General features: G+C 71.5%; 51 protein-coding genes, 1 tRNA gene and 1 pseudogene. 30 read left to right on the forward strand and 23 right to left on the reverse strand.

All coding sequences use genetic code 11. From position 1 onward, the window contains the following. The coding region (locus ACWC0C_RS27905; RefSeq protein ID WP_450866644.1) for a homocysteine S-methyltransferase family protein at positions 1 to 431 on the reverse strand (431 nt) is incomplete at its 3' end. A gap of 282 nt (positions 432 to 713) precedes the next feature. Between ACWC0C_RS27905 and ACWC0C_RS27910 the strand changes: the two genes are divergently transcribed. The 6 genes from ACWC0C_RS27910 (at position 714) to ACWC0C_RS27935 (ending at position 7,909) form a co-directional block, all read left to right on the forward strand. Continuing rightward, a complete protein-coding gene (locus tag ACWC0C_RS27910) occupies positions 714 to 1,478 on the forward strand; it encodes an IclR family transcriptional regulator (protein WP_450866646.1) in 765 nt (254 codons plus the stop codon). A 370-nt stretch (positions 1,479 to 1,848) separates the two neighbouring features. Next, positions 1,849 to 2,643 (forward strand): MIP/aquaporin family protein, encoded by a 795-nt coding sequence (locus ACWC0C_RS27915; RefSeq protein WP_449198192.1) that lies wholly within the window; start codon positions 1,849 to 1,851, stop codon positions 2,641 to 2,643. An 89-nt stretch (positions 2,644 to 2,732) separates the two neighbouring features. After that, entirely contained in the window at positions 2,733 to 4,271 is a 1,539-nt protein-coding gene (glpK, locus tag ACWC0C_RS27920) for a glycerol kinase GlpK (RefSeq protein ID WP_450866648.1), read from the forward strand. A 41-nt stretch (positions 4,272 to 4,312) separates the two neighbouring features. Next, positions 4,313 to 5,929, forward strand: a complete 1,617-nt coding sequence (locus ACWC0C_RS27925; protein ID WP_450866649.1) for an FAD-dependent oxidoreductase — start codon at positions 4,313 to 4,315, stop codon at positions 5,927 to 5,929. A gap of 221 nt (positions 5,930 to 6,150) precedes the next feature. Continuing rightward, a complete protein-coding gene (locus ACWC0C_RS27930; RefSeq protein ID WP_449198189.1) occupies positions 6,151 to 6,822 on the forward strand; it encodes a FadR/GntR family transcriptional regulator in 672 nt (223 codons plus the stop codon). 166 nt (positions 6,823 to 6,988) lie between these two features. After that, positions 6,989 to 7,909: a PAC2 family protein gene (locus ACWC0C_RS27935; protein ID WP_449198188.1), complete on the forward strand. Its 921-nt coding sequence runs from the start codon at positions 6,989 to 6,991 to the stop codon at positions 7,907 to 7,909. A gap of 160 nt (positions 7,910 to 8,069) precedes the next feature. On the opposite strand, the gene mshC is transcribed toward ACWC0C_RS27935, so the two are convergent. From mshC to ACWC0C_RS27955, 4 genes are all read right to left on the reverse strand, one after another. Beyond that, positions 8,070 to 9,299 (reverse strand): cysteine--1-D-myo-inosityl 2-amino-2-deoxy-alpha-D-glucopyranoside ligase, encoded by a 1,230-nt coding sequence (gene mshC, locus ACWC0C_RS27940; RefSeq protein WP_450866652.1) that lies wholly within the window; start codon positions 9,297 to 9,299, stop codon positions 8,070 to 8,072. 102 nt (positions 9,300 to 9,401) lie between these two features. Then, on the reverse strand, positions 9,402 to 10,253 hold the full coding sequence (locus tag ACWC0C_RS27945) for an SCO1664 family protein (protein WP_450866654.1): 852 nt from the start codon (positions 10,251 to 10,253) through the stop codon (positions 9,402 to 9,404). Further along, the gene (locus tag ACWC0C_RS27950) at positions 10,217 to 10,807 is read right to left on the reverse strand and encodes a DUF3090 domain-containing protein (protein ID WP_449198185.1); all 591 of its coding nucleotides are present in this window, start codon (positions 10,805 to 10,807) and stop codon (positions 10,217 to 10,219) included. The genes ACWC0C_RS27945 and ACWC0C_RS27950 overlap by 37 nt, the downstream gene beginning before the upstream one ends. Before the next feature lie 112 nt (positions 10,808 to 10,919). Continuing rightward, complete coding sequence (locus tag ACWC0C_RS27955) at positions 10,920 to 11,606, reverse strand: histidine phosphatase family protein (RefSeq protein WP_450866656.1); 687 nt, start codon at positions 11,604 to 11,606, stop codon at positions 10,920 to 10,922. Between the two features lie 62 nt (positions 11,607 to 11,668). Between ACWC0C_RS27955 and corA the strand changes: the two genes are divergently transcribed. Then, positions 11,669 to 12,664 carry a magnesium/cobalt transporter CorA gene (corA, locus tag ACWC0C_RS27960; protein WP_449198183.1) on the forward strand — a complete coding sequence of 332 codons (996 nt, stop codon included), beginning with the start codon at positions 11,669 to 11,671 and terminating at the stop codon, positions 12,662 to 12,664. Between the two features lie 15 nt (positions 12,665 to 12,679). Here the strand turns inward: corA and ACWC0C_RS27965 are convergent, their stop codons facing one another. After that, on the reverse strand, positions 12,680 to 13,468 hold the full coding sequence (locus ACWC0C_RS27965; RefSeq protein ID WP_450866658.1) for a ferritin-like domain-containing protein: 789 nt from the start codon (positions 13,466 to 13,468) through the stop codon (positions 12,680 to 12,682). Between the two features lie 168 nt (positions 13,469 to 13,636). Further along, on the reverse strand, positions 13,637 to 14,692 hold the full coding sequence (locus ACWC0C_RS27970; RefSeq protein WP_450866660.1) for an LLM class F420-dependent oxidoreductase: 1,056 nt from the start codon (positions 14,690 to 14,692) through the stop codon (positions 13,637 to 13,639). A 168-nt stretch (positions 14,693 to 14,860) separates the two neighbouring features. On the opposite strand from ACWC0C_RS27970, the gene ACWC0C_RS27975 reads away from it, so the two are divergent. Further along, a complete protein-coding gene (locus ACWC0C_RS27975; protein ID WP_449198180.1) occupies positions 14,861 to 15,844 on the forward strand; it encodes an aldo/keto reductase in 984 nt (327 codons plus the stop codon). Further along, on the forward strand, positions 15,841 to 18,309 hold the full coding sequence (locus tag ACWC0C_RS27980) for a helix-hairpin-helix domain-containing protein (RefSeq protein WP_450866662.1): 2,469 nt from the start codon (positions 15,841 to 15,843) through the stop codon (positions 18,307 to 18,309). The genes ACWC0C_RS27975 and ACWC0C_RS27980 overlap by 4 nt, the downstream gene beginning before the upstream one ends. A gap of 109 nt (positions 18,310 to 18,418) precedes the next feature. Here ACWC0C_RS27980 and ACWC0C_RS27985 read toward each other — a convergent pair whose 3' ends face one another. Further along, positions 18,419 to 19,153: a hypothetical protein gene (locus ACWC0C_RS27985; protein ID WP_450866664.1), complete on the reverse strand. Its 735-nt coding sequence runs from the start codon at positions 19,151 to 19,153 to the stop codon at positions 18,419 to 18,421. Between the two features lie 47 nt (positions 19,154 to 19,200). Here ACWC0C_RS27985 and ACWC0C_RS27990 point away from each other — a divergent pair, with 47 nt between their 5' ends. Further along, complete coding sequence (locus ACWC0C_RS27990; RefSeq protein WP_043407302.1) at positions 19,201 to 19,389, forward strand: DUF5703 family protein; 189 nt, start codon at positions 19,201 to 19,203, stop codon at positions 19,387 to 19,389. A gap of 111 nt (positions 19,390 to 19,500) precedes the next feature. Here ACWC0C_RS27990 and ACWC0C_RS27995 read toward each other — a convergent pair whose 3' ends face one another. From ACWC0C_RS27995 to ACWC0C_RS28005, 3 genes are all read right to left on the reverse strand, one after another. Next, the gene (locus ACWC0C_RS27995; protein WP_450866666.1) at positions 19,501 to 20,325 is read right to left on the reverse strand and encodes a chaplin; all 825 of its coding nucleotides are present in this window, start codon (positions 20,323 to 20,325) and stop codon (positions 19,501 to 19,503) included. 197 nt (positions 20,326 to 20,522) lie between these two features. After that, positions 20,523 to 20,756, reverse strand: a complete 234-nt coding sequence (chpH, locus tag ACWC0C_RS28000; RefSeq protein ID WP_449198176.1) for a chaplin ChpH — start codon at positions 20,754 to 20,756, stop codon at positions 20,523 to 20,525. A 146-nt stretch (positions 20,757 to 20,902) separates the two neighbouring features. Beyond that, on the reverse strand, positions 20,903 to 22,228 hold the full coding sequence (locus ACWC0C_RS28005) for a M20/M25/M40 family metallo-hydrolase (protein ID WP_449198175.1): 1,326 nt from the start codon (positions 22,226 to 22,228) through the stop codon (positions 20,903 to 20,905). Between the two features lie 215 nt (positions 22,229 to 22,443). On the opposite strand from ACWC0C_RS28005, the gene ACWC0C_RS28010 reads away from it, so the two are divergent. The 4 genes from ACWC0C_RS28010 (at position 22,444) to polX (ending at position 29,798) form a co-directional block, all read left to right on the forward strand. Next, positions 22,444 to 22,531 (forward strand) — tRNA-Leu (locus tag ACWC0C_RS28010). Between the two features lie 260 nt (positions 22,532 to 22,791). Continuing rightward, the gene (locus tag ACWC0C_RS28015; protein ID WP_450866668.1) at positions 22,792 to 26,652 is read left to right on the forward strand and encodes a Pls/PosA family non-ribosomal peptide synthetase; all 3,861 of its coding nucleotides are present in this window, start codon (positions 22,792 to 22,794) and stop codon (positions 26,650 to 26,652) included. Between the two features lie 77 nt (positions 26,653 to 26,729). Continuing rightward, entirely contained in the window at positions 26,730 to 28,067 is a 1,338-nt protein-coding gene (locus ACWC0C_RS28020; protein ID WP_449198173.1) for a M1 family metallopeptidase, read from the forward strand. A gap of 9 nt (positions 28,068 to 28,076) precedes the next feature. Beyond that, positions 28,077 to 29,798, forward strand: a complete 1,722-nt coding sequence (gene polX, locus ACWC0C_RS28025) for a DNA polymerase/3'-5' exonuclease PolX (RefSeq protein ID WP_450866671.1) — start codon at positions 28,077 to 28,079, stop codon at positions 29,796 to 29,798. A gap of 66 nt (positions 29,799 to 29,864) precedes the next feature. Here the strand turns inward: polX and ACWC0C_RS28030 are convergent, their stop codons facing one another. Continuing rightward, entirely contained in the window at positions 29,865 to 30,179 is a 315-nt protein-coding gene (locus tag ACWC0C_RS28030) for a dsRBD fold-containing protein (RefSeq protein ID WP_449198171.1), read from the reverse strand. 86 nt (positions 30,180 to 30,265) lie between these two features. On the opposite strand from ACWC0C_RS28030, the gene ACWC0C_RS28035 reads away from it, so the two are divergent. Then, positions 30,266 to 30,640 carry a YchJ family protein gene (locus tag ACWC0C_RS28035; protein WP_449198170.1) on the forward strand — a complete coding sequence of 125 codons (375 nt, stop codon included), beginning with the start codon at positions 30,266 to 30,268 and terminating at the stop codon, positions 30,638 to 30,640. Between the two features lie 19 nt (positions 30,641 to 30,659). On the opposite strand, the gene ACWC0C_RS28040 is transcribed toward ACWC0C_RS28035, so the two are convergent. Next, on the reverse strand, positions 30,660 to 31,361 hold the full coding sequence (locus tag ACWC0C_RS28040; protein ID WP_450866673.1) for a FadR/GntR family transcriptional regulator: 702 nt from the start codon (positions 31,359 to 31,361) through the stop codon (positions 30,660 to 30,662). A gap of 141 nt (positions 31,362 to 31,502) precedes the next feature. Here ACWC0C_RS28040 and ACWC0C_RS28045 point away from each other — a divergent pair, with 141 nt between their 5' ends. From ACWC0C_RS28045 to ACWC0C_RS28055, 3 genes and pseudogenes are all read left to right on the forward strand, one after another. Further along, positions 31,503 to 32,021 (forward strand): gluconokinase, encoded by a 519-nt coding sequence (locus ACWC0C_RS28045; protein WP_449198168.1) that lies wholly within the window; start codon positions 31,503 to 31,505, stop codon positions 32,019 to 32,021. A gap of 38 nt (positions 32,022 to 32,059) precedes the next feature. Next, positions 32,060 to 33,457, forward strand: coding sequence for a GntP family permease (locus ACWC0C_RS28050; RefSeq protein WP_450866675.1), 1,398 nt, complete (start codon positions 32,060 to 32,062; stop codon positions 33,455 to 33,457). A gap of 43 nt (positions 33,458 to 33,500) precedes the next feature. After that, a pseudogene (locus tag ACWC0C_RS28055) lies at positions 33,501 to 34,256 on the forward strand (alcohol dehydrogenase catalytic domain-containing protein); the annotation flags it as partial. On the opposite strand, the gene ACWC0C_RS28060 reads toward ACWC0C_RS28055, so the two are convergent. The 3 genes from ACWC0C_RS28060 to ACWC0C_RS28070 form a co-directional block, all read right to left on the reverse strand. Then, positions 34,246 to 34,872: a cytochrome b/b6 domain-containing protein gene (locus ACWC0C_RS28060; RefSeq protein WP_449198166.1), complete on the reverse strand. Its 627-nt coding sequence runs from the start codon at positions 34,870 to 34,872 to the stop codon at positions 34,246 to 34,248. The pseudogene ACWC0C_RS28055 and the gene ACWC0C_RS28060 sit on opposite strands and share 11 nt — an antisense overlap. Continuing rightward, positions 34,856 to 35,584: a molybdopterin-dependent oxidoreductase gene (locus ACWC0C_RS28065; RefSeq protein ID WP_450866677.1), complete on the reverse strand. Its 729-nt coding sequence runs from the start codon at positions 35,582 to 35,584 to the stop codon at positions 34,856 to 34,858. The genes ACWC0C_RS28060 and ACWC0C_RS28065 overlap by 17 nt, the downstream gene beginning before the upstream one ends. Before the next feature lie 101 nt (positions 35,585 to 35,685). Next, positions 35,686 to 36,663: a hypothetical protein gene (locus ACWC0C_RS28070; RefSeq protein WP_450866679.1), complete on the reverse strand. Its 978-nt coding sequence runs from the start codon at positions 36,661 to 36,663 to the stop codon at positions 35,686 to 35,688. 329 nt (positions 36,664 to 36,992) lie between these two features. Between ACWC0C_RS28070 and ACWC0C_RS28075 the strand changes: the two genes are divergently transcribed. The 4 genes from ACWC0C_RS28075 to ACWC0C_RS28090 are packed head-to-tail and all read left to right on the forward strand — an operon-like array spanning position 36,993 to position 39,152. Beyond that, positions 36,993 to 37,889, forward strand: coding sequence for a DMT family transporter (locus ACWC0C_RS28075; protein ID WP_449198163.1), 897 nt, complete (start codon positions 36,993 to 36,995; stop codon positions 37,887 to 37,889). Between the two features lie 22 nt (positions 37,890 to 37,911). Then, on the forward strand, positions 37,912 to 38,427 hold the full coding sequence (locus tag ACWC0C_RS28080) for an NUDIX domain-containing protein (protein ID WP_450866681.1): 516 nt from the start codon (positions 37,912 to 37,914) through the stop codon (positions 38,425 to 38,427). Positions 38,428 to 38,448: 21 nt separating this feature from the next. Next, entirely contained in the window at positions 38,449 to 38,841 is a 393-nt protein-coding gene (locus ACWC0C_RS28085) for a YidH family protein (RefSeq protein WP_449198161.1), read from the forward strand. Then, positions 38,829 to 39,152, forward strand: a complete 324-nt coding sequence (locus ACWC0C_RS28090) for a DUF202 domain-containing protein (RefSeq protein WP_450866683.1) — start codon at positions 38,829 to 38,831, stop codon at positions 39,150 to 39,152. The genes ACWC0C_RS28085 and ACWC0C_RS28090 overlap by 13 nt, the downstream gene beginning before the upstream one ends. A gap of 8 nt (positions 39,153 to 39,160) precedes the next feature. Here ACWC0C_RS28090 and ACWC0C_RS28095 read toward each other — a convergent pair whose 3' ends face one another. Continuing rightward, positions 39,161 to 40,165 (reverse strand): NADP-dependent oxidoreductase, encoded by a 1,005-nt coding sequence (locus ACWC0C_RS28095; RefSeq protein WP_450866685.1) that lies wholly within the window; start codon positions 40,163 to 40,165, stop codon positions 39,161 to 39,163. A gap of 112 nt (positions 40,166 to 40,277) precedes the next feature. On the opposite strand from ACWC0C_RS28095, the gene ACWC0C_RS28100 reads away from it, so the two are divergent. The 3 genes from ACWC0C_RS28100 (at position 40,278) to ACWC0C_RS28110 (ending at position 42,989) form a co-directional block, all read left to right on the forward strand. Then, the gene (locus ACWC0C_RS28100) at positions 40,278 to 40,577 is read left to right on the forward strand and encodes a hypothetical protein (protein WP_450866687.1); all 300 of its coding nucleotides are present in this window, start codon (positions 40,278 to 40,280) and stop codon (positions 40,575 to 40,577) included. Between the two features lie 168 nt (positions 40,578 to 40,745). Then, positions 40,746 to 41,768 carry a phosphotransferase family protein gene (locus ACWC0C_RS28105; protein ID WP_450866688.1) on the forward strand — a complete coding sequence of 341 codons (1,023 nt, stop codon included), beginning with the start codon at positions 40,746 to 40,748 and terminating at the stop codon, positions 41,766 to 41,768. A 6-nt stretch (positions 41,769 to 41,774) separates the two neighbouring features. Continuing rightward, the gene (locus ACWC0C_RS28110) at positions 41,775 to 42,989 is read left to right on the forward strand and encodes an acyl-CoA dehydrogenase (RefSeq protein WP_449198156.1); all 1,215 of its coding nucleotides are present in this window, start codon (positions 41,775 to 41,777) and stop codon (positions 42,987 to 42,989) included. Positions 42,990 to 43,049: 60 nt separating this feature from the next. On the opposite strand, the gene ACWC0C_RS28115 is transcribed toward ACWC0C_RS28110, so the two are convergent. Genes ACWC0C_RS28115 through ACWC0C_RS28125 form a run of 3 tightly spaced genes read right to left on the reverse strand, consistent with a single transcriptional unit; the run spans position 43,050 to position 46,123 of the window. Beyond that, positions 43,050 to 43,643: a TetR/AcrR family transcriptional regulator gene (locus ACWC0C_RS28115; RefSeq protein ID WP_450866690.1), complete on the reverse strand. Its 594-nt coding sequence runs from the start codon at positions 43,641 to 43,643 to the stop codon at positions 43,050 to 43,052. Between the two features lie 42 nt (positions 43,644 to 43,685). Next, entirely contained in the window at positions 43,686 to 45,353 is a 1,668-nt protein-coding gene (locus ACWC0C_RS28120; protein ID WP_450866692.1) for a class I adenylate-forming enzyme family protein, read from the reverse strand. Further along, the gene (locus tag ACWC0C_RS28125; RefSeq protein WP_449198153.1) at positions 45,350 to 46,123 is read right to left on the reverse strand and encodes an SDR family oxidoreductase; all 774 of its coding nucleotides are present in this window, start codon (positions 46,121 to 46,123) and stop codon (positions 45,350 to 45,352) included. The genes ACWC0C_RS28120 and ACWC0C_RS28125 overlap by 4 nt, the downstream gene beginning before the upstream one ends. A gap of 105 nt (positions 46,124 to 46,228) precedes the next feature. Here ACWC0C_RS28125 and ACWC0C_RS28130 point away from each other — a divergent pair, with 105 nt between their 5' ends. Together ACWC0C_RS28130 and ACWC0C_RS28135 are read left to right on the forward strand one after the other, a co-directional pair. Next, on the forward strand, positions 46,229 to 47,449 hold the full coding sequence (locus ACWC0C_RS28130; protein ID WP_449198152.1) for an exo-beta-N-acetylmuramidase NamZ family protein: 1,221 nt from the start codon (positions 46,229 to 46,231) through the stop codon (positions 47,447 to 47,449). 93 nt (positions 47,450 to 47,542) lie between these two features. Further along, the gene (locus ACWC0C_RS28135) at positions 47,543 to 48,841 is read left to right on the forward strand and encodes a serine-threonine protein kinase (RefSeq protein ID WP_450866695.1); all 1,299 of its coding nucleotides are present in this window, start codon (positions 47,543 to 47,545) and stop codon (positions 48,839 to 48,841) included. Positions 48,842 to 48,859: 18 nt separating this feature from the next. On the opposite strand, the gene ACWC0C_RS28140 is transcribed toward ACWC0C_RS28135, so the two are convergent. Continuing rightward, the gene (locus ACWC0C_RS28140; RefSeq protein ID WP_450866697.1) at positions 48,860 to 51,640 is read right to left on the reverse strand and encodes a penicillin acylase family protein; all 2,781 of its coding nucleotides are present in this window, start codon (positions 51,638 to 51,640) and stop codon (positions 48,860 to 48,862) included. A 218-nt stretch (positions 51,641 to 51,858) separates the two neighbouring features. On the opposite strand from ACWC0C_RS28140, the gene ACWC0C_RS28145 reads away from it, so the two are divergent. Both ACWC0C_RS28145 and ACWC0C_RS28150 read left to right on the forward strand, forming a co-directional pair. Then, the gene (locus tag ACWC0C_RS28145; RefSeq protein ID WP_449198149.1) at positions 51,859 to 52,461 is read left to right on the forward strand and encodes a hypothetical protein; all 603 of its coding nucleotides are present in this window, start codon (positions 51,859 to 51,861) and stop codon (positions 52,459 to 52,461) included. Positions 52,462 to 52,648: 187 nt separating this feature from the next. After that, positions 52,649 to 53,713: an RNA ligase (ATP) gene (locus ACWC0C_RS28150; protein ID WP_450866699.1), complete on the forward strand. Its 1,065-nt coding sequence runs from the start codon at positions 52,649 to 52,651 to the stop codon at positions 53,711 to 53,713. Between the two features lie 45 nt (positions 53,714 to 53,758). Here ACWC0C_RS28150 and soxR read toward each other — a convergent pair whose 3' ends face one another. Next, a complete protein-coding gene (gene soxR / locus ACWC0C_RS28155) occupies positions 53,759 to 54,217 on the reverse strand; it encodes a redox-sensitive transcriptional activator SoxR (protein ID WP_449198147.1) in 459 nt (152 codons plus the stop codon). Between the two features lie 201 nt (positions 54,218 to 54,418). Between soxR and ACWC0C_RS28160 the strand changes: the two genes are divergently transcribed. Beyond that, positions 54,419 to 54,880, forward strand: coding sequence for a MaoC family dehydratase (locus ACWC0C_RS28160; protein WP_450866701.1), 462 nt, complete (start codon positions 54,419 to 54,421; stop codon positions 54,878 to 54,880). On the opposite strand, the gene ACWC0C_RS28165 is transcribed toward ACWC0C_RS28160, so the two are convergent. Continuing rightward, on the reverse strand, positions 54,871 to 55,515 hold the full coding sequence (locus tag ACWC0C_RS28165) for a TetR/AcrR family transcriptional regulator (protein ID WP_449198145.1): 645 nt from the start codon (positions 55,513 to 55,515) through the stop codon (positions 54,871 to 54,873). The genes ACWC0C_RS28160 and ACWC0C_RS28165 overlap by 10 nt on opposite strands. Positions 55,516 to 55,539: the final 24 nt, after the last annotated feature.

Consider the following 55,539-nt stretch of genomic DNA (forward strand, 5'->3'; position numbering starts at 1 on the left):
CCCAGGGTGGGCAGCTTGGTGCCGGGGCCGATGGAGCCGAGCACCCAGCGGGGGCGGCCGTCCTGGGCGGTGAACTCGTCGGCGACCTCGCGAGCCACTCCGGCGCCAGCCTCGGACAGCTCGTAGACCCGGTCGGCGATGTCGTACTCGCCGAGGGCGGAGTGGTTGGCCCCGAAGGTGTTGGTCTCGACGCAGTCGACGCCCACGGCGAAGTACGCCTCGTGGACCGAGCGGACGATGTCGGGGCGGGTGAGGTTGAGAATCTCGTTACAGCCCTCGAGGTGCTGGAAATCCTCCAGCGTGGGCTCCTGCGCCTGGAGCATGGTGCCCATGGCTCCGTCGGCGACCACCACACGGGTGGCGAGCGCCTGTCGGAGCGCGGACACACGGGTCCGGCTGTCGGCGGAAGGGGACGGTGGCAACGAGGCCATGAAAGGGCTCCCTAGATGCGACGGCTGTCGGCTATGCGGCCTTCCCAGGCAGGCGGGGATGCCGCACGGCGCCAGGGTAACCGGGAGTCGGCTTGGATGGGCACCGGCGTCCACGGGGCGGACGCCGGTGGCGGATGTGCCACACCCAGGTCACGTGTGATGTAACAAGTGCCGACCGACCATTAGCGAGAGGTCGGCATGGACCGGTAGTGTTCGACATTGCCGAACGGGGTGGTCTCAAGCGCCCAGATGGCAGTCGAAGGGGACGGAGGCAGTACGGCGATGGCACGGAACATCCAGTCGCTCGAACGGGCGGCCGCGATGCTGCGGCTGCTCGCGGGCGGCGAGCGGCGGCTCGGCCTGTCCGACATCGCCTCGTCACTGAGCCTCGCCAAGGGCACCGCCCACGGCATTCTGCGCACCCTCCAGCAGGAGGGGTTCGTGGAGCAGGACGACGCCTCCGGGCGCTACCAACTGGGCGCGGAGCTGCTGCGCCTGGGCACCACGTATCTGGATGTGCACGAGCTGCGGGCCAGGGCCCTGGTGTGGGCCGACGACCTGGCCCGTTCCAGCGGGGAGAGCGTGTACCTGGGGGTTCTGCACCAGCAGGGCGTGCTGATCGTGCACCACGTCTTCCGGCCGGACGACAGCCGGCAGGTACTGGAGATCGGCGCCATGCAGCCGCTGCACTCCACCGCGCTCGGCAAGGTGCTCTCCGCCTACGATCCCGTCGCGCACAGCGAGGCGATGGAGTCCGAGCGGAAGCCCTTCACGGACCGCACGGTGTACGACGCCGACGACTTCGAGCATCTCCTCGACATCACGCGCGCGCGTGGCTACGCGGCCGACATCGAGGAGACCTGGGAAGGGGTGGCGTCCATCGCCGCGCCCATCCACGACCGGCGTCGGATGCCCGTGGGCGCGGTCGGCATCACCGGCGCCGTGGAACGGCTGCGCCGGGACGGTGAGCTGCGCTCCGAGCTGATCGCCGCGGTGCGCGACTGCGCCCGTGCGGTGTCCAGGGACCTGGGCGCGGGACGGTTCTGAGCGCTGCGCGCTCCCTCCAGGAAAAGCCCGGGGACTTACCTCCGGATATGACCGGGATGCCGGGCGGCGCCCCGGTTCTCGCCCTACCCTTAAATGAACATATGGGGCGATTACCCACGTCAGCGCGCGAAGAGTGATAACCGGCAGCGATCAATAACGATCCTGTTTTCGATAACAGAACCCTTGACGCGTGCGTAACGCCGAAGCAAGACTCCCGTCCATCGGTCGGCATTGTCGAACACCTACCGGCAATACGCGCTAGAGTGTGACAACGCCAAGGGCCGGCAATCGCTCTCACCCCCGAGGGCACCAGAACCCCGGCGGGACCCGGGGTTCGGCTACCCCTGGACGAAGGACAAAGGAGTCGCGGGTGTCCAGCTCCGACATCTTCATCGGCGAGACCATCGGTACCGCCATACTCATCCTGCTCGGCGGCGGCGTCTGCGCGGCCGTCACGCTGAAGGCCTCCAAGGCCCGTAACGCCGGTTGGCTCGCCATCACCTTCGGGTGGGGCTTCGCCGTTCTGACGGCCGTCTACATCTCCGGACCGCTGTCCGGTGCTCACCTCAACCCCGCCGTCACGGTGGCCCTCGCCATCAAGAACAGCGACTGGAGCAACGTTCCGACCTATTTCGCCGGTCAGCTGCTCGGCGCGATGATCGGCGCGACCCTGGTGTGGGTCGCCTACTACGGCCAGTTCCACGCCCACCTGACCGACAAGGAGATCGTCGGCGGGCCGGGCGCGCAGGCCACCGCGGCCAAGGCGGTCGAGGCCCAGGAGAAGGGCGCCGGCCCGGTCCTCGGCATCTTCTCCACCGGTCCGGAGATCCGGAACGTGGCGCAGAACCTCGCCACGGAGATCATCGGCACGGTCGTGCTGATCCTGGCGGTCCTCACGCAGGGCCTGAACGACAAGGGCAACGGTCTCGGCATCCTCGGCGGTCTGGTCACCGCGTTCGTGGTGGTCTCGATCGGTCTCTCGCTCGGCGGCCCGACGGGCTACGCGATCAACCCGGCCCGTGACCTGGGCCCGCGCATCGTGCACGCCCTGCTGCCGCTGCCCAACAAGGGCGGTTCCGACTGGTCCTACGCCTGGATCCCGGTCGTCGGTCCGCTGGTCGGCGGCGCGATCGCCGCAGGCATATACAACGTCGCCTTCGCTTAAGAAGCAGACCCGCTCACAGCAGCAGACCCGCTGAAAAAGCAGACAAGCGCCGTACGGCCCCCTCACCACGGATCTTTCAGGAGCACACAGTGACCGACGCCCACACCGCAGGCCCCTTCATCGCGGCGATCGACCAGGGCACCACCTCCTCGCGCTGCATCGTCTTCGACCGGGACGGCCGGATCGTCTCCGTCGACCAGAAGGAGCACGAGCAGATCTTCCCCAAGCCGGGCTGGGTCGAGCACAACGCCAACGAGATCTGGACCAACGTCCAGGAAGTCGTCGCCGGAGCCATCCAGAAGGCCGGCATCACCCGTGACGACATCAAGGCCATCGGCATCACCAACCAGCGCGAGACCACCGTGCTGTGGGACAAGAACACCGGTGAGCCCGTCCACAACGCCCTGGTCTGGCAGGACACCCGCACCGACGCGCTCTGCAAGGAGCTGGGCCGCAACGTCGGCCAGGACCGTTTCCGCCGCGAGACCGGCCTGCCGCTCGCGTCGTACTTCTCGGGTCCCAAGGCCCGGTGGCTGCTCGACAACGTCGAGGGCCTGCGTGAGCGCGCCGAGGCGGGCGACATCCTCTTCGGCACCATGGACACCTGGGTCATCTGGAACCTGACCGGCGGTGTCAACGGCGGCAAGCACGTCACCGACGTGACCAACGCCTCCCGCACCATGCTGATGAACCTGCACACCATGCAGTGGGACGAGAAGATCGCCGAGTCCATCGGCGTGCCGCTGGCGATCCTGCCGGAGATCCGCTCCTCCGCCGAGGTCTACGGCGAGGTCACCGGCGGCAAGCTGGGCGACCTGCTCGGCGGCATCCCGGTCGCCTCCGCGCTCGGCGACCAGCAGGCGGCCCTGTTCGGCCAGACCTGCTTCTCCGAGGGCGAGACCAAGTCCACCTACGGCACCGGCACCTTCATGGTGATGAACACCGGTGACAAGATCATCAACTCCTACGCGGGCCTGCTGACCACGGTCGGCTACAAGATCGGCGAGCAGCCGACCGTGTACGCCCTGGAGGGCTCGATCGCCGTCACCGGCTCGCTGGTGCAGTGGATGCGCGACCAGATGGGCCTGATCTCCACCGCCGCCGAGATCGAGACGCTCGCGCTCTCGGTCGAGGACAACGGCGGCGCCTACTTCGTGCCGGCCTTCTCCGGCCTGTTCGCCCCGCACTGGCGCTCCGACGCCCGCGGTGTGATCGCCGGCCTGACCCGGTACGTCACCAAGGCGCACCTCGCGCGCGCCGTCCTGGAGGCGACCGCCTGGCAGACCCGGGAGATCGCCGACGCCATGGTCAAGGACTCCGGCGACGAGCTGGTGGCCCTGAAGGTGGACGGCGGCATGACCTCCAACAACCTGCTGATGCAGACCCTCTCCGACGTCCTGGACGCACCCGTGGTGCGCCCGATGGTCGCCGAGACCACCTGCCTCGGCGCCGCCTACGCCGCCGGTCTCGCCGTCGGCTTCTGGTCCAGCACCGACGAACTGCGCGCCAACTGGCGCCGGGCCGCCGAATGGACCCCCCAGATGGACGCGGACACCCGCGACCGTGAGTACAAGAACTGGCTCAAGGCCGTCGACCGGACCATGGGCTGGATCGAGGACGAGAGCTGAGCTGCCCGCACGACAGCTCTGACGAGGAGTAAGTACCCGACATGACCAGTCAGTCCACCCTGAGTTCCGTGCCTGCCCTGGGGACCCACCCGGCCTCCGGCTCCAACCCGAGCCGTGCCGAGACCCGGGAGCAGCTCTCCAAGGCGTCGTACGACCTTCTGGTGATCGGCGGCGGCATCCTGGGCATCTCCACCGCCTGGCACGCCGCGCAGTCCGGCCTGAGGGTGGCTCTGGTCGACGCCGGCGACTTCGCCGGCGCCACCTCCTCCGCCTCCTCCAAGCTCCTCCACGGCGGCCTGCGTTACCTGCAGACCGGCGCGGTGAAACTGGTGGCGGAGAACCACTTCGAACGCCGTGCGGTCTCCCGCCAGGTGGCCCCCCACCTGGCGAACCCGCTCACCTTCTACCTCCCCGTGTACAAGGGGGGCCCGCACGGCGCGGCGAAGCTCGGCGCGGGCGTCTTCGCCTACTCCGCGCTCTCCGCGTTCGGCGACGGCGTGGGCCACCTGCTCTCCCCCGCCAAGGCGGCGCAGGACGTGCCCGAGCTGCGCACCGAGAACCTCAAGGCCGTGGCCGTGTACGGCGACGACCAGATGAACGACGCGCGCATGGCGCTGATGACGGTCCGCGCGGCCGTCGAGGCCGGCGCCGTCGTCCTCAACCACGCCGAGGTCACCGGCCTGCGCTTCACCAAGGGCCGGGTCACCGGCGCCGACCTCAAGGACCGGACCTCCGGTGACGAGTTCGGCGTCAACGCCCGCCTGGTGCTGAACGCGACCGGCCCCTGGGTCGACCACCTGCGCAGGATGGAGGACCCGGACGCGGCGCCGTCCATCCGCCTGTCCAAGGGCGCGCACCTGGTCCTGAAGCGCACCTCCCCCTGGAAGGCGGCGCTCGCGACCCCCATCGACAAGTACCGCATCACCTTCGCCCTCCCCTGGGAGGACATGCTGCTGCTCGGCACCACCGACGAGGAGTTCGAGGGCGACCCGGCGGATGTGTCCGTCACCGAGAAGGACATAGCCCAGATCCTGGACGAGGCCGCGTTCTCGGTCCGGGACCAGCAGCTGCAGCGCGACCTGATCACCTACGCGTTCGCGGGCCTGCGCGTGCTGCCGGGCGGCCCGGGTGACACGGCCAAAGCCAAGCGCGAGACCGTGGTGACCGAGGGCAAGGGCGGCATGCTGTCCGTCGCGGGCGGCAAGTGGACGACGTTCCGGCACATCGGCCGTACGGTGATGCAGAAGCTGGAGGCGCTGCCGGGCCACCCGCTCGGTGACGACTTCGAGCCGATCTCCTCCCTGCCGAAGAAGCTGCCGCTGCCCGGTGTCGCCAACCCGCGTGCCGTCGCCCACCGTCTGCTGGTGGACCACCCGGCCCCGGGTCCGCGCATGGCCGCCGACACGGCCAAGCATCTGGCCACCCACTACGGTTCCCTGGCCTTCGACATCGCCCGCCTGGCCAACGAGAGCCCGGAACTGGCCGAGCGTGTCCACCCCGACGCGCCGGAGATCTGGGCACAGGTCATCTGGGCCCGCGACCACGAGTGGGCCGAGACCCCGGACGACGTGCTGCGCCGCCGCACCACGCTGACCATCCGGGGCCTGGCCACGGACGAGGTCAAGGCCAAGGTCCAGGACCTGCTCGACAAGAAGTAGGCCTCGGTGCGGCCGGTCCGACTCCCTGACCGGGACCGGCCGCACCGCAGCACCGGACCCGGCGCACCCGGGTCCGGTCCCACGAGAGGGGCGACTCCCGCCGATGGAGCCGCCCCTCTCGCCTGCCGGGAAAGACGACGCCGGGGTGGCAGGTGAGGCCCGCATAATGTGCTCAGACATCCGATGTCTGAGTCATTCCGCGGGCGATGGGGAGGCCGGTCATGGCAGTCACCGACGAGGCGATCGAGAAGATCAAGGGGATGATCGTCTCGGGTGCGCTGCGGCCCGGGGACCGGCTGCCCAAGGAGAGCGAGCTGGCCGCCGAGCTGGGCCTGTCCCGGAACTCGCTGCGGGAGGCCGTACGGGCCCTGTCGCTGATCCGGATCCTGGACGTGCGCCAGGGCGACGGCACCTACGTCACCAGCCTCGATCCGCAGCTGCTGCTGGAGGCGCTGAGTTTCGTCGTGGACTTCCACCGCGACGACACCGTGCTGGAGTTCCTGGCGGTGCGCCGGATCCTGGAGCCGGCCGCGACGGCGATGGCGGCCTTCCGGATCGGCGAGCGGCAACTGGACGCGCTGTCCGCCCAGTTGGACGCGCTGGGTGAGGAACCCTCGGTGGAGGAGCTGGTCGCCGCCGATCTGGAGTTCCATCGCGGCATCGTGCGCGGCGCCGGCAACTCGGTGCTGTGCTCGCTGCTGGACGGACTGTCGGGGCCGACCACGCGGGCCCGGATCTGGCGGGGCCTCACCCAGGAGGACGCGGTCGGCCGCACCCTGCGCGAGCACCGGGCGATCCTGGCCGCACTGCGCGACCGGGACGCGGAGGCGGCCCGCTCCTGGGCGACCGTGCACATCGCGAGCGTGGAGCAGTGGCTGCGCAGCACCCTGTGAAACGCGTGTGCGGAACAGTCCGGGCTCCCGGTTGACGGGGGGTGTTCGACGGTGGCGAACGGGGCAGTGATCCGGGCACTCCCCCACGCAAGGGGGCTGCGGGCGCCCCCGCCGGACGCCGTAAGGTTGGTGAGTCAAGCGAGGGCACGTCGGAAGGAGGCACTGGGTGATCGAGCTGGAGGGAGTTCCCGAGCTGATCGACCCAGTCATGGTGGCCGCGTTCGAGGGCTGGAACGATGCCGGTGACGCCGCCTCCACGGCGGTCGCGCATCTGGAACGCGAGTGGAAGGGCGAGGTGTTCGCGGCGCTGGACGCCGAGGACTACTACGACTTCCAGGTGAACCGCCCCACGGTGTTCATGGACGGCGGTGTGCGCAAGATCACCTGGCCGACGACAAGGTTGTCGGTGGTACGGGTCGGCGGCGAGAAGCCGCGCGACCTGGTGCTGGTCCGCGGCATCGAACCGTCCATGCGCTGGCGCTCGTTCTGCAACGAGCTGCTCGGCTTCGCGCACGAGCTGGGCGTGGAGCTGGTGGTCATCCTGGGCGCCCTGCTCGGTGACACCCCGCACACGCGTCCGGTGCCGGTCAGCGGGGTCACCTCGGACGCGGAGCTGGCCCAGCGGATGGACCTGGAGGAGACCAAGTACGAGGGCCCGACGGGCATCGTCGGCGTCCTGCAGGAGGCGTGTACGCACGCGGGCGTGCCGGCGGTGTCGCTGTGGGCCGCCGTACCGCACTACGTCTCCCAACCGCCCAACCCCAAGGCCACGCTGGCGCTGCTCAACCGGCTGGAGGACCTGCTGGACCTGCGTATCCCGCAGGGCGAGCTGCCCGAGGACGCGCGTGCCTGGCAGGTGGGCGTGGACCAGCTGGCCGCCGAGGACAGCGAGGTCGCCGAGTACGTCCAGACGCTGGAGGAGGCCCGCGACACCGCGGAGCTGCCGGAGGCGTCGGGTGAGGCGATCGCCCGCGAGTTCGAGCGGTATCTGCGGCGGCGGGACGTGGGCCCTCCGGGCGGCAAGCAGAGGCCTCCGGCGGCCGGGGGCGGGGGCAAGGAGGACGACGAGGACGGCTCGGAGGACTGAGGTACGGCGAAGGGGCGGTTCCCGTGGTTGGGAAGCGCCCCTTCTTTTCGTTGCCGATGGGCCATGGGGTGCCGCGACCGGCCGTCGGGCGTCTGCGGTGCCGTCGTGGCTGGTCGTGCCGTTCCCCGCGCCCCTTACGGGGCGCCCACCCTCGCGGTGTCTACAGGGCTACCCCCAGCAGCGCGTCCACCGCACGCGTGACCACGCCCGGTGCGCCCGTGTCCGTGCCCCCCTGCTCCTCCTGCCGGGCCGCCCAGCGGTCCACGGCCGTGAGCGCGGTGGGGGCGTCGAGGTCGTTGGACAGGGCCTCGCGGATCTCCTCGACCAGGGCGTCGGCGGGTGGGCCGTCGGGGCGGGAGACGGCCGCGCGCCAGCGGGCGAGGCGGGCCACGGCTTCCTGGAGGACCTGGTCGGTCCACTCCCAGTCGGCGCGGTAGTGGTGGGAGAGGAGGGCCAGGCGGATGGCGGCGGGGTCGACGCCGTCCCGGCGCAGCTTCGAGACGAAGACGAGGTTGCCCTTGGACTTGGACATCTTCTCGCCGTGCAGGGCGACCATGCCGGCGTGGACGTACGCCTTGGCCATGGGGAATTCGCCGGTGAGCACCTGGGCGTGCGAGGCGCCCATCTCGTGGTGCGGGAAGGCGAGGTCGGAGCCGCCGCCCTGGACGTCGAAGCCCATGCCGAAGTGGTCGAGGGCGATGGCCACGCACTCGATGTGCCAGCCGGGCCGGCCCCGGCCGAGGGAGGCGCCGTCCCAGCTGGGCTCGCCCTTGCGGGCGGCCATCCACAGCATCGGGTCGAGCGGGTTCTTCTTGCCCGGGCGGTCCGGGTCGCCGCCGCGTTCGGCGGACAGCAGCCGCATGGCGGCCGCGTCGAGGTTCGAGACCTTGCCGAAGTTCGGGTCGGACTCGACCGAGAAGTAGATGTCGCCCTCCAGCTCGTAGGCCGCGCCGAGTTCACGCAGCCGCTCCACGAGGGGGACGATGCCGGGTATCGCCTCGACAGCGCCTATGTAGTGCTGGGGCGGAAGCATCCGCAGGGCGGTCATGTCCTCGCGGAAGAGGGCCGTCTCCTTCTCGGCGAGGGCGACCCAGTCGACGCCGTCCCGGTCCGCGCGCTCCAGCAGCGGATCGTCGACGTCGGTGACGTTCTGGACGTAGTGGACCTGCCGCTTGGTGTCGAGCCACACGCGCTGAACGAGGTCGAACGCGTTGTAGGTCGCCGCGTGACCCATGTGGGTCGCGTCGTACGGGGTGATGCCGCAGACGTAGAGACGGGCGACGGGACCGGGTTCGAGGGTGACGAGTCCGCCGGTCGCGGTGTCGTGGATCCTCAGGTCGCGGCCCTGACCAGGCAGGGCGGGGACCTCGGAAGCGGGCCAGGCATGCATGTACATGAGCCTAACCGGCCGTCGGCCGCGTATACGAATGAGATCGCGCCGGATGGCCGGATACGCGGTCTTGTGGATCGACGTCCGATGTGCTGTCCGAGGTCACACGGGCGGCCAGGGGATGGCGGGCCACTCGCCGCCCGGCTCCGGGTGCACTCCCGTGGTGAGCAGACCGTCGACACGCGCGCGCGTGGCGTCGATCTCGGCCGGGGTGATCAGTGCGGTCAGCCGCTCGCCCAGGGGCCCGACGAGGCCGGTGCGCAGTCCCTCGAGGACGTCGACGGCCTCGGTGGTCAGCGGCTCCCCGGCCCAGCCCCACAGCAGCGTGCGCAGCTTGTTCTCGGTGTTGAAGGTGACACCGTGGTCGATGCCGTAGAGCCGGCCGTCGGTGGTGGGCAGCAGATGGCCGCCCTTGCGGTCGGCGTTGTTGATCACCGCGTCGAGGACGGCGAGCCGGCGCAGCCGCTCGTCGTCGGCGTGTACGAGGAGCGCGGTGCGGCCCTCGCCGACCTCGGCGAGGCCGATCGCCTTCCAGCCCGGCTCCGGTTCCTCGGCGTCGACCAGGGCGAGCAGCTCCGCCTCGGCCTGGACGTCGATCCACAGCTGGCACATGCCCTCGCCGTACGGCCCGTCGCGCAGCACGGTCGGCGGGACGAGCCCCCAGCCGGTGGCCTCGGAGACCTCGTAGGCGGCCACCTCGCGGCCGGCCAGGGTGCCGTCGGGGAAGTCCCACAGCGGGCGCTCCCCGGCCACCGGCTTGTAGATGCAGGTGGCTTCCCGGCCGTCGAGGGTGATGGTGCAGAACAGGGCGGCGTTGGACGCCTCGCGGATCCGGCCGCGGACGGTCAGCTCACCCCGCGCGAGCAGCTCGGCGGCGGCCGAGTCGGCTGCGGCGTCGGCTGTGGCGTCGGTGGGCGTCACGCTCCGCGGCGGTATCCGTTCTGGCGCGGACATACGTGTCCTTCCGGATCGAGCGGGAGGCTGCACAGCGGGCACGGCGGCCGCCCGGCGTTGACGACGTCGAGGGCGCGCTTGGCGAAGGCCCGGGCCTGCGCGCCGGTCAGCCGGACCCGCAGCATCGGGGGCCCGTTCTCCTCGTCCTGGAGCAACCGCTCCTCGGCCTCGGCGAGGTCCTCCTCGGTGTCGGCGTCCAGCTCCACCAGGGCCTGCGCCTCGACGATCATGCGCTGTTCCTCGCCGTCCCAGGCCAGGGCCATGGTGCCGACGCGGAACTCCTCCTCGATGGGCGTCTCCAGCGGGGCGCTGTCGGCGATCTCGCTGGGCGCCATGGCAGGGACGGCGGCGCTGCCGCCACTGCGCCGTACGACCTCGTCGAGCAGTTCGTCCATGCGCTCGGCGAGCGCGGCCACCTGGGTCTTCTCCAGTGCCACGCTGGTCACCCGGGAGCCTGCGGTGGCCTGGAGGAAGAACGTACGGCGTCCGGGCAGTCCGACCGTGCCGGCCACGAAGCGGTCCGGCGGGTCGTAGAGGAACACCTGACGGGACACGTCCTGTCTCCATTGAGAGTGAGTGCGGAGAGTGAGTTCGAGGGTTTCAGCGGTGCGGGCCGCCCGCGGATGCGCGACGGTGCGGACCGCTTCACCCTACTGCGGCCGACGATCACGGTGCGCCCGCACCACCCCCGACCGGTGCGTCGCCCTCACCAGGTTCCTCGCGCGGGGCGAGGGAGGCGAAATCCCCGGTGTCGCCGAGACGAACGAGAAACGGCCGAAGGCGGGTGTAGCGGATGGCGGTGACGGAACACGGCTCCACGGAGATCCGCTGGAAGAGGTCGAGGTGGAGTCCGAGGGCGTCGGCAACCAGGGATTTGATGATGTCACCGTGGGAGCACATGAGGTAGATGGCGTCGGCGCCGTGATCGCGCTCCACGCGCGCGTTCCATTCGCGTACGGCCTCGGCGGCGCGGGTCTGCATGGCGCGCATGGACTCGCCGCCGGGGAAGGCGGCGGCCGACGGGTGGGCCTGGACGACCTCCATCAGCGGCTCGTCCTTCAGCTCGGCGAGCTTGCGGCCGGACCAGTCGCCGTAGTGGCACTCCCCGATCCGTTCGTCGGTGTGGGCGCGCAGCTCCGGGCGGGCCTCGAGCAGTGGCCGTACGGTCTCCTGGCAGCGTTCCAGGGGGCTGGTGACGATCTCGGAGATCGGCAGTCCGGCGAGCCGGGCGGGCAGCGCGGCGGCCTGGGCGGCACCGCGTTCGTCCAGGGCGACGCCTGGTGTCCAGCCGGCGAGGACTCCGGAGGTGTTGGCGGTGGAGCGTCCGTGCCTGACGAGGATCAGCGTGGGCATGCGGCCCAGGGTAGGCGTATCAGCACATGCGTCGGTGGCCGGGCGAAGGGAGAATGCGCTCCGTGATCGTGGACTGCGCCATCTACCGGCATGGGATCCGTACCGAGGGCCCGGAGGACCTGTCCGACGCGCTCGACGAGGCGCGGGCGGCGGGCGGTTTCGTGTGGATCGGCCTGTACGAGCCCTCCGAGCGGGAGTTCGACCTGGTCACGCAGGAGTTCGCGCTGCATCCGCTGGCCGTGGAGGACGCGCTCAACGCGCATCAGCGGCCCAAGCTGGAGGTGTACGACGACTCGCTGTTCATGGTGCTGAAGCCGGTCGTGTACGAGGCGGAGAACGACACCGTCTCGGCCGGCGAGATCATGGTCTTCATCGGGGACTGCTTCGTGGTCACCGTCCGGCACGGCGAGATCTCGCCTCTGGCCGCCGTACGGCACCGGCTGGAGGAGGAGCCGGAGATGCTCGACAAGGGCCCGACCGCCGTGCTGTACGCGATCTCCGACGCCGTCGTCGACCACTATCTGGAGGTGGCGACGGAGCTGGGGACCGATCTGGAGGAGCTGGAGGCGGAGGTGTTCCGGCCGGAGGGCGGCGGCTCGCGGGGCACCGCGTCGCGGATCTACGGCTTCAAGCGGCAGATCCTGGAGTTCCGCCGGGCCACCGGCCCGCTGGCGCTGCCGCTGACCCGGCTGGCGGGCACCGGACCGTTCGGCGGCACGGTGCCCTTCGTGCACGAGAAGGCGCGCCCGTTCTTCCGGGACGTGTACGACCACCTGATGCGCGTGAACGAGTCCGTGGAGGGCCTGGACCGGCTGGTGTCGGACATCCTGTCGGCGCACCTGGCGCAGATGAGCGTGCGGCAGAACGACGACATGCGGAAGATCTCGGCGTGGGCGGCGATGGCCGCGGTTCCCACGATGATCGCGGGGATCTACGGCATGAACTTCGACCACATGCCGGAGCTGCACTGGCTGTGGTCGTATCCGGCGGTGATCCTGGCGATGGCCGCGCTGGAGGTGACGCTGTACCGGCTGTTCAAGCGGCGCGGCTGGTTGTGACGCTCTTCGCGCGGCTCAGGCGAACTCGTGGGCGGGGGTGGCGGGGCCGCCGAGGGGGTCGCGGCGCTCGGGCATCCTGAGGGTGACCATGCGGCGCCAGCCGACGAGGCGCTCATAGGCGTACACCGCGTGGATGGCGGTCGCGAGCAGCGCCTGCTTGGCCTTGGGCCAGCCCAGGATGCGGCCCATGCGGGCCATCACGGCGAGGCTGACGTCCCGGTGGACGCGGATCTCGGCGAGCGCGCACTCGCGCAGGGTGCGCTGGATCAAGCGGCCGTGCCCGGCGGCGGCGAACCGCAGCAGCTCCTCGTGGGTGTAGGCGAGGTGGTTGTCCTCGTCGCGGGAGATCACCCGTACGGCCCTGCCGACGTCGGGATGGCCGGCGACGTACTCGAGGAGCTGCTCCATCTGCTCGGAGGCGCGCTGTTCGGTGACCCGGCTGTGGGAGAGGTAGACGATGATGTCCCGCACGGTGAGCGGCTCGTCCCGCTTGAGTCTGTCGTGGGCGAGGCCGATGCCGCCCCGCTCCAGGAGCATCGTGTAGTCGGTCTCGGGCGGTACGGCGACGGGGGTGAGCCCGCGCTTGCTCAGCAGGGCGTTGAAGATGCGTCCGTGCTTGTCCTCGTCGGCGCCGTGGCGGGCGATCTTCGGGGCCAGCGCGTGTTCGCCGCGCGGTACCAGCGCGGCGATCCGTCCGTTCTCCCAGCCACCCTGGGACTCCCCGCCGGCGGCGATGGAGCAGAAGAGCCGGAACGACTCGTCGTGGTCGAGGATCTCCTGGAACAGACTCTTGGCCGACAGCATGAAACGAGTCAAATGCGGGCAGAGGGGAGCCGCAACACGGGTGTCCGGCGACTCGGCCGAAAGAAGGAATGCCGGGCTCGTAACCGGGCGGCGACGGGCGCGTTGTTTCCGATGACGGCCGTGGCGGGGAAGACCCCCGAGCCCCCACCACGGCCGCTGGAACCCGCCTTACGCCAGTCCGGCGCGCTCCAGGGCCTCGCTGCCGGCCCGCAGGGAGGCGATCCGCTCCTCCAGCGTGAATCCGGCCGGGGACAGGCTGAGCGTGGTGACACCGGCCGCGGCGTAGGTCTTCATCCGGTCGGCGATACGGTCGACGGAGCCGAGCAGCGTCGTACTGTCGATGAGGTCCTGCGGAATCGCCGCCGCGGCCCCGGCCTTGTCCCCGGACAGGTACTTCTGCTGGATCTCGGCGGCCTCCTTCTCGTAACCCATGCGCTGCGCGAGCTGGTTGTAGAAGTTCTGCTTGGCGCTGCCCATGCCGCCGACGTACAGCGCGGTGTAGGGGCGGAAGGTGTCGGCGAGGCGGGCCACGTCCTTGTCGCCGCCCACGGCGATCGGCAGGGTCGGGCACACGTCGAACCCGTCGAGGGTCTTGCCGGCCTTCTCCCGGCCCGCGCGCAGGTACTTGAGGGTCGTCTCCTCCAGGTGTTCGGCAGCGGGGAAGATCAGCAGGGCGCCGTCGGCGATCTCGCCGGTCTGCTCCAGGTTCTTCGGGCCGATCGCGGCGATGTACAGCGGGATGTGCTCGCGCTGCGGGTGCACGGTCAGCTTGATCGGCTTGCCCGGGCCGCAGGGGAGCGGCAGCGTCCAGTGCTCACCCTCGTACGTCAGCCGCTCCCGGGTCATCGCCCTGCGGACGATCTCCACGTACTCGCGGGTGCGGGCGAGCGGCTTGTCGAACTTGACGCCGTACCAGCCCTCGGAGACCTGCGGTCCACTGACCCCGAGGCCCAGCCGGAACCGGCCCCCGGACAGCGAGTCCAGCGTGGCCGCCGTCATCGCGGTCATCGCGGGCTGGCGGGCCGGGATCTGGAAGATGGCGGAGCCGACGTCGATGCGCTCGGTCTGCGCGGCGACCCAGGACAGCACCGTCGCCGCGTCGGAGCCGTAGGCCTCCGCGGCCCAGCACACGGAGAAGCCCAGCCGGTCGGCCTCCTGCGCCACGGCCAGATTGTCCCCGTCCATCCCGGCACCCCAGTAGCCGAGGTTGATCCCGAGCTGCATGGCCGATTCCCCTTACCCATGAGTAACGTGCCTGTGGGGGCGACCTTAGCGCGGATACGCAGCCGCGGGCAGTCGTGCCGACGGGGCAGTACGGGTGGGGAAACCCGGGCAGCACTGGTTATCCACAGGCCACCCACCGCACGGGCTCTGGCCAGTAATCTCGCCCGCATGGAGCAGAGGCATCTCGGCCGAACCGGCCTGCGCGTGTCCCGGATCGGACTCGGCACCCTCACCTGGGGCCGGGACACCGACGAGCACGACGCCGCGGACATGCTGAAGGCGTTCTGGGAGGCCGGCGGCACCCTCGTCGACACCGCGGACGTGTACGGCGACGGAGAGGCCGAGTATCTGCTGGGACAGCTCATGGACGGGCTCGTGCCACGCCGGGACCTGGTGATCTCCACCAAGGCCGGCAGCGTGCCCGACCCCGACCGCCGCTTCGACGGCTCCCGCGGCCATCTGCTCTCCGCGCTCGACGCCTCCCTGGCCCGCCTGGGCACGGACCACGTCGACCTGTGGCACATCCACGCCTACGACCCCGAGACCCCCCTGGAGGAGACACTCCAGGCCCTGGACATAGCGGTGAGCAGCGGCCGCGCCCGGTACGCGGGCGTCTCCAACTTCTGCGGCTGGCAGCTCGCCAAGGCGGCGACCTGGCAGCTCGCGGCACCGGGCATGCGCACGCGGCTGGCCAGCACGCAGATGGAGTACTCGCTGCTCCAGCGGGGCGTGGAGCGTGAGGTGCTGCCCGCCGCGCTCGACCTGGGCGTCGGCCTGCTGCCCTCCTCGCCGCTCGGCCGGGGTGTCCTGACCGGCAAGTACCGGCACACCACTCCGCCGGACTCGCGCGGCGCCTCCGAGCACCTCGCCCCGTTCGTGGAGCCGTACCTGGACGACACGGCCTCCCGCATCGTGGACGCGGTGACGACGGCCGCCGACGGGCTCGCCGTCACCCCGCTGCAGGTGGCCCTCGCCTGGGTCCGGGACCGGCCCGGCGTGGCCGCGCCGATCGTCGGCGCGCGCAACGCACAGCAGCTCACGGCGGCATTGTCAGTGGAGGCCCTTAGTCTTCCTGACGAGATCTGCCGGGCGCTGGACGATGTGTCGGCGCCCGTGCACCGCTATCCCGATCACGACTGGAGCACGCTGTGAGCACGGAGCCGGAGACCACGGAGGAAGCCGGGCCGGGGACACCGGACACACCCGGGTCCCCAGGCGGGAAGCCCACACCCGGGTCCCCAGGCGGGAAGCCCACGCCCGGGGAGAGCCGTGCGGACGGCATCGACACGAGCGGCGCCGAGGGAGAGGACAGCGCGGGTTCCGCCGCGAGCACGGCCGAAGGCGCGGGCAAAGCGGGCACCAGCAGCGCCGGAGGGGAGACCGACGCGGACGCGGGCACGAGCGGCGCCCGAGGCGAGACCGACACGGACGCCGACGCGACCAGCACCCACGGCAACTCCGACCCGGACGCGGACGTGGACGCGGGCGTGAGCGGTGCCGAAGGCGGGACCGGCGTCGGCGGTGACCAGGGTGTGGACGGCGACGGCGGTGGCGAAGACGGGGCTGCCGAGGGAGCCGCGAGCGGGGACGGTGACACGGGCCAGTTGTCCGAGGCGGAGGCCGAGTTGGCCGCGCAGCGGGTCGAGCGGGAGCGGATCGAGCGGCGCAAGGCGGAGAAGAAGAGCCCGATCGAGAGCGGCGCCAAGCTCAGCGGCAAGGCGGCCGACCTGCTGGCCGCGGTGCGGGCGGTGGAGAGCGGTGAGAAGCCGGTGGCCGCGGCGTTCGCCGAGCCCGCTCCGGCCCCGCGCCGCCCGGCCCCGGAGCCCGTACACCGGCCGCAGCCCGCCCCCGCACCGGCCGCCGTCACGCCCGGCGCCCCGGCACCGGAGACGGTGGAGAGCGTGCGCCGGGTGCTGGCCGAGGGCGGCGCGCCCGAGGCCCTGGCCCTCCAGGTGGCCGCGGCACTGGGCGAGGGCGCCGACGCGGCGCTGCGCGAGGACCCCTGGCAGCTGCTGTGGATCGGCGGCGTACGTCCCGACCAGGCCGACGGATTCGCGCGGGCGCTGCTCGGCACCGCCTGCGGTCCGGGCGACGAGCGGCGGGGCCGTGCGATCACGGTCTGGCTGCTGGAGCAGGCGGCCCTGGCCGGGCACACCGCGCTGGAACTGCCCACGCTCACCGCGGCGCTGGGCCGGCAGAGCGTTCCGGACCCGGACGCGGCGGTGCAGGGCACGCTCGCGGAGGGCGAGGCCCTGGCGTTCCAGGACGCCCTGGAGGAAACGGGAGCCGCGGCCCCGCAGGCTGCGGAAGAGGGCGAGGAGGAGGAGCGGCCGGTCCGGGTCCTCGTCGGCCTGGAGCGGTACGCGCTGGCGGAGGAGAGCCTCGCCGACGGCCTGGCCCGGCTGGTCAACTCGCTGTCCAAGGAGACCGAGCAGGCCTGGCAGACGGCCGCCGGCACCGTCTCCGGCGGGGCGGCCGAGCTGGCCCGCGCGGTCGCCGGGCACGGTCTGGTGCTGCACTCCGGCGGGGAGGCGGCCCGTGCCGAGCCGGCCGCGCTGCTCGGCGCCGCGCGCACTGCGGACCTGCGGGCGTTCGCCGTGTGCCACACGCCCGACGGACGTGACCACCTCGCCGCACTGCTGCCGGGCGCGGACCGGGCGGAGCACGGCGTGGGCACGGTCGCGGGGCTGCTGTCCGGCGCCGAGGGTCCGGGCCGGGACGCGGACGGCGCGCTGGAACTGGACCTGCTGATCGTGCTGGACGCGCCGCAGCTGGACGTGGAGAGCGCCGCGATGCTGGTGGAGTCGCTGCCCGACGGCGCCCGGCTGGTGCTCAGCGGCGACCCGGCGGTGCTGTGGTCGGCCGGTCCGGGGCGGGTGTTCGCCGATCTGCTCGCCGCCCGCGTCTGCCCGCAGATCGCCTCCCGCGTCCCCGACCCGGGCCCGATCGGCGAGCTGGTATCCGGCATCGGCATCGGCGAGCTGAACCAGGTCGCCGCTCCGGGCAAGGAGATCGTCATCGTCCCGGTGCGGGACGCGGGCGAGGCCGTGCACCGGACGGTCCAGCTGGTCGCGGACTCGGTGCCGCGGGCGATCGGCATCCCGGCCGACCAGACCGTGGTGATCACTCCGGGGCACGGCGGCGCCGCGGGCACCCGCGCCCTCAACTCCGCCCTGAAGGAACGCCTCAACCCCGGCCCCGGCCGCTTCGGCGGCTTCGACCCGGGCGACCGGATCGCCTACTCCCCCGCCCCGGGCCGTACGGCGCTGGGTGTGGTGGTCAAGGCGGACGCGGACGGCCTGCACCTGTCGTGCGCGGGCATCCCGGTGGTCGTACCGCGCGAGCGGGTGGAGGGCGCCGTACGGCACGGCTGGGCGCTGACCGCGCACCAGGCGGCGGGCACCCGCTGGCCCGCGGCCGTCGTGGTGCTGCCCGGCGATGCGGCACAGGCGCTCAGCAGACCCTGGGTGTACACGGCGTTCGGCCGGGCGGAGCGGCATCTGTCCGTGGTCCACGGCGTGGAACAGGCCCTGCCGAAGGCGGTGGCGGAAACCCCGGCCAAGCCCCGTACGACCCGCTTGCAGACACTGCTGCGCACGCAGGTGCCGACCGGCTGACGCCCGCGGCGACGAGCTGTCCTCCCGCCGCCGCGACGGCGCTCAGCCACGCCGGCGGGGTCCGGCGGTGCCGACCCGGCCCCAAGGCCCCCGGCACCGCCGGACCCGCTCACTTTCTGGTATCTAGCGGCTCCAGATCCTCGTCCCCATCCCCGTCCTCGTCCTCGTCCCCGTCCTCATCCTCGTCCTCGTCCTCGACGAACTCGAGATCGTCCTCCTCGTCGGACTCGTCCTCGTCGTCGAAGACGGCGCTCACATCGAACCGGCACACCACCCCTTGGGCATCGATGTGCTCGAACGGCGACTCCAGCCACTCCCCCGCCTCGGGAGCCTCGTCCGACGCGGTGACCCAGAGGGTGGAGTCGCCCTCCTCCAGGCCGAACTCCTTGTGCCGGGAAGCGATCTCGTCCGGTTCGAACTCGCCGAACAGGATGCCCAGCGCCCCCGGGACCGTACTCGCGGCATCGTCGGCCAGGCCGCCCGCGGCCTCGTACTCGGCCGCCTCGACCCGCTCGGCCTGCGCCCGCAGCCGCTGGGGCTCGACCACGGCGTAGTCGCGGCGGATCAGCACGCTGATCGCGTTCGGTTCCTCGGGGCCCGCGTACGGCGGCAGCTGCTCCTCCGCACCGGGGATCTCGAAGGGCGTGACCTCGTCGTAGCGGTCGTAGAGCAGCTCGTCGTACGCCTCGGCGGCCGCGGCCAGCTCGTTGAACGCCTCCAAGACAGCCGGGTCGTCCTCCCCCGACCTGCGTTCGACCGCGGCCAGATGACGGTCGAGCGCGGTCTTGATCGCCTCGGCGGCGGCGCGTACCTCGGCAGCGGTGGGCTGCGCAGCATCAGACATAGTGCAGACGCTATCCGTACCGGGCCCCAACCCGCACAATAGATGCGATGCCGGAATACGAATTTGTCGACGTGTATGTGCCTCGCGGGGTGTCCCGCAAGGAGGCCACACGCCTGCTGACGGACCATGCCGAGTACGGACACTGGGAGTTGGACCGACTGAGCCTGCTGCGCGACGGCAGCCGCAAGGTGCGGTTGCGCCGGCGGATCATCCGCCAGGTGCGTGCCACGTGGTGAGGCCGGACATCTGAACGGAGCGGGCCCCGCCGGGATGGCAGGGCCCGCTCCGTTTTCCACGCCGTACGGCTCACCGCGCCGTACGGTCCTCTCCGTATCCGGCGCCGCCGGTTACGCCGTCGGCCGCGCCTTGCGGTACAGCACCGCGCCCGCGAGCAGCGCGCCCGCGCCGACCGGCAGCACCAGACCCACCGGCAGGTCGCTGCCGGTGTGCGCGAGCTCGCCGCTGATCAGGGACTGGCTGGAGTGGCCGCCCTGCTGCGTGACCGGCGTGGACCCGTGCGGCCCCTGGGGCGTGTGTCCGCCCTTGCCGGGCGGGGTAGTCGGGCTGCCCGGGTGACCCGGCTGACCGGGGTGCCCCGGGTGACCCGGGTGGCCAGGCTGACCGGGATGGCCAGGGTGTCCCGGGTGACCGGGGTGCCCAGGGTGTCCCGGGTGACCGGGGTGACCCGGCTGTCCGGGCGGGTTGCCGTGGCCGCCACCCGGCGGCTGGCTGTGGTGGCCGCCTCCGTTGGCGCAGTCGTTGCCCGTGGTGGCGTTGCCGGCCCCGATGACGTTCACGCTGTTGCCGCAGACGTTCACCGGGGCGTCGATCGGCACCTGAACGGTGTTGCCGGAGCCCACGCCGGGCGAGCCGCTGGTGTGCCCGCCCGCGTGCGAACCGCCGGAACCTTCGTGACCCCCCGAAGTGCCACTGTCGTTGGCACAGGTGTTGCCCATGGCCGGGTTGAGCAGTCCGACGACGTTCACGGTGTTGCCGCACACATTCACCGGCGCGTGCACCGGCACCTGCACCGTGTTGCCGGACAGTACGCCGGGCGAGCCGGTCGCGGCGCCGAACGCGCCCGCGTCGGCGTGTGCGTAGCCGCTCGCGGCGGCGATCACGCCAGTGGCGGCCGCCATGGTCATCAGGCCCTTGCGGGTGCCCTGTCGCATCTCTGAATTCCCCTACCTTCGATCCTGCTGTGCAGGCCTCGCGATGGCGTTGCGTCGCGTTGCATTGCAATGAATCGCATTGCGTTGCGAACCTCGCGGATCGTCCCTCCGCGCAAGAGGCCGGTCGGCCCCGGAGCGCATGGCACGCGCTCCGGGGCCGACGGCTCGAGAATGACGCCCCCCTCAGGAGGTCGTCGTCACTTGTTGATGCAGGTGTTGCCGAAGGCGGGGTTCAGGAGCCCGATCACGTTGACCGTGTTGCCGCAGACGTTCACCGGGACGTGCACGGGCGCCTGAACGACATTGCCGGAGACAACGCCCGGGGAGTGCACAGCGGCACCCTGGGCTCCGGAGTCTGCGACGGCGAGGCCCGCGCCCGCGAGAACCAGCCCACCGGTGGCAGCCGCAGCAGCGACGACCTTCTTGATCATTATTCCTCCTTGTTGGCAATGCGACCCCAAGGTGCGGAGTCACATCACCTGTAACGAGGAGGAACTAATGAAGCTACGAACCGATCGTCGCATTCACCCGTTCCAGTCGTCCCCGTACGCGCGCCCGAATATCTGGGCCCAGAGCCTTACGACGCGTCGATGAACCGGTCCAGCACGCGCACCCCGAACTGCAGCCCGTCCACCGGCACCCGCTCGTCCACGCCGTGGAACATGCCGGCGAAGTCCAGCTCCGGCGGCAGCTTCAGCGGGGCGAAGCCGAAGCCGCGGATGCCGAGGTCGTCGAAGGACTTGGCGTCGGTGCCGCCGGAGAGCATGTAGGGGATCGCCTTGGCGGTGGGGTCCTCGGCCACCAGCGCGGCCTGCATGGCCTCCACCAGCGCCCCGTCGAAGCTCGTCTCGACCGCCTTGTCGGTGTGCACGTCCTCGCGCCGGACGTGCGGGCCGAGCAGCCGGTCGAGGTCGCCGAGGAACTCCTCCTCGTGGCCGGGCAGGAAGCGTCCGTCGATGTGCGCGGTGGCCTCGCCGGGGATGACGTTGACCTTGTAGCCGGCGTTCAGCTGGGTGGGGTTGGCGGTGTTGCTCAGGGTGGCGCCGATGAACTTGGCGATGCCGCCGAGCCGGACGAGGGTGGACTCCATGTCCTCCGGGTCCAGCTCGGTGCCGAGCGCGTCGCCCAGTTCGTCGAGGAAGGCCCGGGTGGTCTTGGTGACCCGCACCGGGAACTTGTGCCGGCCGACCCGGGCCACCGCCTCGGACAGCTCGGTGATGGCGTTGTCGCGGTGGATCATGGAGCCGTGCCCGGCGGTGCCGGCCACGGTGAGCTTCATCCAGTGCATGCCCTTCTCGGCCGTCTGGATCAGATAGAGCCGGCGCTGCTCGTTCACCGTGAACGAGAAGCCGCCGACCTCGCTGATCGCCTCGGTGACGCCGTCGAACAGCTCGCGGTGCTGGTCGACCAGGTAGCGGGCGCCGTACGTGCCGCCGGCCTCCTCGTCGGCGAGGAAGGCGAGCACGATGTCGCGCGGGGGGCGCCGGCCGCTGCGCAGCCGGTCGCGCACGACCGCGAGGGTCATCGCGTCCATGTCCTTCATGTCGACGGCGCCGCGACCCCAGACGCACCCGTCGGTGACCTCACCGGAGAACGGGTGGTGGGTCCAGTCGTCGGCGTTGGCCGGTACGACGTCCAGGTGGCCGTGGATCAGCAGCGCGGGCCGGGACGGGTCCTCCCCCTCGATGCGGGCCACCGTCGAGGCGCGGCCCGGGTGCGACTCGAAGATCTTGGGTTCGAGACCGACCTCGGCGAGCTTCTCGGCCACCCACTCGGCGGCCGCCCGCTCACCGGGGCCGGAGTGGTCGCCGTAGTTGCTGGTGTCGAACCGGATCAGCTCGCGGCAGAGGTCCACGACCTCGTCCTCGCCGGTGACGCTCCTGGCCGTGTCCGTCTCGCTCACGTGCTTCCTCCCGCGCTGTCGCTGCTGGTGGTCCTCCACATCCTCCCTCTCCCCCGGCCGCGGCCCAAGACCGGTCCCGGCCCGTCACACACCGTTCACGCGGGACCGGCCCGGTGGCCGGGGGTGATCAGCCACCCCCGAAAGCCTGGTAATGTTTCCTTCGTCGCCGCGAGGGAAACCCCGCCGAAAGGCATCCCGCGCACGACAGACACCTGGTCCGGGTGGCGGAATGGCAGACGCGCTAGCTTGAGGTGCTAGTGCCCTTTATCGGGCGTGGGGGTTCAAGTCCCCCCTCGGACACCAGTGAGGGCCCCTGTTCGTCAGGGGCCCTCTGCTTTTGCCCGCGAGCCGATGCCGGTGGCGCGAACTACCCCTGCGTGTCCGCTCCTTGACGGTGTGTGGGCCATCTCTCGTCCGGCGCGAAGGTCAGCAGGTCAGCGCCTCGGAGCCGGGACACCACACTCACCCGTACGGCCCTTTTGAGCGGCTCGGCACAGGGGCGGAGCCTAGCGTCGTACTAATATTTCCGGCTTGTCACCAGCCGGACCCGACGTGAGGACCCGATGGCAGCCATAGACGAGAGCAGCGCTCTCGGCCTGCTCGACGAAGAGATCCGCACGCAGTTCGGCGACAGGGCGCGTTTCTCGGCGGGGCCCGCCGCCTCGCCGCGCACGCTGGTCGACATCTTCGACGCGACCGTGCGGTCCCATCCGGACGAGCCGGCCCTGGACGACGGTACGGCCTGTCTCACCTACCGTGCGCTGGCCGGCGAGGTGGAGCGGCTGCGGCGGCGGCTCGCCGGGGCGGGGGTCGGGCGCGGGGACCGGGTCGGGGTGCGGGTTCCCTCGGGGACCAATGAGCTGTACGTCGCGATCCTCGCGGTCCTCGCCGCCGGTGCCGCCTATGTCCCCGTCGACGCCGAGGACCCGGACGAGCGGGCCGAGTTGGTGTTCGGGGAGGCGCAGGTGCGGGCCGTCATCGGAGCCGGGCAGAGCCTCACGGTCCAGGGCGGCCCCGGCTCCCCCGCCGCACGGCCCGGCATCGAGCACGACGCCTGGATCATCTTCACCTCCGGGTCCACCGGGAAGCCCAAGGGCGTCGCCGTCACCCACCGCAGCGCCGCCGCCTTCGTGGACGCCGAGGCGGCCCTGTTCCTCACGGACGAGCCGATCGGGCCCGGCGACCGGGTCATGGCGGGCCTCTCCGTCGCCTTCGACGCGTCCTGCGAGGAGATGTGGCTGGCCTGGCGGTACGGCGCCTGTCTGGTGCCGGTGCCCCGGTCGCAGGTCAGAAGCGGTGCCGATCTCGGGCCCTGGCTGGTCGAGCAGGAGATCACCGTCGTGTCCACCGTGCCGACGCTGGCCGCGCTGTGGGAGCCCGAGACGCTCAATGACGTACGGCTGCTGATCTTCGGCGGCGAGGCCTGCCCGCCCGAGCTGGCGCAGCGGCTGGTCACCGAGGGGCGCGAGGTGTGGAACACCTACGGGCCGACCGAGGCGACGGTCGTGGCCTGTGCGGCGCTGATGACCGGTGCGGAGCCCATCAGGATCGGGCTGCCACTGGGCGGCTGGGAGCTGGCCGTCGTCGACGAGACCGGGGAGCCGGTGCCCTTGGGCGGCAGCGGGCAGCTCGTGATCGGCGGGGTCGGGCTCGCGCGCTACCTCGACGCCGAGAAGGACGCGGAGAAGTACGCGCCGCTCCAGGCGCTGGGCTGGGAGCGGGCGTATCGGAGCGGTGACCTGGTCAAGGCCGATCCCGAGGGGCTGATCTTCCTGGGGCGGGCCGACGAGCAGGTCAAGCTCGGCGGGCGCCGGATCGAACTGGGCGAGGTGGACGCCGCGTTGCAGGCGCTGCCCGGCGTGGCCGGGGCCGCGGCCGCCGTGCGCACCGCGCGCAGCGGCAACCAGCTCCTCGTCGGCTACGTGGTCACCCAGGACGGCTGGGACCGCGCGGCCGCCGTGGAGAAGCTGCGCGCCGAACTGCCCGCCGCGCTGGTGCCGCTGCTCGCGCCGGTCGCCGAGCTGCCGACCCGTACGTCGGGGAAGGTGGACCGGAACGCCCTGCCCTGGCCGCTGGAGGGCGTGGCGGCGCCCACGGCCGAGCTGTACGGCACCGAGGCGTGGCTCGCCGAGCAGTGGGCGGAGGTCCTGGGCATCCCGGTGACCGGCGCCTGCGACGACTTCTTCGCGATCGGCGGCGGCAGCCTGGCCGCCGCCCAGCTCACCACCCGGCTGCGCACCCGTTACCCGAGCGCCGCCGTCCTCGACATCTACCAGCAGCCCACCCTGCGCAAGCTGGCCCGGCGGCTGGAGGCCTCGGCCCAGGACGACGGCAGCGCCCGCACGGTCGCCCCGGTACCGGTGCGCGCCCAGGCGGTGCAGCTGCTCCTGCTCGTCCCGCTGGTCACGCTGCTCGGGCTGCGCTGGACGCTGGTCCTGGCCGCCGCGGGGAATCTGCTGCCCGGCTACTCCTGGCTGCCGACCGCCCCGTGGTGGCTGCTCGCGGCCGGAGCGCTGCTGCTGTTCACGCCTCCCGGCCGGATCGCGCTCGCCGCGGGCGGAGCGCGGCTGCTGCTGCGGGGTCTTGCGCCCGGGCGGTATCCGCGCGGCGGGAGCGTGCATCTGCGGCTGTGGACGGCCGAGCGGCTGGCCGAGTTCAGCGGGGCCACGGCGCTGACCGGATCGTGGCTGGAGCGGTATGCGCGGGCGCTGGGCGCGAAGGTCGGGCCCGAGGTGGACCTGCACTCGCTGCCGCCGGTCACCGGCATGCTCAAGCTGGGCCGGGGGGCGGCCGTCGAGTCCGAGGTCGACCTGTCCGGGTACTGGCTGGACGGCGACCGGCTGGAGATCGGCCCGGTCAAGGTCGGCGCGCACGCCGTCGTCGGCACCCGCAGCATGCTCTTCCCGGGCGCCCGCGTGGGCAAGCGGGCCGAGGTGGCGCCGGGCTCCGCGGTCTCCGGGCAGGTGCCCACCGGTCAGCGGTGGGCGGGCGCGCCCGCGGTCAAGCTCGGCAAGGCCAAGCGCAACTGGCCGAAGGAACGGCCGCAGCGGGGCAGGTACTGGCGGGTGATGTACGGCATCACCGGGCTGGCGCTGAGCGCCCTGCCGCTGCTCGCGGGGGTGGCCGCGCTGCTGGTGGCCCGGCTGTTCGTGGCGCCCGGCGGCTCCCTCGCCGAGGCCCTGCGCGGAGCCGCGCTCGGTCTTGTCCCGGCCACGCTGGCCTACGGGCTGGCGTACGCGGTGCTGATCCTGGTCGCCGTACGCCTGCTCAGCCTGGGGCTGCGCGAGGGTACGCATCCCACGCACAGCCGGGTCGGCTGGCAGGCGTGGACCGTGACACAGCTGATGGACCGGTCCCGGGAGACGCTGTTCCCGCTGTACGCGGGGCTGGTCACGCCGGTGTGGCTGCGGCTGCTCGGGATGCGGATCGGGCGGGGCGCCGAGGTGTCGACCGTGCTCGCGCTGCCGAGCCTGACCACGGTCGGCGACGGGGCCTTCCTGGCGGACGACACCCTGACCGCCCCGTACGAGCTGGGTGGCGGCTGGGTGCGGATCGGGCGCGCGGAGATCGGGCGGCGGGCCTTCCTCGGGAACTCCGGGATGACCGCGCCGGGCCGGAGCGTGCCGGACGGCGGCCTGGTCGGCGTGCTGTCGGCGACGCCGAAGAAGGCGAAGAAGGGCACCTCGTACCTGGGGCTGCCGCCGGTGAAGCTGCCGCGCAGTGCCGTAGGCGGGGATCAGAGCCGTACCTACGACCCGCCCGCGCGGCTGCTGTGGGCGCGCGGTCTGGTGGAGCTGTGCCGGATCGTGCCGGTGCTGTGCTCGGCGGCGCTGGCCGCGGCGACGGTGGCGGCGCTGTGTGCGCTGGGGGTGTGGGTCTGGGCCCTGTCAGGGCTGGTGCTGCTCGCCGCCGGTGCCACGGCGGCCGTCGTCTCGATCGTGGCGAAGTGGCTGCTGGTGGGGCGGCACCGGGCCGGGGAGCATCCGCTGTGGAGTTCCTTCGTGTGGCGCAACGAGCTGGCGGACACGTTCGTCGAGGTGCTGGCGGTGCCGTGGCTGGCCGGGGCGGTGCCGGGGACGCCGGTGATGACGGCGTGGCTGCGCGGGCTCGGCGCGCGCATCGGCAGGGGCGTGTGGGTGGAGAGCTACTGGCTGCCGGAGACGGACCTGGTGACCCTTCAGGACGCGGCCACCGTCAATCGTGGCTGTGTGCTGCAGACGCACCTCTTCCACGACCGGATCTTGCGGACGGATACTGTGGTCCTCCGTGAGGGCGCCACCCTGGGCCCTGGCGGGATCGTGCTGCCCGGCAGCACGATCGGGGCCCGTACGACCCTGGGGCCCGCGTCGCTCGTCATGGCCGCGGAGTCCGTCCCGGACGACACCCGCTGGCTCGGCAACCCGATCGAGGCATGGCGTCCCTGAGCGCGGGCCGCTCGGTGGCCACGGGCACGGGCGCACCGGGGATTGGTTCGAGCAAGGCGCAGGGAGCGAACGCGGAAGTGGCAGTGCAGCAGTCGGCCGGTCCGGACCCGTACTTCCCGGACAACGGTGATCCCCGCTACCGGGTGCACCGCTACGAACTGGCGCTGGACTACCGCCCGGGCCCCAACCGGCTGGCGGGCACCGCCCGGATCAACGCCATCGCCGGCCGGGCGCCGCTCGCCGAGTTCCAGCTCAATCTGGCCGACTTCAGGATCGGCCGGGTGCGGGTGGACGGCCGGCAGCCGCACTACACCCATCGGGGCGGACGGCTGCGGATCCGCCCGGCCAAGCCGGTCCGGGCCGGGGCCGCGTTCACCGTCGAGGTGCACTGGTCCGGCAACCCCGGGCCGGTGGCCAGCCCCTGGGGCGGGCTCGGCTGGGAGGAGCTGGCGGACGGGGCGCTGGTGGCGAGCCAGCCGATCGGGGCGCCGTCCTGGTACCCGTGCAACGACCGGCCCGCCGACAAGGCGTCCTACCTGATCTCGGTCACCACACCGTCCGCGTACGCGGTGGTCTCGGGCGGGCGCCTGCTGACCCGGACGACGAAGGCCTCGACGACCACCTGGGTGTACGAGCAGTCCGCGCCCACGTCCAGCTATCTCGTCGGCCTGGCCATCGGCAAGTTCCAGACGGTGCTGCTGGGCGATCCGGGCCCCGGTGGCATACCGCAGCACGGGCACATCCCGGCGCGGCTGCTGCCCGAGTTCTCCCGGGACTTCGCCCGGCAGCCCGCGATGATGGAGCTGTTCCAGGAGCTGTTCGGGCCGTACCCGTTCGACAGTTACGCGGTCGCGGTGACCGAGGAGGAACTCGATGTGCCCGTCGAGGCACAGGGGTTGTCGCTGTTCGGCTCCAACCACGTGGACGGCGGCCGGGGTTGGGAACGGCTGGTGGCGCACGAGCTGGCGCACCAGTGGTTCGGCAACTGCGTGTCCATCGCCGACTGGCGGCACATCTGGCTGAACGAGGGCTTCGCCAAGTACGCGGAATGGCTGTGGTCCGAGCGCTCGGGCGGCCGCGGCGCGCAGCACCTGGCCGCCGCCGCCCACCGGTCGCTGTCCACGCTGCCGCAGGACCTCAGGCTGGCCGACCCGGGGCGCAAGTCGATGTTCGACGACCGGCTCTACGAGCGGGGCGGCCTGGCCGTGCACGCGGTGCGCTGTGCGCTGGGCGACGACGCGTTCTTCCGTATGCTGCGCGGCTGGGTGCGGCTGCACCGGAACGGATCGGTGACGACGGCGGCGTTCACCGAGCACGCGGCCCGGTTCGCCGACGAGCCGCTGACCGGGCTGTTCGAGGCCTGGGTGTACGGGGCGAAGCTGCCGCCGCTGCCGGTGCTCGGGGAAGTTTCCTAGACTTGAGGGGTGGCCCGGCCCAATGACGAGGTCGAGGCGCTCCTGCGGGAGTACGCGGACCTCATCGCGATCACGGGAGGCGACGCCTTCAAGGCGCGTGCCTACGAGAAGGCGGCGCGTGCCATCGGCGGGTATCCGGCCGACATCTCCAAGCTGGACGAGGACGGCCTGAAGGAGATCCCGAACGTGGGCCGGTCGATCGCCGACAAGGTGAGCGAATATCTGCGCACGGGCAGGATGGCGGTGGTCGAGGAGCGCCGGGCGAAGATCCCCGCCGGGGTGCGCGAGCTGATCACGATCCCCACCCTGGGCCCGAAGAAGGCGCTGCGGCTCTACGAGGACCTGCACATCTCCTCGGTCAGCGAGCTGGCCGCGGCGATCGAGGCGGACGCGCTGGCCGATCTGAAGGGCTTCGGCGAGAAGACGCAGGACAACATCCGGCACGGCATCGAGCTGCTCCAGCGGGCGGGCGCCCGGGTGCCGCTCTCGCTGGCCCTGGACACCGCCGAGGAGCTGGTCGCCGAGCTGTCCGAGGTGACCGGGTGCAAGCGCTGCGCGTACGCCGGCTCGCTGCGCCGGATGCGGGAGACCGTGGGGGATCTGGACGTCATCGTCGCGGCGAAGCGGTCGGAGGCGTTCATGGCGGCGCTGTGCGAGCTGCCGGCCACCGCGGAGGTCATCGCGCGGGGCACGAAGAAGACGTCGGTGCGGACCGCCAAGGGGCTCCAGGTCGATCTGCGGGTGCTGCCGCCGGAGTCGTGGGGCGCCGGGATGCAGTACTTCACCGGTTCCAAGGCGCACAACATCCGTACCCGCACCATCGCCGTGCACCAGGGGCTGAAGCTGTCCGAGTACGGCCTGTTCGACGCCGGGAGCGGGGACTCGCTGGCCTCCCGCACCGAGGAGGAGGTGTACGACCGGCTGGGGCTGCCGTGGATCCTGCCGACGCTGCGGGAGGACCGCGGGGAGATCGAGGCGGCCCTGAACGGTGAGCTGCCCAAGGTGGTGACCGAGCGGGACATCCGCGGCGACCTGCACACCCACACCGATCTGACGGACGGCCTCGCCCCGCTGGAGGAGATGGTGGCGGCGGCGGCCGAGCGCGGCTACCAGTACTACGCCGTGACGGACCACGCGCCCAACCTGTACATGCAGCGCATGACCGACGAGAAGATCCTCGCCCAGCGGGAGCGGCTGCGGGAGCTGGACGGCGCCCACCACAAGATGCGGTTGCTGCACGGCACGGAGCTCAACATCGATCCGGACGGCGGGGTGGACTGGCCGGAGGACTTCCTGGCCGGCTTCGATCTGTGCGTGGCCTCCCTGCACTCGCACTTCGACCTGGGTCGCAAGGCGATGACCCGGCGGCTGCTGCGGGCCTGCGAGAACCCGTACGTCAACCTCATCGGGCACCCGACGACCCGGCTGATCGGCAAGCGGCGGGGCGTCGACGCCGACTGGGACGAGGTGTTCGAGGCCTGCGCGCGCACCGGTACCGCGCTGGAGGTCAACGCCCAGCCGGACCGTCTGGACCTGCGCGACGAGGACATCCTGCGCGCCAGGGAGCACGGGGTGAAGTTCGCGGTGAACACCGACGCCCACTCCATCCCGCATCTCGCGCAGCTGCGTTACGGCGTCGGCACGGCGCAGCGCGGCTGGCTCACCCGGGACGACGTGATCAACACCTGGCCGCTGACCCGGCTGCGCCGGTTCCTGCGCAAGGGGAGGTGAAGGGCGGCATTCCCGGCCGGGTCGTCATTCCCGGTCCATCCGTCGTCATTCCCGGTCCATCCGTCGTCATTCCCGGTCCATCCACAGAGGTGACAGGTCGTCCTCCGCATCGGACGCCCCCACCGCCCTGATGTCCCCGTCGGCGGCGCGCAGCAGCCTGCGGCCCATGGCGATCAGGGCACGTCCGGCGGCGAGTTCGTCGCCTATCTCCGGTACATCGGGGTCGTAGGGGTTCCGGCGGGCCTCCGCGTGGCTCTCCAGGACGTTGTCGCCGGTGTCCAGGACGATCCGGGCGGTGGTGTCCGGGTCGCGCTCGGAGAGGTACAGGTTCAGCCGCCACTCCTTGACGGCCGGAGGGTGGCTGCGAACTGGTCGGGTCATGGTCCGCCTCCCTGGGCTGCACTGCCCTTCCACTGTGCACCCCGCCCAGGACGAACGCCTCCCCTGCTACGGGCAGAATGTGCCCCATGACCTCGCGCACCTGCCCCTGCGGACTCCCCCAGCCCTACGACGCCTGCTGCGGCCGTTTCCACTCGGGTTCCGCGAGTGCGCCCACCGCCGAGCTGCTCATGCGGTCGCGGTACTGCGCGTTCGTGACGGGGAACGCCGGGTATCTGCTGCGCACCTGGCATCCGCGGACCCGGCCCGAGCGGCTGGACCTCGATCCCCGGATGAAGTGGACGGGCCTGGAGATCCTGGACACCACCGACGGGTCCGCGTTCCACAGCGCGGGCACGGTGACCTTCCGCGCCTCCTACCGGGGCGGTTCGCTGCACGAGCGGAGCCGGTTCGAGCGGGTCGACGGGGCGTGGGTGTACGTGGACGGGGACTTCCTGGACTGAGCGCCCGGCGCGAGCCGGACTAGGGCGCCAGGATGTCCAGTTCGTGCAGGGCGCCCACGGTGATCTCCCTGGTCAGTTCTTCGGCGCGGGCGGCGTCGCCCGCGCGGACCGCCTCCGCCACCCGCACGTGCAGGGTGACCGCCGCCGGGTCGGGGTCCTCGAACATGACCTCGTGATGGGTGCGCCCGGCCAGCACCTCCGCGACGACGTCGCCGAGCCGGGCGAACATCTCGTTGCCCGAGGCGGTGAGGATGACGCGGTGGAAGGCCACGTCGTGGATCAGGTACTCCTCCAGCTTGTGGCCGCGCGAGTTGGCGACCATGCCGAGCGCGCACTCGGTGAGTTCGGCGCACTGCTGCGCCGTGGCGTGCCTGGCGGCGAGGCCGGCCGCGACCGGCTCGACGGCCGAGCGCAGCACGGTCAGTGAGCGCAGCTGGTGCGGGCGGTCGGCGCCCGCGAGGCGCCAGCGGATGACCTGCGGGTCGTAGACGTTCCACTCGGCCTTGGGGCGGACGGTCACGCCCACCCGGCGGCGGGACTCGACCAGGTGCATGGACTCCAGCACCCGCACCGCCTCGCGCATCACGGAGCGTGACACCTCGAAGTGCTGTGCGAGTTCGTCCGTACGCAGAACGCTGCCGGGCGGGTACTCGCCCGCCGTGATCGCGGGGCCGAGGGTGTCGAGTACATGGCCGTGCAGCCCCCGGCCCGGTGTGGTCATGCACTCAGCGTACGGCGTGGATCACAGCGACAAAAAGTCAGACTTATATGTCACAGACTCTTGAATTAGTCGTACCTAATGGGCTTCAGTGTGGCGACGCCGCCGTGGCGTCGGATGTCGAGGAAGACAGCGAGGCAGTACATGCGAACCCCCCAGGTCGTCGTCGTGATGGGCGTCGCGGGGACGGGCAAGACCACGATCGGTCCCCTGCTCGCCGCGCGGCTGGGCGTCCCGTACGCCGAGGGCGACGACTTCCACCCGCAGGCCAACATCGACAAGATGTCGGCCGGGATCCCGCTCGACGACAACGACCGGTGGCCCTGGCTGGACGCCATCGGCCACTGGGCGCACGGGCGGGCCGGTGTGGGCGGGGTGGTCAGCAGCTCGGCGCTGAAACGGTCGTACCGCGACCGCCTCAGGGCCGCCGCTCCCGGTGTCGTCTTCGTGCACCTCACCGGCGACCGGAAGCTGATCGAGGACCGGATGAGGCAGCGGCAGGGGCACTTCATGCCGACCGCGCTGCTGGACTCCCAGTTCGCCACGCTGCAGCCCCTGGAGCCGGACGAGGCGGGAGTCGCCGTGGACGTCAGCGGCAGCCCCCAGGAGATCACCGAGCGTGCCGCGAAGGCACTCGAGGCGCTTCCCGACACCACCGCGTAGCACTCACCCCCGTCCCCCCGTAACGCAAGGGAACCCCCGTGACCAGACTCAGCGTCGAGATGCTGGCAGCGGACGCACCTCCGCCGATCACCTCCGCCGGACACGCCCAGCTGGGCATCGCCGTCCTGGTGGGCATCGCGGTGATCGTCCTGCTCATCACCAAGTTCAAGCTCCATGCCTTCCTGGCGCTGACCATCGGGTCACTGACGCTCGGGGCGGTCGCCGGGGCACCGCTCGACAAGGCCATCACCAGCTTCACCACCGGGCTCGGCTCCACCGTGGCCGGCGTGGGCGTCCTGATCGCGCTCGGGGCGATCCTGGGCAAGCTGCTCGCCGACTCCGGTGGCGCCGACCAGATCGTCGACACGATCCTCGCCAAGGCCGGCGGGCGCGCGATGCCGTGGGCGATGGTGCTCATCGCCTCCGTGATCGGCCTGCCGCTGTTCTTCGAGGTCGGCATCGTGCTGCTGATCCCGGTCGTGCTGATGGTCGCCAAGCGCGGCAACTACTCCCTGATGCGCATCGGCATCCCGGCGCTCGCCGGTCTGTCCGTGATGCACGGCCTGATCCCGCCGCACCCCGGCCCGCTGGTCGCGATCGACGCGGTCAAGGCCAACCTGGGCGTGACCCTGGCGCTCGGCATCCTGGTCGCCATACCGACCGTGATCATCGCCGGTCCGCTGTTCTCCAAGCTCGCCGCCCGCTGGGTGGACGTCCCCGCTCCCGACCGCATGCTGCCGCAGCGGGCCTCCGAGGAGCTGGAGCGCCGTCCGGGCTTCGGCGCGACCCTCGCCACCGTGCTGCTGCCGGTGGTGCTGATGCTGGCCAAGGCGCTGGTGGACATCGTCGTCGACGACGCCACGCACACGACCCAGCGCGTCTTCGACATCATCGGCTCCCCGCTGATCGCCCTGCTCGCCGCCGTGATCGTCGGCTTCTTCACGCTGGGCCGGCCCGCCGGGTTCGGCAAGGAGCGGCTGCAGCAGACCGTCGAGAAGGGCCTGATGCCCATCGCCGGCATCCTGCTGATCGTGGGCGCCGGCGGCGGCTTCAAGCAGACGCTGATCGACTCCGGTGTGGGCCAGATGGTCCTGGACATCTCCAAGGACTGGTCGATCCCGGCGCTGCTGCTGGCCTGGCTGATCGCGGTCGCGATCCGGCTGGCCACGGGTTCGGCGACGGTGGCGACGGTCTCGGCGGCGGGCCTGGTGGCTCCCCTCGCGGCCGACATGTCGACCACCCACACCGCCCTGCTGGTCCTCGCCATCGGCGCGGGCTCGCTCTTCTTCAGCCATGTCAACGACGCCGGATTCTGGCTGGTGAAGGAGTACTTCGGGCTCAGCGTCGGGCAGACCGTCAAGACCTGGTCGGTGATGGAGACGATCATCTCCATGGTCGCCGGCGGCCTGGTCCTGCTGCTCTCACTGATCATCTAGGGGTACGGGGACGACCCACCCTGGGGGCCCGCTCGACGGCGGCATGACGAGCGGGCCCGGCGAGGTCCTGGTTGCCGTCCGTCACGGCGGGGTGTGCGGGTCCGATCTGCACTACTGGCGCCGCGGTGGGGTCGGGGACTTCCGGCTCCGCGAGCCGATGGTGCTCGGGCACGAGGCGGTGGGCACGGTGGTGTCGTACGGCGCCGGGGCCACGGGTCCCGCGCCGGGTACGGCCGTCGCCGTGCACCCCGCCACCCCGTGCGGGCGCTGCCCGGAGTGCGCCGGCGGGCCGGCGCTGCGGCGGGCCGCGCTCGCCGAGCCGCTGTCGGTGGCACTGCACGCGGTGCGCCGGGCCGGGGACGTGTCCGGCAGGCATGTGCTGGTCACCGGGGCGGGGCCCATCGGGTGTCTGGTCGTCGCGGCGGCGAAGGCGGCGGGCGCGGCCCGGGTGACGGTGACCGACCTGGTGCCGCAGGCCCTCGGGTACGCGGCCGTGGCCGACGCCGATGCGCTGGTACGGGCCGACGATCCGGGTGATGCCGGGTGGCCCGGGGAGGTGGACGTGGCCGTCGAGGCGTCGGGGGCCGCGGCCGGGCTCGATACATGCCTGCGGCGCGTGGGGCGCGGTGGTGCGGTCATGCAGCTCGGGATGCCGCCACCGGGACAGAGCCCGTTGGCCGGGAACCTGCTGGTGAGCCGGGAGATCGAGCTGCGGGGTGCGTTCCGGTTCGACGCGGAGTTCGATGAGGCTCTGGAACTGCCGGCCGCGCGGGGGGAGTTCGACGGAGTCAGGGGCGCCACAGCGGGTGCTCCCGCTTCGCCCACTCCTCGCTCACCGCCCCCGTCCGCAACCCCCGCCTCGCCTCCGGATCCCCCAGGGCCATGCCGATGTGGCCGGCCAGGACCACGCCGATGGTGAGGGCCAGCCAGTCGTGGACGAAGGTCGCCGAGGTGCGCCAGACCAGCGGGGCGAGGTGGGTGAACCACATCATCAGGCCGGTGCCGAGCATGACCAGCGTGGCGCCGGCGATCCAGGCGGCGTAGATCTTCTGGCCGGCGTTGAACTTGCCCGCCGGGCGGGAGGAGCGGCGTTTGTCGCGGCGCAGGGCTGCGCGCAGCCAGGTCCGGTCGTGCGGGCCGAAGCGGTTGAGGAAGCGCAGGTCGGCACGGAAGGCCCGGGAGACGAGGCCCAGCAGGACCGGCACGGGGAGGGCGAGCCCGGCGCACTCGTGGATGCGGACGACCAGTTCCCGGCGGCCGACCATGATCGCCAGCTGGGGGATGTAGAGGACGGCCGCGGTGACCACGCAGACGCCCATCAGCGCGGCCGTGGTGCGGTGCACCCAGCGTTCGGCCCGGCTGAAGCGGTGGATGCGGGCGCCGGGCGGGGCCGGGGTGTCAGCTCGTAGGCTCATCGGTCCGTCCGTTCGAGCGGCCGACCCAGGCGTCGACGTCGTAGCCGAGGTCCTCCCAGTAGCCGGGCTCGACCCGGTCGGTGACCGTGATCCCGGAGAGCCACTTGGCCGACTTGTAGAAGTACATGGGGGCGACATAGAGGCGGACCGGGCCGCCGTGGTCGTGGGAGATGTCCTTGTCCTGCATGCGCAGGGCGACCAGGACGTCCGGGCGGCGGGCCTGGTCGAGGGTGAGGCTCTCGGTGTAGGTGCCGTCGAAGCAGGTGAAGCGGATCGCCTTCGCGGTGGGGCGGACTCCGGCGGCGTCCAGGAGGTGGGAGAGGCGTACGCCCTCGAAGGGGGTGCCGGGGACCCGCCAGCCGGTGACGCACTGGACGTCCTTGACCAGCCGGGTCTGCGGCAGGGCGCGCAGATCGGCCAGGGTGTAGGTGCGCGGGCGGTCGACGAGGCCGCCGATCTTCAGGTGGTAGTCCGTGGCGTTCAGGCGCGGCACCGACGCGGCGACGGAGTAGTAGCGGAAGCCGCCGCCGTTGGGCAGCAGGCCGGTCAGGCCCGTCGGGTCCTTGCCGGCGACGGCGCCGAGGAAGCCCTCCAGGCCGCGTTGCAGCGTGGGCGCGGCGACCACGCCGAGCGCGCCCAGGCCGAGGGTGCCGAGGAAGACGCGGCGGCCAATGGGTGTGCCGTCCCGCTCCTCGGATTGTTCAGAGTTCACGTATTCATTCGAGCACTCGGGGCTCCGGGGAGCCAGGGAATCGGGTCACTGGTCAGGGTTCTGTAATCACTTCTTACGTACGTCTCCAAGAGGCGTGCCGTTCAGTGACCCAGCGCGCGGGCCCGGGCCGCGCGGAAGGCCTCGCGGGGGTCGCGTCGGGCGTAGGACCAGGGGGCCGGGGTGGCGTGCCGGCCGATGCGCTGGAACAGGGCCGCCGCCTCGGCCGGGCGGCCGGCGCAGGACAGGGCGAAGGCGAGGTGGTTGAGGTCGATGTGGCGGCGGGGGTGTTCGTCGTGCTCCCACTCCAGCCACCAGTCGAAGCAGGCGCGCAGGATGCGGCGGGCCCTGGGCCCGGACCAGTGGCCGGAGGCGGCGGGGTCGGCCGGGGCCAGTCCGGTGGCGGCGAGGACCCGGTAGCGCTCGGCGTAGGCGACGACCGGCAGGACGGCGAGCGGGGAGTCGGCCGGGGCCTCGGCGGCGGCCAGCTCGGCGAGATCGTACACCTCGTGGTCCTCGGCCGCCCGGCCGCCGGAGGGCCGTTCGGCGAGGCGGGCGAGGAGCAGATGGTGGGCGTGGTGGTGCTCGGGATGGCGGCGGCGCAGCTCGGCGAAGGCACCCAGCACCTCGCGCTCCGGGCCGAGGGTGCGCGCCAGTAAGAGCAGGCCGAGCCAGGGCGTGGGGTCGGCGGGGGCGTGCTCGGCGGCGGTGGCGCAGGCCTCGCGGGCGCGGTCGGGGTCCTCCTTGCCGCGCAGGGCCCGCTGGACCCGGGCGAGGGCGTGGAACACGGCGGCGTCGGCGGAGTCGGGCTCGGCGTGCAGCCAGTCGCGGGCCCAGGCCACGGCGTACGGTTCCCGGGCGAGCACGGTGAGGCGGTGGCCGCGGCGGTCCCAGTCGTCACCGGTGTGCAGCAGCAGGGAGCGGGCGGCCTGCCGCCGGCCTTGGACCAACGCGGCGCGCGCGGTGCGCAGTTCGGCGTCGTCGAGGGCGTCGTCGAAGGCGCCGGAGTCGTCCGGGGTGGTGTCGCCGGACGGGTCCGTGGGGGCCCGGTGCGCGCCGAGCAGAGGTGGGTGTGAGGGCACCGCGGGACTTCCTGTTTCTCGGGCTGCCATCGACCGATCACTCACAGCAAACCCCCACCCTAGGTTTGCGTCAAGCCGAACGGGGCTGTTATTGCGTTCAACCAGCGTTACCCGCAGGGAACTTGGGGAACTCCGCGCAGGTGGCCGGTGCGGGGGCGGGGGATGCCGGTGCGTTTCTGTGGCGTACGCCATGGCGCCGGGCAGCCGGGCCACGGACCATGGCGAGTCAACCGCCATGTTCCGCGTTCCTCCGGGTCAATGCCGTACCCGGAGCGCTACAGTCGGCCACTACGCACCCGTGGTCCGGCCGGATGATCGAGGTACGCAGCGTGTCCGTTCTGGTTCTCCTCCTCGCCGTGAGTGCCGCCTGCTGTCTGGGCTTCGGGTTCGTGCTCCAGCAGAACGCCGCGCAGAAGGCGCCGTTGAGCGACTTCCTGTCCTTCCGGCTGCTGCTCGATCTGATGCGGGTGCCGCGCTGGCTGGGCGGGCTCGGGCTGATGATCGCCGGCATGGTGCTCGGCGCGATCGCCCTCGGCAAGGGCGAGATCTCCCTGGTCGAACCGCTACTCGCCACCAACCTGCTGTTCGCGCTCGCCCTCTCCCGGCACCAGACCAGACAACCCCTGGGCCGCCAGGGCTGGGCGGGGCTGCTGCTGCTCGCGGGCGGGGTGAGCGCGTTCATCATGGCGGGCGAGCCGCGGGCCGGCAGCGCCGTCTCCGATCCGCTGCGGCACTGGCTGATCATCGGCGCGATGGTGGGCGCGGCCCTGGTGCTCACGACGTACGGCAAGCGCTCCCGGCTGAGCTGGGGCCCGGTGCTGCTGGCCACCGCCGCCGGGCTGCTGTACGGCGTGCAGGACGCGCTGACCCGGGTGAGCGGCACCCGCTTCTCCGAGGGCGGCCTCACCGAGTTGTTCACCGGCTGGCAGCCGTACGGCGTGCTGGTGTGCGGGGCCACCGGGCTGCTTCTGGTGCAGAGCGCGTTCGAGACGGCTCCGCTGCGCATGTCGCTGCCCGCGCTGACCGCCGCCGAGCCGCTCGCCGGGATCCTGTGCGGGGTCGGCTTCCTCGGCGACCGGCTGCGCACCGACACCGGGGCGCTGGCCTGGGAGGCGGCCGGGCTCGCGGCCGTGGTCACGGGCATCGTGCTGCTCGGGCTGCACCCGGCGATGCCGTGCGGCACGGCGGAGGCGGAGCCCCCGGCCCGGGACCTCCAGCGGCGCTGACACCGCCTGCTTGGATGAGGGCATGAACCCTGCTGACGAGATCCTCGACATCGTCGACGAGAACGACCGGGTGATCGCCCGGTCCCCGCGCGGCGAGGCGTACGCCCGCGGGCTGCGCCACCGCTGCGTGTTCATCCAGGCCCGGGACGCGGCCGGCCGGCTCTTCGTGCACCAGCGCACCGCCACCAAGCTGGTCTTCCCGGCCCTGTACGACATGTTCGTCGGCGGGGTCGTCGGGGCGGGCGAGTCCTACGACGAGGCCGCGCTGCGGGAGGCCGAGGAGGAGCTGGGGGTGACGGGGCTCCCCCGGCCGGTGTACCTCTTCAAGTTCCTGTACGACGACGGGGCCGGGAACAGCTGGTGGTCGGCGGTGTACGAGGTGCGCTGCGAGCTGCCGGTGCGGCCCCAGGCGGAGGAGGTCCAGTGGCACGACTTCCTGCCCGAGGAGGAGGTCGAGCGGCGGCTCGGCGTGTGGGAGTGGGTGCCGGACGGGCTGGCGGCGTACGAGAGGCTGAAGGCGTTCCGGGGCGGTGGGTGAGGCGCCGGTAGGGTCGGCGGCGTGAGCGAATTCGTGACGAACATCCGGCTGTGGTTCGCGCCGGAGCAGGTGCGGGACGAGGGCGGCACGCCCGACTACCGGTTCTCGCTGGCCAACGAGCGCACCTTCCTGGCCTGGCTGCGCACGGCGCTCGCACTGATCGGCGGGGGATTCGCGGTGGACCAGTTCCTGCCGAACCTGCGCTGGGCGTGGCGGGTCGGTCTGGCCCTCGCGCTGCTCGGGGCCGGTGTGCTGTGCTCCCTGCGCGCGGTGAACCACTGGGTGCGCTGCGAACGGGCGATGCGGCGTGGCGAGGACCTGCCCGCGTCCCGGTTCCCGACCGTGCTGAGCCTGGTCGTCGCGCTGGTGGCCGTGGCGATGGTCGTGGTGGTGCTGGCCGGATGGGCGGGGTGAGCACGGCCGGGCGCGACCCGGGGCTGCAACCGGAGCGCACCCGGCTGGCCTGGCGCCGTACGACCCTGTCGGCCGCCGTGGCCGCCGTACTCGGCGTCAAGACCACCCTGCACGGCGGCGCCTCGGCCGGCGCGGTGACCGTCTGCGCCCTGTGCTGTGCGCTCTTCCTGGGCTTCCTGGGGGTGGCCCACCGCCGGATCCGGACCCTTGCGACCAGCACCCGCCCGCCCGCGCTCGCTCCCCGGCACGCGACGGCGGCGGTGCTGTGCGCGGTGGCACTCGCCCTGTGTGCGGCGGCGCTCGTGGTCTGACCCGTGGTCTAGAAGGTGCCCTCCTGGCTCTTGCTGTAGAGGGCGCCCTCTTCTCCCCTGGCCCAGACGGTGCCCTCCTCTTCCTCCCAGTCCACCATGACCACGATCTTGCCGCGGGTGCGGCCCTCCTGGTTCAGCCGCTGTGCGTCCGCCGCGCGCTCCAGCGGGAACGTCTCCTGGACGTGTACCGTGACCACGCCCTGTTCGGCCAGGCCGGAGAGCCGGCCCAGGTCCTCGGCGTCCGGGCGGACGAAGAAGTAGCGGCCGCCGTGGCCCACCACCTCCGGGTCGGCGATCGACACCAGCCGGCCCTCCGGGGCGAGCAGCTCGACCGAGGTCCTCAGCGTGTCGCCGCCGACGGTGTCGAAGACCGCGTCCACGCCCTCCGGGGCGAGCCCGCGCACCCTTTCGGCCAGGCCCTCGCCGTAGGTCACCGGCTCGCCGCCGAGGCCGCGCACATAGGCGTGGTTGCGCTCGCTCGCCGTGCCGATGACCCGGGCGCCGAGGTGCGCGGCGATCTGCACGGCGAGGGAGCCGACCCCGCCGGCCGCCGCGTGCACCAGCACGCACTCGCCGCGCTTGACGTCCAGCGCCCTGACGAGCACCTGGTAGGCGGTGAGCCCGGCGAGCGGGAGTCCGGCGGCCTCCTCGAAGGAGAGGTTGCGCGGCTTGCGGGCCAGGGTGCGCACGGGTGCGGCGATGTACTCGGCGAAGGTGCCGCGGGAGAGGAAGTCCTCGCGGCAGTAGCCGATGACCTCGTCGCCGACGGTGAACTCCGTGACCGAGGCGCCGGGCCGGACGACCACCCCGCTGACGTCCCAGCCGGGGATCACCGGGAAGACGGCGTCGAGGAGCGCGTCCAGATAGCCTTCGCGGCACTTCCAGTCGACCGGATTGACGGCCGCCGCCCGGACCTTGACCAGCACCTGGTCGGGGCCGACCTTCGGGTCGCGCACCTCGCCGTACTCCAGCACCTCGGGTCCGCCGTAGCGGCGGTAGCTGATGCCCTTCATGCCCTCGACCCTCCGGGGTACTCGTGCGCCACGCAAGCGGTATGCACAGATATGTTCCGCTTCGCACGTAGCCTGTCGGCCGTCAGACCCCCGTACCCCGGAGGTGAGCAGCATGACCACCCTTCACCAGGAACACACCGAGCACGGCGCGCACAGCCACGGTCCGGGCTGCGGGCACAGCGCCGTGCCGCACGGCGACCACCTGGACTACGCGCACGACGGGCATCTGCACCGCGAGCACGACGGGCACTGGGACGAGTGCGAACCGGCCGGGCACTCGGTCCACGAGCGCCACGAGCACGTGCACCACGACGAGTGCGGGCACGCCCAGGTGCGGCACGGCGACCACATCGACTACCTGCACGACGGCCACCGGCACGCCGAGCACGACGGCCACTGGGACGACCACTGACCCCACCGGGAACAGGGCCGACGGCTCCCTGGGCGGCGCGCCGGGGGGCCGTCGGCCTATCGTGGCACCGATCACGTTTGGCCCGTTGTCGGGTATGCACACTGGACGGCATACCGACCGGTCGGCATCATGAGTCGGGTCCTGTTCACCCGTTCGTAGGAGTGATGTATGAGCGCCGACCACCCGCCCGGACTCGACCTGGACCGGCTGCGCGCCCTCCTCGACCATGAGCGCCCCGGTCTGGTGACCGGCCCCCTGACCGGCCGGCTGATCGAGGGCGGACGGTCGAACCTCACCTACGCGCTCACCGACGGTACGTCGAAGTGGGTCGTACGACGACCCCCGCTCGGCCACGTCCTGGCCACGGCCCACGACATGAAGCGCGAGCACCGCGTGATCAGCGCCCTGCACCCCACCCGGGTGCCGGTGCCGAACCCGGTCCTGCTGTGCGAGGACGAGGAGGTGCTCGGGGCGCCGTTCTACGTCATGGAGTTCGTCGAGGGCACCCCGTACCGCACCGCCCAGCAGCTGGCCCCGCTGGGCGCCGAGCGCACCCGGAACGCGGTACTGGCCCTGGTGGACACGCTGGTCGAGCTGCACGCGGTGGACCCGGCCGAGGTCGGCCTGGCGGACTTCGGCCGGCCCGAGGGCTTCCTGGACCGGCAGCTGCGCCGCTGGGGCAAGCAGCTGGACGCCTCCCGCAACCGCGAGCTGGCCGGCATCGACGAACTGCACGCGGCCCTGGGACGGGAGCTGCCGCACTCCCCCGCGCCCACTGTCGTCCACGGCGACTACCGGCTCGACAACGTCCTGATCGGCGCCGACGACAAGATCAAGGCGATCCTCGACTGGGAGATGTCGACGCTCGGCGACCCGCTCACCGACCTGGGCCTGCTGGTGATGTACAGCCGGCCGCTGGGCATGGCCGACTCCCCGGTCTCCACCACCGCCGAGGCGCCGGGGCACCCGTCCCCGCAGGAGCTGATCGAACGGTACGCGGCCCGCTCCGGACGGGATGTGTCGGCGGTCTCCTGGTACGAGGCGTTCGCCTGGTTCAAGCTCGCCGTGATCCTGGAGGGCATCCACTACCGGTACACGCTGGGCCAGACGGTCGGGCGGGGCTTCGACCGGATCGGCGACCTGGTGCCCGTCTTCATCGATCACGGACTGACCACTCTTCAGGAAGGCTGACCGCTCATGGACTTCGCGTTCGACGCGCGCACCGAGGAGCTGCGCGCCAAGCTGCTCGCCTTCATGGACGAGTACGTGTACCCGGCCGAGGCGGTGGCGGAGGAGCAGCGTGCACGACTTGACTCCCCGTGGGACACCCCGGCCGTGGTCGAGGAGCTGAAGGCCGAGGCCCGCAAGCAGGGCCTGTGGAACCTGTTCCTGCCGGACACGGAGTACGGCGCCGGGCTGACGAACCTCCAGTACGCGCCGCTCGCCGAGATCACCGGCCGCTCGCCGCATCTCGCGCCCACCGCGACGAACTGCGCCGCGCCCGACACCGGGAACATGGAGGTGCTGGCGCAGTTCGGCAACGAGCAGCAGAAGAAGCAGTGGCTGGAGCCGCTGCTGGCCGGTGAGATCCGCTCGGCGTTCGCGATGACCGAGCCGGACGTGGCCTCCTCGGACGCCACCAACATCACCACGCACATCCAGCGGGACGGTGACGACTATGTCATCACCGGCCGCAAGTGGTACATCTCCGGCGCGATGAACCCGGACTGCAAGATCTTCATCGTGATGGGCAAGACCGACCCGGACGGCGCCGACATCCGCCGTCAGCAGTCGATGGTCCTGGTCCCCCGCGACACGCCGGGCGTCACCGTCAAGCGCGCGATGCAGGTCTTCGGCTACGAGGACCACTCCCACGGCGGCCACGCCGAGGTGATCTTCGACCACGCGCGCGTGCCGGTGTCGAACCTGATCGGCGAGGAGGGCGGCGGCTTCGCCATCGCCCAGGCCCGGCTCGGCCCCGGCCGGATCCACCACTGCATGCGGCTGATCGGCATGGCCGAGCGGGCGATCGAGCTGATGTGCCGGCGGGCCGTCTCGCGCACCGCCTTCGGCAAGGCGCTGGCCCAGCAGGGTGTCGTCCAGAACTGGATCGCCGACGCGCGGGTCACCGTCGAGCAGCTGCGGCTGCTGGTGCTGAAGACGGCCTGGCTGATGGACACCGTCGGCAACAAGGGCGCCCACACGGAGATCCAGGCCATCAAGATCGCCACCCCGCGCGCGGTGGTCGGCATCCTGGACCGGGCCATCCAGCTGCACGGCGCGGGCGGGGTGAGCCAGGACTTCCCGCTGGCGGAGCTGTACGCGAGCGCCCGCACCCTGATGCTGGCCGACGGGCCGGACGAGGTGCACCAGCGGTCGCTGGCGCGGCGGGAGTTGAAGAAGTACGTCTAGGGAAGCGCGTGTAAGGGGCGGTCGCCGTGGCGACCGCCCCTTACAGGTACCTCTACGAGGCTACGGACGCAGCGCCCGCAGCAGCAGGTCGGCGAGGTGGTCGGCGACCTGCTGGGGCTTGAGGGGGCCATCGGGGCGGTACCAGGTCGACAGGTGGTGGACCGAGCCGAAGTGGTAGTCCACGACCAGGTCGGCGGGGGTCGCCGTGGAGAAGACCCCCGACTTCTGGCCCTCCTCGATGAGCGCACGGAAGCGTTCGTGGTAGCGCCGGCGCTCGACGCGGACCTGCTTGTTCTTCTCCGGGCTCAGGTGGTGCATGGACCGGAAGAAGATCATCGCGTCGTCGAGGTTGTCGATCGTCGTCACGACCACGTCCGCCGCGGCGGCTCTGAGCCGCTCCTCCACCGGCGCGTCCATGCCGGCGAAGTGGTCGAGCCGTTCCTGCTGGATGCGCAGCACGCGCGCGTACACCTCGTGCAGGAGGTCGTCCTTGGAGCCGAAGTAGTGGTACAGCGCCCCCTTGGTGACGCCGGCCGCCTCCACGATCTCCTGCACGGAGGTACGGTCGTACCCCCGCTCGGCGAAGAGCCGGGTGGCGGCGGCCAGCAGCCGCTGCGGAACGGGGGTCCCGTCTCCGTCCGTCGTCCTGGGCACTGTCGCCACCTGCCTTCCGTGATGCTGATCTGTTCGTGATGCTTATCGGGTGTCGTGGGTACGGGAACGCAGTTCCCGACGCAGGATCTTGCCACTCGCCGTTTTGGGCAGGTCGGGCAGGATCTCCACCTGTCGCGGGTATTTGTAGGCGGCCAGTCTCTCCTTGCAGTACACCGCGAGCTCATCCGGGGCCGCCTCGGCGCCCGGACGCAGGCTGATAAAGGCCTTGACGGTCTCGCCACGGTAGCCGTCGGGGATGCCGACCACGGCCGCCTCGCGCACCGCCGGGTGGGTGTACAGCACGTCCTCGACCTCGCGGGGCCACACCTTGAAGCCGGACGCGTTGATCATGTCCTTCTTGCGGTCGACGACGTAGAGCCAGCCCTGTGCGTCCATGAAGCCGATGTCGCCGGTGCGCAGCTCGCCGTCCGGGAGGGACTCGGCGGTGGCCTCCGGGCGCCGCCAGTAGCCGGGGATGACCTGCGGCCCGCGTACGACGATCTCGCCCTGCTCCCCGAAGGGCACCTCCTCGCCCTGCTCGTCCACGATCCTGACGAGCGTGTCGGCGCCGGGCAGGCCCACCGACAGCGTCCCGGAGACGGGGTCCACGGGCGCCTCCAGGCCGGGCGGGACGGCGGCGCACGGGCCGGAGCACTCGGTGAGGCCGTAGCCGACGCGGATGTACGGCCCGAAGAGCTCGCGGAACCTCTCCACCAGGGCCGGGGGCACGGGCGCGCCGCCGGAGGAGAGGTTCACGAAGGAGGCGAAGTGCTCCGGGGTGGCGTCCGGGTGGGCGGCGAGTGCCATGTAGGCGGTGGACGGCCCGACCGTGTAGTGCGGGCGGTGCTCGGCGAAGGCCTCCAGGACGAGTCCGGGCTCGAAGCGGTAGGCGAGCACCAGGGTGCCGGCGCTGTTCAGGCAGGCGCCGAACTGGCAGACCATGCCGGTGATGTGGAACAGCGGCGCGAGCGCGTAGTAGACGGGCGCGTCGGGCAGCGCGAGCCCGGTCCGCTGCCGCTCGGCGTTGTACATGATGTTGCCGTGCGTGTTGGTGGCGCCCTTGGGGGTGCCGCTCGTACCCGAGGTGTAGCTGATCAGCGCGATGTCGTCGGGGCGCGGGTCGCGGCCCTCGGGTGCCTTGCCGCGCTGCCGGGCGACGGCCACGAGGTCGTCGGCGTCCGGTGCCTGGGGCAGGGGCTCGAACCCGAGCACGCGCGCGTCCTTGCGGGTTTGGAAATCCAGCTCGCTGGTGGTGAGCACGATCCGCACCGGCGACCCGGCCGCCGTCTCCCTCAGGTACGACTCCCAGGCCCGGTCGGAGCAGACCAGTGCGGCCACCTCGCCGTCCCTCAGGACATGCCCCACTTCACCCGACTTGTACATGGGGTTGACCGGGACGACGGTCGCGCCGGCCTTCCAGGCGCCGAGGACGGCGAGCACGAAGTGCGGGGAGTTCTGCAGCAGCACGGCCACCCGGTCGCCGCGCTCCAGCCCGCGCGCGGCGAGGTGGGCGGCGACGGAGTCGCTCAGCTCGTCCACCTCGCGGTAGCTCAGCCGGGCGTCGAAATAGGCGAGACAGGTGCGCTCGGGCGCCTGGGCGACGCCGGCCCGCAGGGCGTGCACGAGCGAGTCGGCGGGGTCGACCGGGCCGCGCTGGGCGTCGTCGAGAAGTGCCAGCCAGGGCCGGTCCGCGTACCGGGAAGCGCTCACCGGGCCTCCTCCCACTTGCGCTGGATGTGGTTCATGCCGCTCAGCCAGCGATCCGGTTCGGCGGCCCGCGCCTGGTAGAACTCGGCCACCTCGGGGTGCGGCAGGATCAGGAAGCGGTCCTCCTCGATGCCCCGGAACAGGGCGTCGGCGACGGCGTCCGGTTCGATCGCGGTCGACTGGAGCACCAGGTCCCCGGCGCTTCCGGTCGCGGCCAGCATGTCCGTCCGCACACCCTGCGGACAGATCGCGTGCACCTTCAGACCCCGGTGGCGGTACGTCAGCGACAGCCACTCGGCGAAGGCGTGGGCGCCGTGCTTGGTGACGCTGTAGGAGGGGGCGCCGATCATGGTGAGCAGCCCGGCGGCCGACACGGTGGACACGAACCGCCCGCGACCGCGCTCCAGCCAGTCCGGGAGCAGCTCATGGGCGGCACGGACGTGTGCCATGACATTGACGTCCCAGGACACCTCCCAGGCCCTCTCGTCGAGCGGCCCGCCCTCGCCCCCGTCTGCGAACGCGACACCGGCGTTGGCGCAGTAGACGTCGACGGCACCGCCGAGCGCGTCACGGGCGTCGCCGACGATCGCGGAGGCGTCACCCGGCACGGCGATCCCGCCGATCTCGTCGGCGACCGCCTTGGCCTTCTCGCCGTCCAGGTCGTTCACGACGACCCGGGCCCCTTCGGCGGCGAACCGCCTGGCCAAGGCGGCCCCGATCCCCCCGCCCGCCCCGGTGACGACCACTCCCGCATCCTGCACGGCTTCCACCATCGGTCTCCTTCGACACGACTTCGCGCGGCGCGCATCGGCTCTGGTTCGGCCAGACTAACCAGTCGGTATGTGTAAAAGGAAGGGTGACTGCACCAACCTCTAGCCATGCATCTGTCCCGACGGAACCTGCTCGCATCGGCAACCATGGCAGCCCTTACACCCACGCCCGCACACCGTGCGGAACTGCACACCGGGTTCGAAAGACTCGCAGCCGACGGTTACTCCCTACTGAAGGGCCGGCGCGTCGGAATCGTCACCAACCCCACGGGCATCACCAGAGACGCCCGCCACATCGTCGACGTCATGCACGCAGACCCCCGAGTAGAGCTGACCGGGGTCTTCGGCCCCGAGCACGGCTTCAGAGGCACCGCACAGGCGGGCGGCTCCGAGGGCCGCTACGACGACCCGGCGACCGGACTGCCCGTCTACGACACCTACCTCAAGAGCGGCAAGGCCCTCGCCGACATCTTCACCGCCTCCGGCGTCGACACGGTCGTCTTCGACATCCAGGACGTGGGCGCGCGCTTCTACACGTACATCTGGACCCTCTACGACTGCATGGAGGCCGCGCAGCTCGCGGGCAAGCGGTTCGTCGTCCTCGACCGGCCCAATCCGGTGACCGGACGTGCGGCCCAAGGGCCGGTGCTGCACAAGGAGTTCGCCACGTTCGTCGGCCGGCAGCCCATCGCGCAAGCGCACGGCATGACCGTCGCGGAGCTGGCGCGGCTGTTCAACGGGGAGTTCCTGAGCACGGCCGTACCGCTGGAGACCGTGCTGATGACGGGCTGGGAGCGCACGCGGTTCTACGACGCCTCCGGACTGCCGTGGGTGCCGCCGAGCCCGAACATGCCGACCCCGGACACGGCCCTGGTCTACTCCGGCACCTGCATGTTCGAGGGCACCAACGTCTCGGAGGGCCGGGGCACGACCCGCCCCTTCGAACTGCTCGGCGCCGAGGGCATCGACGGCCGCTGGGCCGCCGCGGCGAACGAACTCGGGCTGCCCGGCGTGCGGTTCAGGGAGGCGTACTTCGCGCCCACCTTCTCCAAGTTCCAGGGCAAGACGGTCGGCGGGGTGCAGATCCATGTGCACGACCGGGCCGCCTACGACCCCGTACGCACCGGGATCGCGCTGCTGGTGACCGTGCGGAAGGTCTGGGACGGCTTCGCCTGGCGGTCGGACGACTGGATCGACAAGCTCACCGGCTCCACCCGGGTGCGCACGATGATCGACGCGGGGGCGACCGCCGACGAGGTGACCGCCGCCTGGCAGGACGAGCTGGCCGCGTTCCGGCGGGTGCGAAAGGAGTATCTCCTCTACAGGTGAGGCACGGTGTATGGCCAACCTTGCCCCGGAGCAGGACGATACGCGCGCGACGCATCGTTACGCATCGATTCCGGGGGGACGAGGGAGCCTGGCATGGCGGATCCTGGGATGAGCGTGACTCCCTACTGGGAGCTGACCTTCGACGCGGACGGAGACGTGGACGGCTCCGAACGCGACCGACTACTGGCGCAGGTCACGGAGCAGGGCGTCCGTGACCTGATCGTCTTCTCGCACGGCTGGAACAACGACCGCTCGGGCGCGACCGCGCTGTACCGCCACTTCTTCGCACCGGTCCCGGCGCTCGCGCCGCGGGCCCGGCTCGGGTACGTGGGCGTGATCTGGCCGTCGATGCGGTTCAGCGACGAGCCGATCCCGGACTTCCCGAGGACGGTGGCGGCCGTGGCGGCTCAGGAGGCACCGGGCCCGGCGCTGGACAAGGACACCCGGCGCGCCCTGCTGCAGACCTTCCCGGGCCGGGCGTCCGTCATCGACCAGCTGGCCCGGATGCTGGACGAACGGCCGGGCGGCACACAGGGGCTGACGGAGTTCGGGCGGCTGGTGGGGCTGCTCGTGGATGGTGAGCGGCCGGGCGCGGCGGACACCGGTGAGGAGGGCGAGCCGCGCGTGTTCACCGAGGACCCGGTGACCGCATGCGAGGAGTTCGCCGAGGCGCTGGCCGCGGTCCGGTCGTCCGCCGCACCGGCCGGCTTCAGCATCCCGAACCCCTGGGAGGGCGCCAAGGAACTGCTGCGGCAGGCGACGTACTACACGATGAAACGGCGGGCCGGGACGGTCGGCGAGCATGGACTCGGGCCGGCTGTCGGTCAGTTGGCGCACGCGGCGCCCGGGGTGCGGGTGCACCTGGCCGGGCACAGCTTCGGCGGGCGGCTGGTGTCGTTCGCGCTGCGCGGGCTGCCCGACGGGGTGCGCACCGTGAAGTCCGTGACACTCCTGCAAGGCGCCTTCTCGCACTACGCGTTCGCGGACCGGCTGCCGCAGGACCCGGACAAGGCGGGGGCGCTGCGGGGCCGGCAGCGGCGGATCGACGGCCCGCTGGTGTGCTGCTACTCGCACTTCGACGCGGCACTCGGCACGTTCTACCCACTGGCCTCGCGGCTGGCGTGGGACGACCGCTCGTGTGCGGGCAGCGAGATCGCGGCCGTGCTGGGTCCGGAATGGGGCGCCATGGGGCACGACGGGGTGCAGGCGGTGCCGGGGACCGCCCGGCTCGACCTCGCGGCGGCACTGGCCGGCGGGCTGCCCGCGTCGGGCTGTGTGAATGTCGACGCCGCCTCGGTGGTGTGCCACGGCGGCCCGCCGTCCGGGGCGCACAGCGACATCGTGCACCCCGAACTGGCCCGGCTGGTACTGGCGGCGGGTCGCATCACCTGACCCGCCGCCAACATGTGGTCACCGGTGCGACGTGTACTCCACCACCTGCTGGAACGTCGGCCGGTTCTGCCAGCTGATCTTGCCGTGTTTGATGCCGCCCAGGGTGCGCTGGGTGATGGAGTCGGCGCACCACTGGTCGCCGGCGGAGCACTGGTCGTCGCCCGGGTAGACCTGGGCGGCGGTCATCCCGGCCGCCTGGTCCAGGGTGCTGATCAGAGCGTCCCGGCAGGCGCCGAGGCTGCCGCCGCCGCAGTACTTCTCGGCGAGTCCGCCCCGCACGTTCTCCCCGAGCACCGCCCGGATGTCCTTGTCGACATAGCTCCACCAGCCGTACTGGAAGGAGCTTCCGGCGTGCGAGCCGGTCGGGCCGTGTCCGGCGGACGGGGACTCGTCGATCGGCAGGTCGTTCGTGAAGGCGGTGTACAGGTCACTGCCGAGGCCCGGTTCGAACTCCGCCTTGACCAGCAGCGGCCACCAGGCGTCCAGGATGCGGATCGCGTCGGCGTTGGCATAGGTCTTCGCACCGGCGGACGTCTCCGTGCGCTTGGCGCCCGCGTTCACCCAGGCCTGCAGCTTGCCCACCGCCGCGGCGGCCGTGGGGTCGGTCACCGTCGAGGAGTTGATCACCTTGAGCAGCTTCGGCAGCACGTCCTCGGCGCGCAGATCGGCGAGGGCCGCGTCCGCCATGGCCTGCACCAGCTTGGTGCGGGTCACCCCGCCGGCCGAGACCAGCTTCTTCACCCGGTCCTCCAGCAGATTGCCGCGGTGCACGGACCCGTCGCCCCAGGACGCGGTCGTGTAGTCCTTGGCCTGCTTGTTGTTCCAGGAGATGTAGTAGTCCTGGTCGATGGAGTTGGGGTGGGCCGAGGCCGTGGTGTAGTCGGCGGTGTTGGTCGCCGGGTCCCAGTTCTGCCACTCGTACGCCGGCTGCGCCCAGACCGGGAACTCGGAGTCGACGCCGGAGGCGCGGACCGGGTTGTCACCGCTGTTGTAGTAGGCGGTGTGCTGGGAGTCGGCGTAGAACCAGTTGAAGGTGTAGTTGATGTGCTGGGCCGCGCTCTGGAAGTCCTTCGGGCCCTTGACGTAGTCGGGGTCGTTCAGCATCTGGAAGCCGATGATCGAGTCGGCCTCGTGCAGATACGAGGAGCGCAGGGTGGTGTAGGCGATCTTCTTGCCGCCGACGGTCGCGCGGTACTCCACCGGTCCGTACTTCGTGCGCCAAACCCGCATGGTGTACGACCCCGCCGGGGTGCTGTCGGCCGTGGTCGGCGACCAGGAGTTCTTCTGCTCGACCTTGTCCATGGCCGTACAGGTGCCGTGGTACAGGTAGTGGTAGTCGTCCTGGCACAGTTCGACGGCGTAGCTGTCGATGATGTCCTGGCCGGAGGTGGTCGCGGACCACGAGTAGTCCTGGCCGCGGCCGAGTTCGACGTACATGCTCAGACCCGCGAAGGAGGCGCCGCGCGCGCTGATGCCCGGGCCCTGGATCTCCTGGAGCATGAGCAGCTGCGGGGCGAAGTAGCCGGTCTGCGGGCCGAAGACGGCGATCGGATGGCCGCTCGCGGTGTACTTGCCGCTGACCACGAGCGCATTGGACATCCCGCGCCTGGCCGAGCCGAGCGTGGTCTTGGCGGCGGTGGCCGAGGTGCTCTTGGCGGCCGCGGTGGCCGCGCTGCCCGTGCGGTCGTAGACGAGCGGTTCCTGGGTGACCGAGCCGGCGTCGGGCAGGGCCTCGCCCTTGGCGTCGGCGGGCTTGGCGCCGTACGGGAAGCTCTCGCCGTTGTGCACGGTCAGGGCGGCCTCGGGGTCGTTGCGCTCGCGGAAGGACTCCCAGACCTTGGTGCCCTCGTCGACGCCGTACTTGGACTGGGCGGCGAGCAGGGAGAGGGCGTTGCCGACCTCGCCGCCGCCGCCGGAGCCGAACAGCGAACCGATGACGGAGGCCAGCGCCACGAGGTCGGTGACCTTGAAGTGGTCGATGGTGCCGGCGTTGGTGATCGCGTCCTTGTGGCCGGTCAGGACGTACTCGCCGGGGAAGTAGCGGCCGCTGTCGGAAGCGTCGATATAGGCATTGATGCCGTCAAGGTAGGCCTTGGCATCGGCGAGGGCCTGCTGGCCGCGGGCGCCGTTCCTGGCCACGGCGTTGTCGATCTGCGCCTGGAGGTCGGCCTCGGTATAGGGGGCGTTGCGGTAGAACTCCTGCTCCAGGCCCTGGTTGGTGGCGGCGCCGCCGGCGAAGGAGGTCAGCCGGCCGCGGCCGACGTGGCGGAAGACGTCCATCAGCCAGAGCCGGTCCTCGGCGGCCGCATAGCCGGCGCCGTACTCGGTGCCGTACCGGGTGGAGCCTGTGATGTGCGGCACACCGGTCTTCTTGTCCCGGACGATCGTCACGTCGCCGCGTCCGCCGGGCTTCTCGGTGGAGGCGACCTGGTCGGACGGGACGCCGAACGAGGAGTCGTTGAAGAAGTTGTCGATGGTCGAATCGGTCAGGCCCGAGTAGCCGGTGGCGAGGTTGGCGTACGGCCCGAGCTGGTCCTCGGCGTGTGCGGGCTGGGTGCCGAAGGCCTGGTTGAGCAGGATCTGAGCGAGCGTCGCATTGCCGTTCTCGCCGGGCGGCAGGATGTCCGAGCACTGGCCGCCGCAGTAGTCGTTCGAGGCGGTGGCGGCGGCCGCCTGCTGGGTGAGGGGGGAGAGAAGTCCGGCGACGAGAACGCATATCGACGCCGTCTTCAGGAACCCGGTGAGACGGCGGGACGTTCTCAGTCTGTCAGGGGCGGTACGTGGGGTTCGCCGTGGCATGGCAGCTCCTAGTGACAGAGGTGGCCGAACGTTACCGCCGGTATCCCCAGGTTTAAAGATGAACATGCGTCACTTTCTGGAGTCCGCAAGCAGATCACGAGAAGACCACGAGAAGAGATGGAGCCGAATCGCCTGTCGATACGTCTATTCGGCGACGTCCGTGCGACGACGCCGAAGTGACCGAAGTACAGGTGCAGGTGTGACGGAGGTGCAGGGCGATGGCCGGTTTCCGGAGTCTGGCGAGACAGGTACGCGATCCGGGATGCGATCTGGCACTGCGGCGGTACTCACTGCGCAAGTGCCTTGAGAAGTTCGCCCCTTACGGGCATCGGGCGACCTGGGACCATCTGTGCTCCCGGGCGGGCTTCGGCCCCGAGGACCGCTCCCCCGACCCGGCGCGGCTCGTGGCCGCACTGGAGGAGCTGGAGGAGGCCCGTTCCGTCTGGCTCGCCTACGAGACCGAGTTCACCGAGCGGCGCAGGAAGGAGAAGCACGACGGGCTGCGCCGGCCGGGCAGCGTGGACGACTGGCACCGGCTGACCTGGGGCGGCTTCGGGGTCGCCTGGTGCGACGACCCGCGCGTCCACCCCGCCGAACCGCTGGCGGAGGTACTGCGCCGCCTGATCACCGCCCTGAACCGGGATCCGGGCTCGAACTGCCCGGTCTGCGGCGGCGACCGCCTGGTCTGGCGCTACGGCCTGGACCACGAACCGTCGTCCGGCCCGGTCTGCACGGACTGCGGAATACTCGTACCACGCCCGGTACTCACCCCGCAGTCCCTGGCGTTCGCCAGGCGGGGGCGGTTGTTGATGTCGGCCTGAGGGTTGGGGGGTTTCCCTGGGGGGTGCGTGGGGGGATGCCGCACCCCTGTGGGACGGCGCATCACGGCGGCGTTGCGACGCTACCAGCCGCTAATCCGCTGGCTCCACCCGTTTTCCGGTGCGGAGAGTGGGTCGCGATGAAACACGTCTGAGGGCCTCAACGCGGCTGTTCTCCCCGGGAGTTGTGATGTCGACGCTGCGCGTCACCGCCGAAGTGCTGACCGTCCACGAGCATCCGAACGCCGATGCGCTCGAACTGGCCCAGGTGGGCCTGTACCGGGCCGTCGTCGCCAAGGGCGCGTACCGCACCGGCGAGACGGCCGTCTACATCCCCGAGCAGTCGGTGCTTCCGTCCGGGCTGATCGAGGAGCTGGGGCTGACCGGACGGCTGGCGGGCGGCGAGGCCAACCGGGTCAAGGCGGTGCGGCTGCGCGGCGAGCTGTCGCAGGGGATCGTGTGCCGGCCGAAGGCGCTGGCGGACGTCGACCTGGCGCTGGCGGCGGCCGAGGGGACCGACTTCGCCGAGCGGCTGGGCATCACCAAGTGGGTGCCGCCGATCCCGCCGACCATGAACGGCGAGGTGGAGTCCGCACCCGACCTGCTGCCCTGGGTCGACATCGAGAACATCCAGCGCTACCCGGACATCTTCACACCGGGAGAGCCGGTCGTCCTGACGGAGAAGCTGCACGGCTCGGCCTGCCTGCTGACGTACGTCGCCGACGAGGGACGGGTGTACGTGTCCTCCAAGGGCTTCGGCGCCAAGTCCCTGGCGCTGAAGGAGGATCCGCGGAACCTGTACTGGCGGGCGGTGCGCGGGCACGGCGTCGCCGAGGCGGCGGCGAGGCTCTGCGAGCGGCTGGGCGCCACACGGGTCGGCATCTTCGGGGAGGTGTACGGCGCGGGCGTGCAGGACCTGTCGTACGGCGCCGACGGACGGCGGGACACGCTCGGGTACGCGGCGTTCGACGTCTCGGCGGAGGTGGACGGCGCCGTGCGCTGGCTGGACCCGGCGGAGCTGCTGGGGGAACTGCCGGTGGTGCCCCGCCTGTACGCGGGGCCGTACGACATCGGGCGGGTGCTGGAGTTCGCGAGCGGGCGGGAGACCGTGTCCGGGCGGGGACTGCATCTGCGGGAGGGTGTGGTGATACGGCCTGCCGTGGAGCGGTACAGCGCCGTGACGGGAGGTCGGGCGATCGCGAAGGCGGTCAGCCCGGCGTACCTGACGCGTAAGGGCGGCACCGAGTACGAGTAGGGCACCGTCCGCGGGCCGAGCGCCCCGAAGGGGCCCCGCCGAGCCTCAGGTCCCCTCGGTCATGAGGCGCGACCCCGCGCGCCGTTCCCCGTACTTGTCGTCGGGGTTGGACAGTACGCACGTGTCCAAGGACAGGCACCCGCACCCGATGCAGTCGGTCAGATGATCGCGCAAACGGTTCAGCTGCTTGATGCGTTCGTCGAGCTCCGACCGCCACGTCTCCGACAGCCGCGCCCAGTCCTCCCGGGTCGGCGTCCGTTCCTCGGGGAGCTCGGCCAGGGCGTCCCGGATCGTGGCCAGCGGGATCCCGACCCGCTGCGCCGCGCGGACGAAGGCGACCCGGCGCAGGGTGTCGCGGCTGTAGCGGCGCTGGTTGCCGGGCGTGCGGCTGCTGCTGATCAGGCCCTTGGACTCGTAGAAGTGCAGGGCGGAGACGGCGGCGCCGCTGCGCGCGGACAACTGGCCGACGGTCAGCTCGTGGATCTTCTCGGGAATCTGCGGCACTCCTCAGAGCCTAGGGCCTGTCCGGCGGATCCTGTCGCAGACGCGGGGGCTGATGAGGCGCCGTCACTTTCCTGCGACCTGATCCGCCGGACAGGCCCTAGTCGCCCGACGCCGGTCGCGGTCCGTTGACAGGCGCCCCGCACCCGACCATGCTAAGCAGTTGCTTAGAGAGTGAGCGAGACGCGAGCGAGAGGCCGGGACATGGCAGAACCGAGGACCTTCACCTCCCCCGACGAGCTGAAGGCGGCCGTCGGCGAGCAGCTGGGGTACACCGACTGGCTGGAGGTCGACCAGAAGCGCATCGATCTGTTCGCCGAGGCCACCGGCGACCACCAGTGGATCCATGTGGACCCCGAGAAGGCCGCCACGGGCCCCTTCGGGACCACGATCGCCCACGGCTATCTCACACTGTCCCTGCTCCCGCTCTTCGGCCCGCAGCTGATCCGGGTCGAGGGCGTGAAGATGGGCGTGAACTACGGCACCAACAAGGTCCGCTTCCCCTCCCCCGTCCCCGTCGGCTCCCGGCTGCGCGCCACCGCGCAGATCACCGGCGTCGAGGACGTCGCCGGCGGTGTCCAGGTCAGCATCGCCTTCAGTGTGGAGCGCGAGGGCGGCGACAAGCCGGTGTGCGTCGCGGAGTCGGTGTCCCGGTACTACCTCTGAGCCGAGGGGTGCTCCTTCGCCCCGACCATCCGGAGCACGAGGTCGGCGTAGAGCGCGCCGACCTCGTCGGGGGTGAACGGACCGTCCACGGTGAACCAGCGGGCCACGTCGATGCACAGCGACAGCACGGCGAGCGTGGTGCCCTTGACGTCCAGCACGTCGAACTCGCCCGCGGCCACACCGTCCTCGATGATCCCGCGCACCTCGGCGTCGACCTGACGGCGCAGCGCGACGATCTCGGCGCGAGCCTCGGGGCCGAGGGCGTCGAGCTCGTACTGCACGACCCGCGCGGTGGTGCGCCGCCCCGCGTGCCAGCGGACGAAGGAGCCGACCGCGTCGGCCAGCCGTTCCTTCGCCGTGCCCTCACGCCGCGCCGCCGTGCGCAGGATGTCGAGGGCCTTGTCGTGACCGATGCGGCTGATCCGGTGGAGCAGCTCTTCCTTGGTCTTGTAGTGGATGTAGAGCGCGGCCGGGCTCATGCCGGCGCGGCCCGCGATGTCGCGGGTGGTCGTCGCGTGGTAGCCGCGTTCGGCGAAGGCCTCCACGGCGGCGACGAGCAGCCGTCGGGCCGCGTCAGGGGTGACCTCTTCCCACGGCTCCACTTCGCCGCCGGTCGTCTCCTCCGCCGTACTCATCGCTCGCTCGCCCTCCATCGATGA

It is taken from the genome of Streptomyces sp. NPDC001709 (assembly GCF_053596375.1).

Excerpts from the sequence above, each read along its gene's own strand:
- ACWC0C_RS27910 (WP_450866646.1), top strand. The coding sequence starts at position 714 with ATGGCACGGAACATCCAGTCGCTCGAACGGGCGGCCGCGATGCTGCGG.
- ACWC0C_RS27925 (WP_450866649.1), top strand. The coding sequence starts at position 4,313 with ATGACCAGTCAGTCCACCCTGAGTTCCGTGCCTGCCCTGGGGACCCAC.
- ACWC0C_RS27930 (WP_449198189.1), top strand. The coding sequence starts at position 6,151 with ATGGCAGTCACCGACGAGGCGATCGAGAAGATCAAGGGGATGATCGTC.
- mshC (WP_450866652.1), bottom strand. The coding sequence starts at position 9,299 with ATGCATGCCTGGCCCGCTTCCGAGGTCCCCGCCCTGCCTGGTCAGGGC.
- ACWC0C_RS27945 (WP_450866654.1), bottom strand. The coding sequence starts at position 10,253 with ATGTCCGCGCCAGAACGGATACCGCCGCGGAGCGTGACGCCCACCGAC.
- ACWC0C_RS27955 (WP_450866656.1), bottom strand. The coding sequence starts at position 11,606 with ATGCCCACGCTGATCCTCGTCAGGCACGGACGCTCCACCGCCAACACC.
- ACWC0C_RS27965 (WP_450866658.1), bottom strand. The coding sequence starts at position 13,468 with ATGCTGTCGGCCAAGAGTCTGTTCCAGGAGATCCTCGACCACGACGAG.
- ACWC0C_RS27970 (WP_450866660.1), bottom strand. The coding sequence starts at position 14,692 with ATGCAGCTCGGGATCAACCTCGGCTACTGGGGTGCCGGGATGGACGGG.
- ACWC0C_RS27975 (WP_449198180.1), top strand. The coding sequence starts at position 14,861 with ATGGAGCAGAGGCATCTCGGCCGAACCGGCCTGCGCGTGTCCCGGATC.
- ACWC0C_RS27985 (WP_450866664.1), bottom strand. The coding sequence starts at position 19,153 with ATGTCTGATGCTGCGCAGCCCACCGCTGCCGAGGTACGCGCCGCCGCC.
- ACWC0C_RS27990 (WP_043407302.1), top strand. The coding sequence starts at position 19,201 with ATGCCGGAATACGAATTTGTCGACGTGTATGTGCCTCGCGGGGTGTCC.
- ACWC0C_RS27995 (WP_450866666.1), bottom strand. The coding sequence starts at position 20,325 with ATGCGACAGGGCACCCGCAAGGGCCTGATGACCATGGCGGCCGCCACT.
- chpH (WP_449198176.1), bottom strand. The coding sequence starts at position 20,756 with ATGATCAAGAAGGTCGTCGCTGCTGCGGCTGCCACCGGTGGGCTGGTT.
- ACWC0C_RS28015 (WP_450866668.1), top strand. The coding sequence starts at position 22,792 with ATGGCAGCCATAGACGAGAGCAGCGCTCTCGGCCTGCTCGACGAAGAG.
- ACWC0C_RS28030 (WP_449198171.1), bottom strand. The coding sequence starts at position 30,179 with ATGACCCGACCAGTTCGCAGCCACCCTCCGGCCGTCAAGGAGTGGCGG.
- ACWC0C_RS28035 (WP_449198170.1), top strand. The coding sequence starts at position 30,266 with ATGACCTCGCGCACCTGCCCCTGCGGACTCCCCCAGCCCTACGACGCC.
- ACWC0C_RS28040 (WP_450866673.1), bottom strand. The coding sequence starts at position 31,361 with ATGACCACACCGGGCCGGGGGCTGCACGGCCATGTACTCGACACCCTC.
- ACWC0C_RS28045 (WP_449198168.1), top strand. The coding sequence starts at position 31,503 with ATGCGAACCCCCCAGGTCGTCGTCGTGATGGGCGTCGCGGGGACGGGC.
- ACWC0C_RS28060 (WP_449198166.1), bottom strand. The coding sequence starts at position 34,872 with ATGAGCCTACGAGCTGACACCCCGGCCCCGCCCGGCGCCCGCATCCAC.
- ACWC0C_RS28080 (WP_450866681.1), top strand. The coding sequence starts at position 37,912 with ATGAACCCTGCTGACGAGATCCTCGACATCGTCGACGAGAACGACCGG.
- ACWC0C_RS28090 (WP_450866683.1), top strand. The coding sequence starts at position 38,829 with ATGGGCGGGGTGAGCACGGCCGGGCGCGACCCGGGGCTGCAACCGGAG.
- ACWC0C_RS28095 (WP_450866685.1), bottom strand. The coding sequence starts at position 40,165 with ATGAAGGGCATCAGCTACCGCCGCTACGGCGGACCCGAGGTGCTGGAG.
- ACWC0C_RS28100 (WP_450866687.1), top strand. The coding sequence starts at position 40,278 with ATGACCACCCTTCACCAGGAACACACCGAGCACGGCGCGCACAGCCAC.
- ACWC0C_RS28105 (WP_450866688.1), top strand. The coding sequence starts at position 40,746 with ATGAGCGCCGACCACCCGCCCGGACTCGACCTGGACCGGCTGCGCGCC.
- ACWC0C_RS28110 (WP_449198156.1), top strand. The coding sequence starts at position 41,775 with ATGGACTTCGCGTTCGACGCGCGCACCGAGGAGCTGCGCGCCAAGCTG.
- ACWC0C_RS28125 (WP_449198153.1), bottom strand. The coding sequence starts at position 46,123 with ATGGTGGAAGCCGTGCAGGATGCGGGAGTGGTCGTCACCGGGGCGGGC.
- ACWC0C_RS28130 (WP_449198152.1), top strand. The coding sequence starts at position 46,229 with ATGCATCTGTCCCGACGGAACCTGCTCGCATCGGCAACCATGGCAGCC.
- ACWC0C_RS28135 (WP_450866695.1), top strand. The coding sequence starts at position 47,543 with ATGGCGGATCCTGGGATGAGCGTGACTCCCTACTGGGAGCTGACCTTC.
- ACWC0C_RS28140 (WP_450866697.1), bottom strand. The coding sequence starts at position 51,640 with ATGCCACGGCGAACCCCACGTACCGCCCCTGACAGACTGAGAACGTCC.
- ACWC0C_RS28145 (WP_449198149.1), top strand. The coding sequence starts at position 51,859 with ATGGCCGGTTTCCGGAGTCTGGCGAGACAGGTACGCGATCCGGGATGC.
- ACWC0C_RS28150 (WP_450866699.1), top strand. The coding sequence starts at position 52,649 with ATGTCGACGCTGCGCGTCACCGCCGAAGTGCTGACCGTCCACGAGCAT.
- ACWC0C_RS28160 (WP_450866701.1), top strand. The coding sequence starts at position 54,419 with ATGGCAGAACCGAGGACCTTCACCTCCCCCGACGAGCTGAAGGCGGCC.
- ACWC0C_RS28165 (WP_449198145.1), bottom strand. The coding sequence starts at position 55,515 with ATGAGTACGGCGGAGGAGACGACCGGCGGCGAAGTGGAGCCGTGGGAA.